42 protein-coding genes and 1 pseudogene (2 of these 43 cut by a window edge) are annotated in these 57,671 nt (G+C 45.8%); 29 read left to right on the forward strand and 14 right to left on the reverse strand.

What is annotated here, in order from left to right:
• Positions 1-12,558, reverse strand: the 5' portion of a protein-coding gene (locus OU814_RS25125) for an Ig-like domain-containing protein (protein ID WP_268242461.1). The gene continues 5,790 nt to the left of window position 1, outside the view; the window shows 12,558 of its 18,348 coding nt (coding positions 1-12,558); its start codon is at positions 12,556-12,558; the stop codon falls past the left edge of the window.
• 577 nt (positions 12,559-13,135) lie between these two features.
• Here OU814_RS25125 and OU814_RS25130 point away from each other — a divergent pair.
• Complete coding sequence (locus OU814_RS25130) at positions 13,136-13,882, forward strand: hypothetical protein (RefSeq protein ID WP_017285507.1); 747 nt, start codon at positions 13,136-13,138, stop codon at positions 13,880-13,882.
• 167 nt (positions 13,883-14,049) lie between these two features.
• On the opposite strand, the gene OU814_RS25135 is transcribed toward OU814_RS25130, so the two are convergent.
• Positions 14,050-15,102, reverse strand: a complete 1,053-nt coding sequence (locus OU814_RS25135) for a GNAT family N-acetyltransferase (RefSeq protein WP_017285508.1) — start codon at positions 15,100-15,102, stop codon at positions 14,050-14,052.
• A gap of 234 nt (positions 15,103-15,336) precedes the next feature.
• Between OU814_RS25135 and OU814_RS25140 the strand changes: the two genes are divergently transcribed.
• From OU814_RS25140 to OU814_RS25155, 4 genes are all read left to right on the forward strand, one after another.
• Positions 15,337-18,987: an AAA-like domain-containing protein gene (locus tag OU814_RS25140; protein ID WP_268242462.1), complete on the forward strand. Its 3,651-nt coding sequence runs from the start codon at positions 15,337-15,339 to the stop codon at positions 18,985-18,987.
• 117 nt (positions 18,988-19,104) lie between these two features.
• Positions 19,105-20,460 carry an AAA-like domain-containing protein gene (locus tag OU814_RS25145; RefSeq protein ID WP_268242463.1) on the forward strand — a complete coding sequence of 452 codons (1,356 nt, stop codon included), beginning with the start codon at positions 19,105-19,107 and terminating at the stop codon, positions 20,458-20,460.
• Between the two features lie 275 nt (positions 20,461-20,735).
• The gene (gene dinB, locus OU814_RS25150; protein ID WP_268242464.1) at positions 20,736-21,842 is read left to right on the forward strand and encodes a DNA polymerase IV; all 1,107 of its coding nucleotides are present in this window, start codon (positions 20,736-20,738) and stop codon (positions 21,840-21,842) included.
• A gap of 176 nt (positions 21,843-22,018) precedes the next feature.
• Positions 22,019-22,297, forward strand: a complete 279-nt coding sequence (locus OU814_RS25155) for a hypothetical protein (RefSeq protein WP_242044277.1) — start codon at positions 22,019-22,021, stop codon at positions 22,295-22,297.
• A gap of 82 nt (positions 22,298-22,379) precedes the next feature.
• Here the strand turns inward: OU814_RS25155 and OU814_RS25160 are convergent, their stop codons facing one another.
• Positions 22,380-22,865, reverse strand: a complete 486-nt coding sequence (locus OU814_RS25160) for a PKD domain-containing protein (protein WP_268242465.1) — start codon at positions 22,863-22,865, stop codon at positions 22,380-22,382.
• Between the two features lie 91 nt (positions 22,866-22,956).
• On the opposite strand from OU814_RS25160, the pseudogene OU814_RS25165 reads away from it, so the two are divergent.
• Positions 22,957-23,348 (forward strand): annotated as a pseudogene (locus tag OU814_RS25165) (IS1/IS1595 family N-terminal zinc-binding domain-containing protein); the annotation flags it as partial.
• Positions 23,349-23,415: 67 nt separating this feature from the next.
• On the opposite strand, the gene OU814_RS25170 reads toward OU814_RS25165, so the two are convergent.
• On the reverse strand, positions 23,416-24,657 hold the full coding sequence (locus OU814_RS25170) for a GAF domain-containing sensor histidine kinase (RefSeq protein ID WP_268242466.1): 1,242 nt from the start codon (positions 24,655-24,657) through the stop codon (positions 23,416-23,418).
• 139 nt (positions 24,658-24,796) lie between these two features.
• Entirely contained in the window at positions 24,797-25,396 is a 600-nt protein-coding gene (locus OU814_RS25175) for a Crp/Fnr family transcriptional regulator (protein WP_268242467.1), read from the reverse strand.
• 322 nt (positions 25,397-25,718) lie between these two features.
• Here OU814_RS25175 and OU814_RS25180 point away from each other — a divergent pair, with 322 nt between their 5' ends.
• Both OU814_RS25180 and OU814_RS25185 read left to right on the forward strand, forming a co-directional pair.
• Positions 25,719-26,750 carry a sensor histidine kinase gene (locus OU814_RS25180; protein WP_268242468.1) on the forward strand — a complete coding sequence of 344 codons (1,032 nt, stop codon included), beginning with the start codon at positions 25,719-25,721 and terminating at the stop codon, positions 26,748-26,750.
• Entirely contained in the window at positions 26,747-27,433 is a 687-nt protein-coding gene (locus tag OU814_RS25185; RefSeq protein WP_316425596.1) for a response regulator transcription factor, read from the forward strand. The genes OU814_RS25180 and OU814_RS25185 overlap by 4 nt, the downstream gene beginning before the upstream one ends.
• Positions 27,434-27,545: 112 nt before the next feature.
• Here OU814_RS25185 and OU814_RS25190 read toward each other — a convergent pair whose 3' ends face one another.
• From OU814_RS25190 to OU814_RS25200, 3 genes are all read right to left on the reverse strand, one after another.
• Entirely contained in the window at positions 27,546-29,816 is a 2,271-nt protein-coding gene (locus OU814_RS25190) for a glycosyltransferase (protein WP_268242469.1), read from the reverse strand.
• 360 nt (positions 29,817-30,176) lie between these two features.
• The gene (locus tag OU814_RS25195; RefSeq protein WP_268242470.1) at positions 30,177-30,665 is read right to left on the reverse strand and encodes a hypothetical protein; all 489 of its coding nucleotides are present in this window, start codon (positions 30,663-30,665) and stop codon (positions 30,177-30,179) included.
• Positions 30,666-30,813: 148 nt separating this feature from the next.
• Positions 30,814-31,158 carry a hypothetical protein gene (locus tag OU814_RS25200; protein ID WP_268242471.1) on the reverse strand — a complete coding sequence of 115 codons (345 nt, stop codon included), beginning with the start codon at positions 31,156-31,158 and terminating at the stop codon, positions 30,814-30,816.
• 211 nt (positions 31,159-31,369) lie between these two features.
• Here OU814_RS25200 and OU814_RS25205 point away from each other — a divergent pair, with 211 nt between their 5' ends.
• Complete coding sequence (locus tag OU814_RS25205) at positions 31,370-31,756, forward strand: hypothetical protein (RefSeq protein WP_268242472.1); 387 nt, start codon at positions 31,370-31,372, stop codon at positions 31,754-31,756.
• 148 nt (positions 31,757-31,904) lie between these two features.
• Entirely contained in the window at positions 31,905-32,936 is a 1,032-nt protein-coding gene (locus tag OU814_RS25210) for a DMT family transporter (RefSeq protein WP_268242473.1), read from the forward strand.
• Positions 32,937-33,237: 301 nt separating this feature from the next.
• Here the strand turns inward: OU814_RS25210 and folE are convergent, their stop codons facing one another.
• Both folE and OU814_RS25220 read right to left on the reverse strand, forming a co-directional pair.
• Positions 33,238-33,768: a GTP cyclohydrolase I FolE gene (gene folE / locus OU814_RS25215; RefSeq protein ID WP_442786152.1), complete on the reverse strand. Its 531-nt coding sequence runs from the start codon at positions 33,766-33,768 to the stop codon at positions 33,238-33,240.
• Positions 33,769-33,912: 144 nt separating this feature from the next.
• Entirely contained in the window at positions 33,913-34,407 is a 495-nt protein-coding gene (locus OU814_RS25220) for a hypothetical protein (RefSeq protein WP_268242474.1), read from the reverse strand.
• A 276-nt stretch (positions 34,408-34,683) separates the two neighbouring features.
• Here OU814_RS25220 and OU814_RS25225 point away from each other — a divergent pair, with 276 nt between their 5' ends.
• The 5 genes from OU814_RS25225 (at position 34,684) to OU814_RS25245 (ending at position 40,699) form a co-directional block, all read left to right on the forward strand.
• Positions 34,684-35,091 carry a response regulator transcription factor gene (locus OU814_RS25225; protein ID WP_017285528.1) on the forward strand — a complete coding sequence of 136 codons (408 nt, stop codon included), beginning with the start codon at positions 34,684-34,686 and terminating at the stop codon, positions 35,089-35,091.
• A gap of 138 nt (positions 35,092-35,229) precedes the next feature.
• Positions 35,230-36,657: an NAD(P)/FAD-dependent oxidoreductase gene (locus tag OU814_RS25230; protein ID WP_268242475.1), complete on the forward strand. Its 1,428-nt coding sequence runs from the start codon at positions 35,230-35,232 to the stop codon at positions 36,655-36,657.
• A 39-nt stretch (positions 36,658-36,696) separates the two neighbouring features.
• Complete coding sequence (locus OU814_RS25235) at positions 36,697-37,194, forward strand: MauE/DoxX family redox-associated membrane protein (protein WP_268242476.1); 498 nt, start codon at positions 36,697-36,699, stop codon at positions 37,192-37,194.
• A gap of 124 nt (positions 37,195-37,318) precedes the next feature.
• Positions 37,319-40,045: a GAF domain-containing protein gene (locus OU814_RS25240; RefSeq protein WP_268242477.1), complete on the forward strand. Its 2,727-nt coding sequence runs from the start codon at positions 37,319-37,321 to the stop codon at positions 40,043-40,045.
• 27 nt (positions 40,046-40,072) lie between these two features.
• Positions 40,073-40,699 (forward strand): response regulator, encoded by a 627-nt coding sequence (locus OU814_RS25245; protein WP_017285532.1) that lies wholly within the window; start codon positions 40,073-40,075, stop codon positions 40,697-40,699.
• Here OU814_RS25245 and OU814_RS25250 read toward each other — a convergent pair whose 3' ends face one another.
• On the reverse strand, positions 40,700-41,197 hold the full coding sequence (locus OU814_RS25250) for a DUF2721 domain-containing protein (RefSeq protein WP_190650024.1): 498 nt from the start codon (positions 41,195-41,197) through the stop codon (positions 40,700-40,702).
• Between the two features lie 191 nt (positions 41,198-41,388).
• Here OU814_RS25250 and OU814_RS25255 point away from each other — a divergent pair, with 191 nt between their 5' ends.
• Genes OU814_RS25255 through OU814_RS25270 form a run of 4 tightly spaced genes read left to right on the forward strand, consistent with a single transcriptional unit; the run spans position 41,389 to position 45,299 of the window.
• Complete coding sequence (locus OU814_RS25255; RefSeq protein ID WP_268242478.1) at positions 41,389-42,603, forward strand: hypothetical protein; 1,215 nt, start codon at positions 41,389-41,391, stop codon at positions 42,601-42,603.
• Between the two features lie 58 nt (positions 42,604-42,661).
• Positions 42,662-43,402, forward strand: a complete 741-nt coding sequence (locus OU814_RS25260; RefSeq protein WP_268242479.1) for an SDR family oxidoreductase — start codon at positions 42,662-42,664, stop codon at positions 43,400-43,402.
• A 49-nt stretch (positions 43,403-43,451) separates the two neighbouring features.
• Positions 43,452-44,000, forward strand: coding sequence for a DsbA family protein (locus tag OU814_RS25265; RefSeq protein ID WP_017285537.1), 549 nt, complete (start codon positions 43,452-43,454; stop codon positions 43,998-44,000).
• 36 nt (positions 44,001-44,036) lie between these two features.
• A complete protein-coding gene (locus tag OU814_RS25270; protein WP_268242480.1) occupies positions 44,037-45,299 on the forward strand; it encodes a GAF domain-containing sensor histidine kinase in 1,263 nt (420 codons plus the stop codon).
• A gap of 5 nt (positions 45,300-45,304) precedes the next feature.
• On the opposite strand, the gene OU814_RS25275 is transcribed toward OU814_RS25270, so the two are convergent.
• The 3 genes from OU814_RS25275 to OU814_RS25285 form a co-directional block, all read right to left on the reverse strand.
• Positions 45,305-45,754: a GNAT family N-acetyltransferase gene (locus OU814_RS25275; RefSeq protein WP_268242481.1), complete on the reverse strand. Its 450-nt coding sequence runs from the start codon at positions 45,752-45,754 to the stop codon at positions 45,305-45,307.
• Position 45,755: 1 nt separating this feature from the next.
• Positions 45,756-46,310: a chlorite dismutase family protein gene (locus tag OU814_RS25280; protein ID WP_268242482.1), complete on the reverse strand. Its 555-nt coding sequence runs from the start codon at positions 46,308-46,310 to the stop codon at positions 45,756-45,758.
• A 71-nt stretch (positions 46,311-46,381) separates the two neighbouring features.
• Positions 46,382-46,804 carry a hypothetical protein gene (locus OU814_RS25285; protein WP_268242483.1) on the reverse strand — a complete coding sequence of 141 codons (423 nt, stop codon included), beginning with the start codon at positions 46,802-46,804 and terminating at the stop codon, positions 46,382-46,384.
• A gap of 398 nt (positions 46,805-47,202) precedes the next feature.
• Here OU814_RS25285 and msrA point away from each other — a divergent pair, with 398 nt between their 5' ends.
• The 10 genes from msrA to OU814_RS25335 form a co-directional block, all read left to right on the forward strand.
• Positions 47,203-47,964, forward strand: a complete 762-nt coding sequence (msrA, locus tag OU814_RS25290; protein WP_268242484.1) for a peptide-methionine (S)-S-oxide reductase MsrA — start codon at positions 47,203-47,205, stop codon at positions 47,962-47,964.
• A gap of 5 nt (positions 47,965-47,969) precedes the next feature.
• On the forward strand, positions 47,970-49,010 hold the full coding sequence (locus OU814_RS25295) for a glucokinase (RefSeq protein ID WP_268242485.1): 1,041 nt from the start codon (positions 47,970-47,972) through the stop codon (positions 49,008-49,010).
• A gap of 14 nt (positions 49,011-49,024) precedes the next feature.
• Positions 49,025-51,913 (forward strand): bifunctional transaldolase/phosoglucose isomerase, encoded by a 2,889-nt coding sequence (locus OU814_RS25300; RefSeq protein ID WP_268242486.1) that lies wholly within the window; start codon positions 49,025-49,027, stop codon positions 51,911-51,913.
• Positions 51,914-51,944: 31 nt separating this feature from the next.
• Positions 51,945-52,934 (forward strand): phosphogluconate dehydrogenase (NAD(+)-dependent, decarboxylating), encoded by a 990-nt coding sequence (gnd, locus tag OU814_RS25305; protein ID WP_017285547.1) that lies wholly within the window; start codon positions 51,945-51,947, stop codon positions 52,932-52,934.
• On the forward strand, positions 52,931-54,436 hold the full coding sequence (gene zwf / locus OU814_RS25310; protein ID WP_268242487.1) for a glucose-6-phosphate dehydrogenase: 1,506 nt from the start codon (positions 52,931-52,933) through the stop codon (positions 54,434-54,436). Before gnd ends, zwf begins: the two co-directional genes overlap by 4 nt.
• Positions 54,433-55,410, forward strand: coding sequence for a class 1 fructose-bisphosphatase (fbp, locus tag OU814_RS25315; RefSeq protein WP_268242488.1), 978 nt, complete (start codon positions 54,433-54,435; stop codon positions 55,408-55,410). Before zwf ends, fbp begins: the two co-directional genes overlap by 4 nt.
• A 34-nt stretch (positions 55,411-55,444) precedes the next feature.
• Complete coding sequence (locus tag OU814_RS25320) at positions 55,445-56,416, forward strand: class I fructose-bisphosphate aldolase (protein ID WP_268242489.1); 972 nt, start codon at positions 55,445-55,447, stop codon at positions 56,414-56,416.
• 19 nt (positions 56,417-56,435) lie between these two features.
• Entirely contained in the window at positions 56,436-56,828 is a 393-nt protein-coding gene (locus tag OU814_RS25325) for a PadR family transcriptional regulator (RefSeq protein ID WP_268242490.1), read from the forward strand.
• 138 nt (positions 56,829-56,966) lie between these two features.
• Positions 56,967-57,284, forward strand: coding sequence for a hypothetical protein (locus OU814_RS25330; RefSeq protein WP_268242491.1), 318 nt, complete (start codon positions 56,967-56,969; stop codon positions 57,282-57,284).
• A 39-nt stretch (positions 57,285-57,323) separates the two neighbouring features.
• Positions 57,324-57,671: the 5' portion of a thioredoxin family protein gene (locus OU814_RS25335; RefSeq protein ID WP_268242492.1), read on the forward strand. The gene runs 264 nt beyond the window's last position; 348 of the gene's 612 nt are visible here — the first part of the coding sequence; its start codon is at positions 57,324-57,326; the stop codon falls past the right edge of the window.

The raw sequence follows: 57,671 nt of genomic DNA on the forward strand, positions 1-57,671 counted from the left end.
ACTGATGACGACTTTGGAAATCGGAGCAGTCGATTTTTTAGGATCTAAAATCTTATTCCCAGCCGCATCGTAGTAGGTGATGTCATCCCGTTCTGCATAGCTAAGAGCAAGCCGTTGAGCTTCAGTGAGATCCGTTGCCCAGTTTTTGATACTCGACCAATTGTTGATCGTAATGCTACCTTCAGTACGCCCGATCGCACCGCTAGCCGTAACAGTGACATCACCGCCTGCTGTAATGTTGGCTTCTTCGATCGTATATTGCGTATCGGTGACAGAGCCAAACAATCCCGGAGCGACAGTATTTTTCAGTTGATCCAGGCTCCACTTACTGCCCTGGCTGAGACTGCTCTGTTGACTGCTGCTGACATTATATTTTTGTGCAATCAGATTCGGATCATAAGTACTAATATTCGTCAAGTTTTTACCTGTGAAGTCGCTATCCTTGAACAGATCAGTGATCACAGTAGACATGTAGGCATCGTCGCCCGTCAGAGTCACACTACTTCCACTAAACAGGGTGTGGAGAGTATGATATTGCGTGGCTTTCTCGGCAGCCATTGCCGTGATCTCGCTGTCGCTGTAGCCCTGAGCACGCAATTGAGTCTTGGCAGTATCACTGTAGCTGTAGGAGAAATTTGCGTTGTAGGCATCAGCAGTATAGACGGTTTGACCCGTTGAATTCACACTCGATTTAACATTGCGGTAGTTCCAGTAGGTTTCGTACAGGTGCTCTGCCTGTTGCTTGAAGCTCGCGATCGACTTAGAACTACGATCGGTGGTCAATCCAATTTGTGACCAGAGACTTTCGAGTTGGGTTTGGGAATAGGGATCGATTGTTTCAGCTAAGTTATTGTCAACTAATCCGCCACTAGAGACCGTCAGATTAACATTACCTCCTGCGGTTGCACTAACTAGATAGAGATCTCCATCCGTTTCCTTGAGGTAGATATGGTCAGCAGCATCCAGGGTTACACCCGATGTTCCATCCGCAGTGCTGAGTAGTGTTGCGGTTATTGAAGTGACCATACCCATGATCGTTGTCGTTGTTTTGAAGCCAGAGTCAACCCGCAAAGACTGAGTAGAAGAACCGATCGAGCCAGTTTCGGACGTGAGATCGATCGTGTAAGCCTTGATGTCATAGCCGCCCGCACCGGCACTTAAGAGAGAGCCATTGGTAGACAGCGTGACGGTACCAGAAGACGAATAGCTTTCACCGAAAATCGTCACATTACCATCAATGTCGGTAATCGAAACATTACCCGTTGCATTGAATTGCAATTGACTCACATCGGTACTGAGATCCATCAGCTTGCTACCCGAAAGGGTTAGGCTATTACTAGTGATCACACCGTTAGTAGACAGGTTATCAATGTAGCCTGAAGTAGATTTAAGGGTAGTGCTACCACCTTTATTACTGATTGAATTTAGCAACAGGATGTCTTGGGTTGAGGTGATGCTGACTGAACCCGTGTCATAGCCGATAAAGGTCACCGCAATAGGTGAATCGGCATCATAGCTGTGGGTATTGATCGTCTTTTTACCCTGCTGGTAGGTATCACGGCGATAGTAAGTCTTTTTCTTGAAGATCCACCAACCGCTGGTCTCTGTCCAGGTATCTTGATCGACGAGTTGGTTACTACTCGTAGTCACCACTTCACGATTGTAGGCATACAGATTGCTGTTGGTAGTAGTTTCGATATAAGCCCCTTCTAGGAGTGGAGTTTCATCCAGTAACATCGTTGTAGTTTCGATCGCAGTTCCTGGATCTTTTGCAAGGTCATCAGAACCCCAAAAACTAGATTTACCATAGGTTTTCTGAGTTTCCGTGATGCTAGACTGTCCTGTGACCCAGGTGTAACGCTGATTGGCAAGAGGATTATAGCTGGCAGCACGGGTATTCGATAAGGTTGTCGTCTTGCCGCTAGTCGTGGAAGTATCGGTGACAGTGACGTTACTACCAACCCGAGTATAGGTTGTCATTAAAGCTTCACCATTTGCACCCGTTTTAGCGGTATCAATGATTTGTAACTTGCCTTCGATACCACTGCCACCTGCATCAATGCTATTGATGGCAATGTCATAGTTCGTGTTGTTCGTGATATTGATGCGACCAAACCCATCCATCACCCTCAGGTTGCCATCTCCGGTGCTGATGATGTGTCCCACCAATTGCATATAGCCGCCTTCGATCTCAACATCATCTAGTTCGATACGATTTTCTTCAGCGTTATATTTCGCGTCAATGCTGGTACCATCTGTATCGGTTGATAGCGTGAGATATTTGGTCGATGGAGTTTTACCGGCAGCAATCGTACTGTCGTAGCTGGATTTGAAGGCGCTGATGGTGGTATTGAGAGTGTTGCTGAGGGTGAGAGTACGATCGGGGGTTCCGCTTTGGATCACACCATTGATATTCAGATAGCGGGCGTTGATAAATACGTTACTGCTCGCAGTGATACTGCTGCTACTGCTCGGATCAACCGATGAAGAGCCACTGGTTTCTGGTCCATTTTCAAAACTAGTTGCAGTGCTTGAGAGTTGGCTACGAGGATTACCACCCACATGCAGGAAGCCTAAGTCGTCTGTCAGGCTGAGGCTATGCTCAGTACCGCTACCTGTACTAGTGAGATCAATTTCTTTTGAGGAATTGAGCGTCAGGCTACCACCGCTGCTGAGAGTGACATAGCCGCTAAATCCCCCACCAAATATAGGTGCATAAATACTGGCTAGCTTAATCGTGTTGTTGTCAATCTTATCGACGTAATAGGTGGCAGAGATTGAGCCATTGGAACTGCGGTAAACTACTTGATCGCCATCGCTTAAGCTATGTCCTGTTAGTGTCAACTGGCTACCGCCACTCGACAAAGTATAAGTTTTGTTGGCGAAGGCATTATCCTCAGTCGAGGCGAGTTTAATCGTGTTGCTGTCAATCACGATCGCGTAGTAGCTCCGATTGTCGGACAAGCCACCGATACTGGTTCCAGTCCCATTGCTATAAAAGACTTGATCACCTGTGCTCAGACCATGATTGGAGATCGTAATCGTATTCTGGAACGTGCTGACCTTACTCGAAGGATTAAATTCAAAGACTGTTCCATCATCAGTCAGGACAAAATCGCTGCCAGATTGGATGTCGATTGTTTCTGCGTTGAGGCTACCATAGACAATCACACTACCTTCATCGTTGATCAATTGCACTGTGCCTTTAGCATTATCCACAGTTCCAATGACTTCGAGATCAGGTGCTTCAGGCGTATCCACACCTAATGCAGCAAATTCGCTTGCCTGTACTGCAAAGGTCGGATCGTAGGTATTCTCCACTTGAATCAAGGCATCATCACTGTTATCTGAGGTGATAACTTGACTGAAGTTGGCAGTATTTTCAGAGGTGTTACGAGTATTAATCGTACTGTTGCTGGTAACAGAAGTACTGTTAAATAGAATTCGTCCACCTTCGACTTCAGGAATTTTCAGGTTATTCACCCGTAGGTAATAGGGACTGCCATTAGTAATGGTAATTTTGGCATCGCCAGGCGAATTCAAGACACCACTGCCCTTGAGATAATCGCCTGTTACCCGAATATCACCAACTTTCACCTTGATATCTGGAACCTCAATGTAGGTGACTTGGCTCACTGAACCGAGTTCCTCCAGTTGATTTTCCCAATAGGCGATTTCCGCGGTGTATGCAGCAACCGTACTCGTATCGCCTGCATAGGTCGATTTCAATTCTTGCAGTTGCGAGATATAAGTACTGATGTTGCTGTAGAGATCTTCAACGCTGAGGGTGACTGTTCCAACGCCATCAGATTTCTGCGTGATATTGATGGGATAAATACTCACACCATCTACGGTTGTGGTTGAGGTCAGGGTCAGGCTTTCATCAATAGTTAGGGTTTCTTGATTTTCGATACTGACCTCGATCGTGCCATTCACAGTTACGCCAGTTGTGGTCGTAATGTCATTATCTGTTCGCTTAATATCTGCAACTGATGCTCCCGTAATCGTGCCAATCAGTGCCTCATAACTATCCTGGCTCTTCAGCAGTCCAACGGCTTCTATCTCTCCTTCAGTGGTCAGAAGATTCGTATCGTAAACCGTTTGGATTTGGGCACCAGCATCGATCGTAATCGTATTTTCCAAAGTCACTGTGGCATCTGACGATCCAGCACTGCTCAGAGGTGCTGCTGTGTAATTCCAGACGTTCGATCGAGCGTTCACGTCAATCACATTAGTATCGCCATTAGCATTCTGTCCCGCCAATAGGTTGACATCGCCTTCGGAACGCAGATAAGCCCCATTTTTCAGTTGGATTTGGTTCTGAGTATTGGTACTCGCGATCGATTCCGCTGAAGGCTCCCCTGCCAAACCGTAGCTGGAGGCATTTGCCGTCACATCTAGTGTGACTTCTGCTTTTGCTGAGAGCGTAATATCTCCATTGCTGTAAAGGTTTGCATCCTGGATTGTGACGATCGCTTGGTTGGTTTGTTGCTTTACAGTGGATTCTGCGGCTGCTATGGAAATAACACCACCGCTATCTAACGTCGTTTCATCCCAAGCAGAGACATCGTTTGACGCTCTTAAATTGATCTCACCTGTCGTTGAAATCGTTGTGTCATAGGCATTTGTAGTAGAACTGTCCCCGATCGTGATTGTCGTTGCATTATTGATCACAGTACTGCTTATAACCGCAGAGGCATCAACCACACCACCAGAACCAGCTTCAGCCGTTTCATCACTCAATTCTGCTTTGAGGATGGTTTGAGTGGCATTTACAGTGAAGCTAGCAGCATTGATAACCAGGTTTTGATTGGTATTGTCGCTATCGATCCCGATCGTCACCTTAGATATTGTATTCACCGTGTTGTCTGCAAAGGCACCGCTTGCCCCAACAACCGAAGCGTTGACACTATTGGCTTTACTGTTGAACTTCGTGGTTTGATCAGCGCTGATCTCGATCGCATTACTGACATTGATTTCTACATTACCGCTCGTAGAATCACCATCTTCGATACGAACTTTAGCCATGCTTGCGTTATTGGTCGAACTCAAAGCAGCTTGCCCAGACACGACACCGCCACCACCTGCAACTGCATTGGCATAATTGTAATCGTTACCGATTGCTTGAATCTTCAGATCCTTCGCCGTAATGTTAACGCCTGTATCCAAATATGCTTGTGTCGTCAAGCTTGACTCTGCATTAGCGATGTTAGCACCTAGCGCCAAAATTCCGCCATTATAGCCATCGGCTTCTGCCGTTTGTTGGCTGTCTGCATCTGCTTTAATCGAAGCCGTATTGGTAATCGTCAGCTTGCTGTTTTTGCCCACATAGGCACTCACCTGCCCCGAATTGGTTGCGGTACTTTCACTAGCGTTGACCGAACCAAACAAAGCACCACCCGCACCCGTTGCCTCAGTATGGGCAGCATCTCCACTGGTCGGAAGGCTTTGCTGTGCGAGAACCGTCAAATTGCTGGCGCTAATTGTACTGCTACTTCCAACATAGGCATCAACTTGAGGTGTTACTTCAGCCGTTGCAGCCGAATACCCTGCTTGCACAAGTCCTGACACACTCAAACCAAAGGCATTAGCATCAGCATCCGGTTGAGCAGTGGCGGTGATATTAAGATTGCCTGTCAGAGAAATCGTTGTGGAATCGCCTACATAGGCTTTCACCGTAGAATCAAATGTGGCATCGGCACTATTGCCAGATCCAGAGGCTAATACGCCACCTGCGATCGATATAACCCCGGCATCAACTTTGCCATCACCAGTACTAGTAATGTTGAGATTGGTAGCAGAGAGGGTTGCTCCAGTGACATGAGCTTTAGTTGTGCTTTGAGTGATGGAATCTGCAACACTAGCACCGATCGCCACCATACCTGCACTCGCTCCATAAGCATCGGTTGCCACATCATCGGTACTGTCTGCGGTGACATTGATCGTTTTACCCTTCACCGAACTACCAGAGCCAATCCGAGCTTCGACCGTCGATTTTACGGTTGCAGTTGCTTCTGCTCCGGCTCCCGCGCCCCCCCAAAGGCTTGCTGCCACTGAAGTTGCGACTGAGAGTGCATCAATATCTGGATTTGAGGTTGCAGCCAGGTTGAGGTTATCGTTGTTGGAGGCAACTTTGGCATTGTCGATGTAGGCCTGCACTGTGTTGTTTACCGTTGTATCGGTTGTCGAAACGCCCACCGATGCACCGATCCAACTTGCTACTGCGGAACCACTGCCAACTGTAGGATCAATGTTGGACGTATCGCTTGCAGCCAGGCTAATTTCGCCCGTCGCTTGAATATTGTAGGTACTACTGGTATTGACATTGCGAATAAAGGCTCCCACTTCGTTAGTTGTGGTCGTGGTTACACTTGCTCCGGCTCCACTAAAGCTTGCGCTAGTTGGGGCAACACCTGCTGCGAGAGAAGCTGCGACAGCCGTATTTTCCGTCATCGTCAGTTGGGATTGTGCTTTGAGCGTAATATCATCTCCAGCACTGATGGTTGTGCTATCAGTCGTGCTCTGACCGATGAAGGATTGAACGGTATTGTCGATCGTATTCTCAACCGTAACGGCACCGATCGCCATGCTAAAACTAGCGCTACTACCAGAAATTGCAATACTCCCTCCGACCGCTATACTTTTGATCGTGCTTTGGTCGATCGCATTAAGATTTAGATCGCCACCATTGTTTGAGTCTGCCGTGGTCGTAATCGTACTGCTATTTTGAATGTAGGACTGAATGGTATTCCCTAGCGTATTAGTTACACCTGTCCCTGCGCCTGCTGCGCTTACCGATGCACCACTACTTACCGCAACACTAATTGCGCCTGCCAAGCCAAAGTTTTCAATGGTGGCAGTAGAGTTTGCAGTAAGGTTGAAATCGCCTGCGCTGACCGTTCCTTTATCCACGTAGGCTTTGACGGTATTACTGATTTCGTTATCCGCGATCGCGACTCCAACGGAAGCCGCTCCTGAAGCATCGGTGCTACCCCCGATTGAAAGACTCGCGGCACCCGCATCGGCAATAATCTCACTGTCATCGATCGCGGTTAATGTCGCTGTTTCATCGGTAGTGACTCTGCCTCCATTTTGAATCCCTGCGGCGATCGTGGCTTTAATCGTGTTCTCAATCCCTGTACCTGAGCCAGACAGGCTAATGGTTCCGCCACCCGTAGAACCAGAAGCTGCGGCTGAACCACTGAAGGCTAAACCATCGATTGTCGCAGTAGATTTTGCGGTCACATTTACATTACCATCCGCGTTAATAGTTGCGTTGTCCACTAACGCTTGAATCGTGTGACCTTCTTTTTGGCCAATCTGGTTAGTTGCAACCGATGCCCCAATTGATAAAGATGCACTCGAACCATCACCAAGCGTTGCAGCGATCGAGACTCCACCCGCATCCGAAGTGATAGTGCTGTTATCCGTCGCTGTGAGATTCACTGCTGCATTATTGGAGGTCTTAACCGTTGCACTGTTCTTGATTTGGGCAGAAATCGTATTGTCAATATTATTGTTTGTGCCTGCACCTGCACCGCTGAGGCTGAGACTACCCAAATATCCAGAAGAACTAGAAGCAGAACCTCCAATGCTGAGGGCATCAATTTCAGCGGTCGATTGGGCAGTGATATTGACCGCACCCGCAGAGGTAAGCGTAGATTTATCAACATAGGCATCGATCGTATTATGGATATCATTTTCTGCGATCGATACCCCAACTGAGCCGGAAGTACTCACAGAACTATAGCTTAGAGCAAGCGAATAACCACCGCTATCCGCCGTGATGTCGCTGTCATCAGTCGCGCTAATCGAAATCGTGCCGCTGTTAGAAGTCGTAATACTGCTGCCATTCGTCACGTAGGCGCTAATAGTGTTTTCAATGTCGTTATTTGCGCCTGCACCGGCACCTGACAAGCTCATCGCTAGCCACGAAGCATTCGTGCTCACCGCCGCTGCCGCCCCCAAGGCAAAGCTATCGATCGTTCCCGTCGAGGCTGCAGTGATCGCTACATTGCCACTGGCAGTGAGTGTAGACTTATCCACATAGGCACTGACTGTATTGGTGACATCGTTATAGGACAAGCCTGCACCAGCACTGACCGACGCAGCATTCGAGGAGGGCCTGATTGCGATCGCTAGAGCTGCTCCACCTGCATCCGCATGTAAGGTCGAATCATCTGTTGCGCTAACCGTGATAGAACCTGAGATCGTGGTTGTAGAATTGGCGATATAGGCTTTTGTAGAATTGTCAATTTCATTGATGGTAACTGCGCCAGCAATCCCAACATTGATAGCTGAATTCGCTGCTCCGGAACCACCTGCGACGACTGCATAAACCTCACTGGTATTCGTTGCATTCACCGTCAGTGATTTAGAATTGCTCAGAGTCGTGTTTTCTAAATAGGCATTAGTCGTCTGACTAACGGTATTTTGACCATAGGAACCTGCTAAGCCTACAGAAGCCGTGGATTGGTTGTTATTCCCGATCGTCAGTGCAACTGAGCCACCGATCGCGAGAATTTCACTATCATTGTTTGCCGTGACACTGACCGTCGAGGAGCTATTCGTCGTCACTTTGACGTCACTCAAATACGCCTCAGTCGTATCCGCGACTTCATTCAACGCCACATCGCCAGAAATTCCAACTCCAAAAGTGGTCGATCCTGTCGTTGAGCCGTCGGGATTAGTCGTAACACTACCGCCTGTCGAAATCGTGGAGGCTAGCGAGAAGGAACCAATATAACCATCATTCTTGGCGTTGATGCTGACATTGCCACTGCTATTAATTGAAGTCGTTGCATCTGTTTCGCCCGAATCGCTCAAGTTGCCAATCACAGCACGGGTCTTACGATCGACCGTGTTAAACCCAATGCTGGCACCAAAACCAATGCTTTCAGACACAGCAACACCACCCATTACATTGATGACATTACTGGTATCCTCAGCATTCACAACCAAGCTAGCGGTCGAGCCACTCACCAGGTTATCACCCACGACTAGGGTAACTCCATCATCAATTTGTGCTGTCGTAGTATTGTCTACATAAATCCAGGTGCCCACGCCACTGAAGCCAAAGGTATCGGCACTGCCACCTGCCGCAGCGACATCAATACTCATCGTTTCACTATCGGCATTAACCTTCAGACTATCGGCATATAAGGTAACACCATCTTCAATTCTTGCTGTTACATCATTGCGATAGTCAATCACCAAGACAGCGCCGCCAATAGCATTACTCGCCTTAGTTCCAGCACCACCAATACTAAAGCCCAACGAATTGGTTTGATCGTTCCAGTTTAATCCTGGCAACGCAATGTTGCCGCCAAAGTGAACCGATTCATTGACGCTTGTGGCTTCGACCAGAACAGTTTGTTGATCCGATCGCAAGCTTGTGTTTTGGTTGATCTGAGCGCTTTGGTCAATATAAGCTTTACTTGTTTGATCCAAAGACAAAACAGTCACAGCACCCGCTGCTGCCAATTTACTCTGGCTCTTAGCTGCTGCTTGGCTCCAAGAATCAAAAATGTATTCATCCAATCCCAAATTGCTGTTCAGGTAGCCCGTCAAGTTACTGACAAACTCACCAGCTTTGGAATACCAAGCTCCAGTTCCAGTGAAGGGTTCTACAAGATTGACTCCCCATTCAGCACTGTAGTTATTTAGGGTGTTAGCCGTCACAGATAAGCCTTTATAAGCATTGACAACGGCTGAATTGCCAATATAGGCAGTGACATTATTCACGTAGTCGCCGAGCGCAACCGCTGCCGAACCTGCAAAACTGCCATTAGAGGAGCTACTAGAAGAAGTGGTACTAGAAGAAGAAGTACTTGAGGAACTACTGCTAGAATTGTCGAGCATTGAGATTGCGGTCACATCGGGTCGGTACTCAGCCGTGGCATCAACAATAATGCTGCCAGTTTGAGCCGTAACAGTTGCTGCAGTAGTATCGGTAGTATCATCATCATCAAATCTGCCACCAATGCGGGCTAAAACGGTGTTGTTGTCCTCAATGTAGGCAACAGCAGCCCCAATTTGAAAACTCGACGTTTTTCCTCTGGTTCTACTACTAGCACTCGACGATTTGGTTGATACCACAGACTTTAGTTTGTCCCAGAGAGCTGACGTCGCACTACTTTTAATGCCAGAGAGCACATCGTCTTTAATATCACTGATCCCAGCAGAGGCACGTACACCACTACCACTTGTTATACTACCACCACCAGAAAAAATACTTTCAACATCCTCATTCTTTTGATTCGCTTCAACGGTGACATTGCCTACGGCTGTGACATTTCCATCAATCAAGGCATTGGTTTTGCCATCTTCAAAGGAAACTGCTGCTGCAACAGATAGAGTTCCATTCGAGGCATTATTTGATTTTGCATTAGTTCTATTACGATCGATGGTATCAGCTGTGACGCTAACATTCCCGCCTGCCGTGATCTTTGCTGTATCAGTAATTTCTGCGGTCGATTCACTATATAGTTCACTGATAGCAGCAGCGGCGGTTGAATTCGTTGCAACGTTGGAGCTACTCCACTTTGAGGTGATAACTTGTACATCTACGGTGTTATCAGTCAGTGTGGAAATGGAGACATTGCCTGTGGTTGTGACAGTACCAGCGATCGATACTTTCGCAGTGGAATCTGCTTTGCCATAGGCTGCACCCAGGATGAAGGAAAAGAGAGGTTGAATGATTGCATTAGTGGTTGCTGTCGCGGACGCATCCAAACTTGCAGCAATAATACTCGTATTGACATCTACGGTAATTGTCGCTTTTGCTGTGGAAATCGCTGCTCCACCTGCTAAGGAAAAATTATCCAAGAAGCCGATAATGGAGTTTCCGATTGAGCTAGTATCATCAAATTCTCCGGCATAGTCAGCCTCAGCCGATATCTTCACATCTTTTCCTTGAAGATTAGCTTTATAAAGCGAAATTGTCGCTGTGCTGGTTTCAGTTCCATCAAGAACAGTGGCAGCTAATTCGGTTTCGCTGGCGCTAATTGTGATGTTGCCAGCAGTGTAAGTACTTCCTGTCCCCACCTGGGAATATAGGTTGGCACTAGAGGTACTGCCATTGGTTCCGATCGTGATCTGTTTGCCCGTTAAGGAAATCGTTCCAGAATTCCCTATCGAAGTCCCAGTGGAGTGATCTGTGGCTGAAGTGTTGCGACTTGAAAGTGTACTGCCTGCATTGATGGTAATTGTATTGGAATCAATACTCAGATTCCCACCCTGAGTGTACACACTTGAACTTACCGTGACTGTATCATCTCCCCCCTCTCCGTCAATGCTAAAACTCCCCCCTGCTGTATAGACAGTGCTGTTGAAGTTGATTTTGTCACTACCATCCCCACCATTAATGGTAAATGCTCCGCCTTTAGTATTAATTTCGGTATTAGCAGTAATGGTATCTCCACCATCACCCATATCAAGCTTGAGGCTTACTGCATTGGAAAAGCTACTGAATCCAGAGGAGAAGGTAACTTTGTCTGCCCCTGACCGTGTTTTGATCTCAAGTCCAGAAGTGATTGAACTCAGGGCAACTCTCACGCTATAGCTATTGACTTGCGTGATACCAGTTCCGGCTGAAATGGTTTCCGAATAACTTCCACTTGTATTGTTTTCTGTAATAACGAGATCAGTACCAGAGAGTGAGAACGTGAGGTCGTTTTGGTAGTCGAAGGTTATTGCTGACTGTCCAGTACTGACTACATAGTTGTCATCCGAATCGTAAACCAGTTTACCGCTGGTCAGGGAAACCGTTGCCAAAATGTGCTGATAGTCAATGTTGGCAAAGATGGTAGTGTCGATCGTGCCCGTATCAAATTCTAAGATCCAATCTCCACCTAGCGCTGCATTTCCGGTCAGATCATCTGATGCTGCGACATCTGCACCCGTAAGTTGACTGATTTGATTGACGAAGGCTTGCCCCTGTTCGCCCGCTGCCACATCACAGCCATAGATTAGAATGTCGGCGTTGTCAGTCAAACTGGTTTGCCAAGCCTGCAACTTGGTGCGGTAGGAATCCAGCGTTGTTCCACTTAACTCAGCATTACCTAGTCGCAGTGAACCCGCATCACCATGAGCAATGATGTGAATCGCAGAAATTCCTTGACGTTGTGCCAAGATTTCACTGATTTGCTCAACACCATCTTGCGATGCATTCAAGTAGACGATTTGACTCGGTGAAATTTCGCTGAGTAAGCTGGCAGCATCTTCCACGCTGCTATCAATAAAGAAGAGTTCATTGCTACGATCGCGGTTTCCTGAAACGATCGTGTTCGCTGACCAGGGCGTACTCGAAAAAGAATCGCTTGCTGTCTGGTTAAAGGCACGATTGATGCTGAAGTCCAAGTAGGCGCTAGATTGTCCAATATTCGATCTCGTCTTGAAGCTATCAGTGAGCAGAGGAAATGAAGACGGAGCAGAACGAGAGGTGATTTCCCACAACGGCTGATGCGTGATTCCTGTTTGCAACTCGATCGGGAAAGTCGTCAATTGATTGAGAGACTGAGCAGCAAAAAAAGACGCGCGGTTAAAATCAGAACTCATCGTTCAATTCCTTAGAAACAAAGACAGCAAAAATATGAGCATGGAGGCAAGAATCCATACTGCTAGAGCGATACGGATATGAGCGGATTCAAGATTTTGTAACTGGGAGAAGACGATCTAGAAAGGGACGAACGCAGCCAAAAGCGCTAGTAACCTGACATAATCATCCACAAACTTGAAGTGAGCATTCTCTAACCAATGAACTATAGCCATTGGCTAGTACTATTGTTGGAGAAGATGAGCGCTAGACCTTGTGATTTTTCACAACGCCCATCTTTCTAGCATTGAATCAATGATGGGATAAATCTTTGAGTCTTGTAAAAGTAAAAACACGGAAAGAACGCAATATATCAACTTATATTGAATTCAAAAAACGTCATATTATAAAGGTGATAAAAAGTCATATTCACCTCATAAAAACTCATATCTTGATTATTCTGTAGATTCCTGTATTGCTCTCTGGATAAGAATTTTGCTTGTTTAGCGCATTAATTTTAAGAGTTGAACGATTGAATAGTCTGAATCTTTGAAAACAGCAAGGGAATGCTAAGAACATCATTTTTTGAGGATAAGTCTGATGGAGAAATCAGCAGTCTTAGAGAAACCCCCAGAGCAATCTTTAGATCACTCCACGCAACCCCATTTAGAGAACCAAATCGATATTCAAGAACTTTCGATCGTAATCGTTGCTAAAGGAGCTAACCCCGCTCTACTGAATCCAGATTTTTTTGTTTTTAGCGGGATCGTCCCCAAAGATTGGCAACTAGCCCGTAATCCTGTTGTTTCTCAACGAGTTATTCAACTGGTGTTTCAAAATGGAATCAGCATTCTAGTTGAATTGGGCAAAATCAGCTTCTCCGAATCCATTAGCGCCAAATCTGAGGAAGAAATTGCGATCGCGAAAATGGCAGCAAAGTATGTGGAAACCATGCCTCAAGCTGACTACCAAGGTATTGGCATTAATCCCAAGCGGATTGTGACGCTGAAGGATCAACCCGATGCTGCTCAAAAATATTTGACGCAAACGCTGCTCTCTCCAGGTGAATGGCAACAGTTTGGACGAGAGCCGATGCAAGCCTCGCTCAATTTGTCCTACATGCTAGAGGACTGCCGTTTTCAACTCAGCATCAACCCCACGCAATTGCGATTGCCGAATGACGAGCAAATCTCTGGACTGCTGTTTTCTGGTAACTTCCACTACGAGTTATCTACCGTAACGGATACAGAACGTCAGCAACAAATTCACCATGCACTTTCTAATTGGTATGGATTAGTTGAAACCTATCGCACGCTGCTAGAAACTAAGTTTTTGCCCAAAGCCTAGCAAGATTGCTTCTGAAGGATGAGAGGGATGTCGGTGCGGCATCCCTTTTCTTGTGGTCATTGTTCTTATAATCGTTGTTGGAAAACGAATTGCAATTGAATAGCGAAATGCGACCAATGATCGATTGATTCGATATTAGTCGCATTCGATCATCAATTAGGAATGCCCTAACCTAACACCTTGTAGCTAGAACGAGATTCGGATAGGTATGTTGCAAAGGGCTTGTAGTAGCGATCGGCGCAATGCAACATGGGCAAGTTATCGCTCGACACCGCAGCTGTCGCATAGGGAATTCCGCTATCAATCTGGCGTTTGATCGCTTCGGTCAATAACGAAAAACCACGTCCCAGGCGTTGGAATCTGGCTTCCACAAACATCGTCGAATAGCGAATCGTATCCGGTGCAATCCGATGGTTAATTGTCCAACCGATCACTTCACCTTGATAGCGCAGCCCTAAACTATTGATCGGTTCGAGCCGCGGATCGGGGTCCAAGGGACTGAGGTTAGCAGGGTAGGTCTGACGCTGGAGAATCTGATCCCGTTCTGCCTCGCTCAACTCGATCCAGGGAAAAACTGTAAACTTTGGTGGCAGGGGATATTGGTACACCCAGGGCGCTTGTTTGAATGCTTCGATCGTGGTTTTAGTAATCAGAAAATCAGTTTTTGGAGTTTGCCATCCTTGGCGGTGCAGAATCGTTTCGAGTGCGGAGTTTGTCAATTCACCGACTTGATAGCGAACCTGCATTTGGGGGCAGTTGATTCGTTTCAAGCCCAGTTCGACATAACGCACTAGTTGGAAACCAATTCCTTGCCGTCGGTGTTCTGGTACGACAAACAGGGAAAGAATTTCTGCTCGATCGCTTAACAGTTCGACCACTAATAATCCGACCATTTGCCCATTTACGATCGCGGCAACGCCACCAAGATCACCGCGCTGCTGATAGGTCTGCCACCGCTTTTTGAGACTGGGAAAGGTGAGCGCTTCAAATTCCTGACAGTTAGCAACAGTTAAGTTATAGACCCACTGATATTTCACAGGATTGGGAATTACAACCGTCGCAACAGGCTGAGAGCCTTGCTCTGGAGACGTTGACGTTGATAAATCTGGCGGTGATAGGTTTGGCTGAAATATATCGGGCGGCATAGCGTTTGACTGTGGTATCTCTGACTCTGCACGATCGCCAAACAGACTCAAAGCTTTTTGGAAGAAGCTGCTCATTGAAGTGACTATAGGGATTCATTCCCCAGTTTTCCCGCTTCTTCTATGGGACATGCCTGATAAAACCTGATAAAACCTGATATTTCATCTCGATTGAATCCATATTGTCCCCAAAAAAAGATAATTGTTCATAGTTTTTTCACACTTTAATCTTGCCAGGTATAATTTGGTGTTGATTCAAGCTTGATGTTTTTCTAGTTCTCGAATCTTCCCAGATGTTTTGCTTGATCGTCTATGCGTTACCAAGTTGGTGGAAGCTTAACCAATGATGCCCCCAGTTACATTTATCGACAGGCTGACACCGAATTGTATACAGCTCTCAAACGGGGTGAGTTTTGCTATGTGCTGAATTCGCGCCAGATGGGCAAGTCGTCTTTGTTAGTCAGGACACGCACTCGCTTACAAGAAGCGGGTTATCGCTGTGCAGTGGTGGATATGACGAACATTGGGAGCGAAAATATTACGTCGTTGCAATGGTACAAAGGAATCGTCAAAGATTTATGGCGTGGATTTAAGCTCCTCAAACAGGTCGATCTGCAAAGCTGGTGGCGGGATGAAGAAGATATTTCTCTTTTGCAACGATTGAGTCGATTTATTAGTGATGTGTTGCTTAAAGAATTTCCAAATGAAAACTTAGTCATCTTTATTGATGAAATTGATAGTATCTTAAGTCTTCCCTTTTCTGTTGACGATTTTTTTGCACTGATTCGCTTTTGCTATAACCAACGTGCGATCGACGAAGATTACAGACGAATCAGCTTTGCAATTTTCGGGGTTGCCACCCCTTCTGATTTAATTCAAGATCGAAGACGTACTCCATTTAATTTGGGAACTGCGATCGCCCTTAATGGCTTTACTACTGCTGAAGCAGACCCTTTGGTACTGGGCTTAAAGGAACATATAAGCAATGCTCCTGCTGTGTTGCAAGCCATTTTATCCTGGACGAATGGACAACCCTTCTTGACTCAGAAGCTTTGCCAAGCTGCGATTCATTGTGTGCTCAAGTCTAGTCACATTGCAACTGAAGGTCGGCTCACCATTCCTCCCGGCAATGAACCATTTTGGGTCGATAACTTAGTTCAAACCGTCATCCTAACAGAATGGGAATCCCGTGATGAACCCGAACATCTAAAGACCATTCGCAATCGCATTCTCTCGAATCAAGAAACTGCAGGGCGATTGCTTGGCCTATATCAGCAGATTTTAGAAGATCAAATTCCATTACCAGTAGACGATAGTCCAGAGCAGATCGAACTTTTACTATCTGGCTTGGTGGTCAAACAGCAGAGCTATCTCCAGGTAAAAAATCGCATTTATGCCGCTGTATTTGATCTCACTTGGGTAGAACAGCAACTAAAGTCGCTTCGTCCTTATTCCCAGACCTTAGACGCTTGGGTATACTCCCAACGTCAGGATGAATCACGTTTGCTCCGAGGACAAGCCCTGCAAGATGCCCAACAATGGGCGCAGGGAAAACGCTTGAGTGACCTTGACTATCAGTTTTTAGCGGCTTCGGTAGAGAGCGATCGCCGTCAAATCCAGCAAGCTTTAGAAGCCGATCGCGCTCATGCGATGGAAGCCCAATTACAACAGGAACGGCGAGCGATCAAATTACAACGACAACTCTTGGCAACCGTGGCAGTGGCACTGCTGATTGCGATCTGCTTTGGTATGATCACCTTTTTCCAGTATCGCCAAGCAAGAATTAGTGAGATCAGAGCGCTTGCGTCTTCGGCTGAAGGAAATTTTGGGGCACATCATCAGCTTGAAGCACTCGTACAAGCAGTCGATGCTAACACTAAATTGAATACTCTCGGTAACGCTGATCCTGCCCTAGCCCAACAGGTGCAATCGGTGCTCCGGCTTGTGTCTGATGGGATCACAGCGAGTAATCAAATTGATGTGGGTACAGGGGTTCAGGAAGTCGCCATTCGTCCCGATGGACAAATGGTTGCGGCGGTAGCAGTGGATGGAAAATTGCGGCTATTGCAACCAAATGGTCAACTGCTGAAAGCCTGGGATGCTCATCTAGCAATGATTACATCAGTAGATTGGAGCCAGGACGGGCAAACAATTGCCACTGCCTCTGCGGATCGAACGGTGAAACTCTGGCGAGCAGATGGCACTTTACTCAAAACTTTGCCGCTAAACCATTCTGTTAGAAGAGTTCGATTTAGTCCTGATGCTCAGAAACTTGCCATCATTGCAGGCGGACAAAATGCTTATCTTTTCCATACGGATGGTCGCTTAATCCAGCATCTACCCAAAACCGAGCACCTAGCCTTCAGTCCCGACGGTCAATTCCTCATTGCCATCGTTACGCCACCCCCACCTCCACCTCGTCGTCTTAACCCCTTAGAAGGGGAAACAGGTTCAAAACCGGAGTTGCCGCAGCCTCCCCCCTCTCGTCGTCTCAATCAACTAGAAGGAGGGCAAACGGAACCAAGACCCGATCCACCTCAGACCATCAACACGCGGGTTCTACGATCGGATGGCAGCGTCATCGCTGAATTGAGTACCGAAAAAGGTCCCATCTTTGCGATCGCTATTAGTCCAAAGGATCAAACCTTTGCAACCGCTTCGGTTGATGGAGCCGTGAGTCTATGGAATATCAAGGGTGAATTAATCAAATCCTTCATTGGTCATCGATCGAATGTCCGCGCGATCTCATTTAGTCCGGATGGTCAGGAGTTAGCAACTGCTAGTACAGACAACACAGTTCGGCTCTGGCAAACAACGGGGGGATTGCTTAGGACACTATCGGGGCATCATGCAGTGGTACGGGCAGTGAGGTTTAGTCCCGATGGACACTGGTTAGTCTCCAGTTCTGAGGATGGGAGTATTCGGTTTTGGAAACCCCATCATCCTACCTGGAATGTGTTAGCAGGGCATACGGATACCATCGATCGGCTCGTATTTAATGCCGATGGTTCCCAACTGCTTTCTGCTTCGGTTGATTTTCGCCTTAACTTCTGGCGACGGGACACAGCAGGAGAAATTGCACCAATTCCAGAGAAAACAGTCTTCACAAACCAGTTATCGGTGACTGGGTTAACCATTAGTGTTGATGGAGCAGAGATTGCTAATGTGTTTCGGGGTGGGACTGTGGAACTTTTTGACCGAGAGGGTCACAACAAACAAACGCTCCAATCACAAGCGGGAGCACGAGACGTTGCCTTTAGTCCCGATCGTCAGCAATTGATTGTAGGCGGCAGTGATGGCACAGTGCAGGTTTGGGATCGAACTCCCAATGGGCAATTTCCTGAGCAACCGAGCCGTTTTTTCGTCCGACACCAAGGTAGCGTGAACACAGTCGCCTTTAGCCCGAATGGAAAACTGATTGCATCTGGTGCGGAGGACAAGACAATTAAATTCTGGTACCCCGATGGACGACTATTCCAGTCCTTAACGGGGCATCAGGCTGCTATTAATGCATTGGCTTTCAGTCCTCAAGGTGACTGGCTTGCTTCTGCTTCTAGCGACAATACGGTGAAGCTGTGGCGAATCGATGGTTCCTTAGTCCATACCCTAACGGGTCATGCAGCAAGTGTTTTAGAGGTCACGTTTAGCCCTGATGGACAATTCCTAGCTTCTTCCTCGATCGATGGAACAGTCAAAGTTTGGCAAACGAACGGTTCCTTACTAAGAACCTTGACAGGTCACGAGGGTGCAGTCCAAACGGTGGTCTTTAGCCCTGAGAGCCGCGAACACTCGCAGAAATCCAACTCGCTGATTGCTTCAGCCGGTCTCGATCGACGGATCATTTTATGGAATTGGAAGCACATCACTGCCATGAATGATATTAGTTTCGCTTGCGATTGGTTGCAAGACTATCTAAGCACTCATCCATCCGTTACTGAGGAACATCAACAGATATGTCAGTGATTTGGGGGTTTCCCTTCAGCGTTGTATATTGCACCTTTAGGGAATACCCTTTCGTGAAGTCTGAAGAATAATATCGTTGATGATTTCTTAGCCTTTTTCAAATTTTTTATCGAAGTCATGATGCAAACTTTAGAGACATTTCTGGCAGTAGCAGAACAAGTTGCGTATGAAGCTACGGGTGAGCATCTTAATGACCTACAACGCATGATTTTATTGGAGTCTTGGCAGGCTCCCAAGAAAACCTATGAGCAAATTGCCCGAGAGCATAACTATTCTGGGAATTACATTCAGCAAGTTGCGGCTCCGAGACTCTGGCGATTGTTCTCGGAAGCGTTGGGACAAAAGGTGACAAAATTCAATGTTCGCAGCGTTTTGGAACGCCATGTTGTAGCGCAATCGACGACCCATAACCCCGATCGCAATTGTGTTTTAACCAACTTCAAAGGTTCTGTATCCACGACATCACTAGAGTATCCTACGGGCAGTGTTCCGATCGATTCTCCCTTCTATGTACAGCGATCGATACAGGAATCACTCTGTTACCAGAATGTTCTTCAACCCAGTTCCCTGATTCGGATTAAGGCACCTCGTCAGATGGGAAAAACCTCCCTCATGTTAAGGATTTTGGCTTATGCCAAAACCACTGAGATGCAAACGGTGACTTTGAACTTTCAGCAGGTGGAGAAGGCAATTCTTGCAGATCTCCATAAATTACTGCGGTGGTTCTGTACCTGTATCACTCAAAAGCTCAAACTCACGCCTCAATTAGCAACCTATTGGGATAATGACATTGGCAGCAAAATGAGTTGCACACTGTATATGGAAGGCTACTTATTAGAGGAAATTTCGTCTCCCTTAGTGTTAGCCCTAGAAGAAGTAAGTGAATTGTTCGAGTATCCTGCGATCGCGCAAGAGTTTTTCACGATGCTCCGCACATGGCACGAGCACTCTAAAACCGATTCAACCTGGCAAAAACTTCGCTTGATTCTTGTTCAATCCACAGAACCCTATATCCATCTCAATGTGAATCAATCTCCGTTTAATCTAGGAATAGAAGTCGCATTAACGCCCTTTACTACTGAGCAAGTCGAAAGCTTGATCGATTTGCATAACTTACAACTTTCTACCCATCAGATCCAGCAATTGATGCATTTGCTCCAGGGACATCCCTTTCTGACGCGATGGACACTTTATTATCTCGCACAGTTCCAACATTCGTTTGAGGAGATGATGGCGATCGCAGTCACCGATGCTGGAATTTATCATGATCACCTGCATCGTCATTTGGGTATTTTGCAACGCTATCCTGAACTCAGGGAAGCGTTGCTACAGGTTCTCAATGCCACTGAACCTGTAGAGCTAGAACAAGTTAAAGCATTTAAGTTATATAGTATGGGACTGGTCAAGTTAGCAGGCAACCAGGTGATGATTACCTGTGATTTATATCGGCAATATTTTCGCGGGCGTTGCTGATCAATCTTCGCTAATGTCGCGGTACTGTCAGCTTAACCCGAATGTAGAATAATCTTACTGATTCAGCGTTGATCTTGCCTGCTTGTCCCTGTACTCCCGTCATCGCTTTCGGGAGCGAAATTATCAGCTTGTATGTTGGGGATAGACTGGTAACAGTTCAAGCATTCGGTGAATCTGGTATCTTCGCATTGAGTTGATTCAGCCACACTCGAAGTAATTTCACAATCGTCACAATCGTTAAAAAGCGTACTGGGGGTGATAGAGTAATAGTTATCTTGTACTACTCTCGAGTGATGAATGGGATTCGCAAAATCATTCACGTCGATATGGATGCGTTCTACGCTTCAGTCGAGCAGCGAGATTATCCCCAATATCAAGGGAAACCGATCGTGGTTGGCAGTTCTCCGACTCAACGTGGGGTCGTCTGTGCTGCGAGTTATGAAGCGAGAGTTTTCGGAATTCACTCTGCAATGCCGTCTAAACTTGCGATCCAGCGTTGTCCTCATCTCATCTTTGTCAAACCTCGCTTTGAAGTCTATCGAACCGTTTCTGAGCAGATTCGCGCTATCTTTGAGCGCTATACCGACTTGATCGAACCTGTTGCACTGGATGAAGCTTACTTAGATGTGACAGAAAGCAAATCAAGTTTGCCTTATGCGAGTGCGATCGCCAGAGAGATCAGAGCTTCTATTCAACAAGAAACAGGCTTAACCGCTTCTGCGGGAGTGTCCTTCAACAAGTTCTTAGCGAAGATGGCAACGGGGATGAACAAGCCCAATGGATTAACCGTGATTCTGCCAGATCAAGCCGAGGAGTTAATTGAGCAACTTGCGATCGAGAAATTCCACGGGATCGGCAAGGTGAGTGCAACGAGAATGCGAGAACTGGGCATTTGTACTGGAGCAGATTTGAAGCAACGCTCTGAAACGGAATTGGTGCAGCAGTTCGGCAAAATGGGACATCACTACTTCAAAATTGCGCGAGGGCAGGATGATCGCATGGTGGAAGCGAACCGGGTCCGTAAATCGCTGGGTGCAGAAACTTCGTTTGCTCAGGATTTAACAGATCGTGCTGTGATGCTTCATGAACTCGCAACGATCGCTCAGGATGTGTGTCACCGTCTAGAGCAACATCAGGCCAAGGGACGCACTCTCACGCTGAAGGTAAAGTTTGGCAACTATCAGCAGATTACTCGAAGCAGAACGCTCTCAAATCCGATTTGTGAGTTGGGAATCGCTACCTCTTTAGCGCAGGAGTTGTTTGAAGCAGTTGATTTAGAAGGGCGAAGTGTGAGGCTGTTGGGGATTTCGCTCTCAAATTTGGGGACTTCCCATTTGGAGTCTGAGACGCGAGCATCATTAGTGCAGTTAGCCTTGTTTTAGCGCCATGTCAGAGATTCTGAGTCAAGTCATAGCCGAAGAACTGAACGATTGACAACAACGACTTGAGGAAGCAGATCGACACATCTTTTACCATTGTCGAGCCTGAAAACATTTTCAGAAGAGGCACTCTACTGAAGATTTATGGTATGAATGTGACCATTTACCCGGAGTACTCGATGCAAACTTCTAATTCTCCCTCGTCTGTCCCTTCCAAAAGCATGGTTCAGAGCAAGACAATTTGGGGCGCGGTGCTGACTGCGATCGCGTCTATTGCTCCTCTCATTGCCAAAAGCATTACCGCTTATCAGAACACGGGCAAAACTGATCTGAATGACATCGCTCAAATGGTTGTCATACTAGCAACTACGGCATTAACCATTATTGGGCGAATTGATGCCAGTGCTGTGGTTTACACACCCGATGGAATGCCAGGAGCCAATAAGCCCAAAAATTAAGTGACCTTCGAGATGCTTACTACCTTCGAGATGCTTACTTTAAAGACTTCAAAAATGTCGTCTGAGAAACTAATCTTCAATGTCAAGGAAATTTCAGAGGCTGTTGAACTCCTCCGACGATTGGGGATGCATTGAGAACTTTGATCGTGCGAGTTTCCGTCGTGAGTCCACCATCTTTATCTCTGACCGTTAGCGTCACGGTGTAGATGCCATTGTCTTTGAAGCGATATGCAGCATTTGAGCCCATCACTGGTTCGCTGCCCTCTCCAAAGTTCCAGGAATAAGTCAGTGAATCGTTGCCTGGGTCGATCGCGGTTACGTTGAATTGAGCCATGGAGCCTTCGGTGATCTTTGTATCGCCAGTGAGCGTGATGATCGTTGGAGTTGCATTGGCAACTGTGACCGTAACTGCATCTCGGCTAATCGCTCTGTCTTTGTCAATGACGGTGAGCGTTGGGGTGAGCGCAGCCGTGAAGCCGTCGCCGACGAAGAGTTTGGTGTTGGCGATCGTTTGGAGATGACGATCATAAACTGGGTTGCCTTGAATGATGCCTGCAAGGTGACCCATCTCGTACAGGATGGTGGTGAGCAAATCGGGTAGTGCATCAAATTAATGTGGGACTGATAAAGTAGAGGCAGATTTCTTCTGGAGCCTACCAATGGAATGCCCCCTGTGCGGACACCCGAAAGCCCACAAACATGGCAAGATGCCGAACGGTCATCAACGCTACCTCTGCCCGACTTGCAATCAAACATTTTCAGAAAACTTTGATAGTCTCTACTATCGCCGCCATATCAGTCCTGAGCAAATTCAACAAGTGCTGCAAGCGCACAGTGAAGGCAGCAGTCTACGCGGGGTGAGTCGGATCACTGGACTCGCTTACAACACAGTCGTCAGCATTGTTCGAGCAGCGAGTCAGAGAGCGCAACTGGTACATAATGCGGAAGTTCAAGCGGTCGAAACAAGCGAGGTCAGTGCTGATGAACTGTGGTCATTTGTCTCAAAAAACAAAAGCAATGCTTGAGCCAAGAGCGAGAAACTGGAGATTGCTGTTAAATCGCACGTTACTTTTAGCCTCAAATCATTGCAGAAGGAGATTGAACTTGATGAGGTTCATTTAAGGCACGATTGACAATTGAACGCTTACAGTTGTGCCTGCTGCAGAAGAATGAATGGTCAATTCTCCATCATGTGCGGTGATAATTCGCTTTACGATCGCGAGTCCTAATCCTGTTCCAGAAGGTTTCGTAGAACAGAAAGGTGTTGTTAGGTGAGGTAAGATTTCTGGCGGAATGGGTTCTCCATTGTTATGAATATGGATGCAAACTCGCTCTGAATGGAGGGAGCTAATCTCACACCTGATCTTTTCTCCAGGCGAGATTGCTTCAAAAGCATTCCGAACTAGATTGATAAAAACCTGCTTGAGCTTATCTCGATCGGCGGAAATGTGAATGTCCGGTTGTGTGAAGGTTAATTCTATCTGACGATCAGTTGCTTCGGGCATGTCCTTAAGTTGTATGAGCAGCTCGCTCAAAAAGTCGCCAAGATTCAACCTGGAGCGCTTCAAGACCTGCGGCTTTGTGTAGAGCAAGATTTCAGTGAGTAACTGCTTCAGACGTTGAGATTCATTGAGAGCTAAGGCTAATCGTTTTTGATCAGAGGTGTTAAGCAATCGTTTTTTGGCATAGTTCAACCCCATCTCGATCGTGGTGAGAGGATTGCGAATCTCATGAATAATTAAGGCTGTGAATTCCCCAATCTCAGCTAGGCGTTCCTGTGTTGCCAATTTTGATTGGATTGCTTGTAGTTCTCTCAGCCCAGTCGCAATTTCCTTCTCTAAACGTTGATCGCTCAATCGTTTCTGCTGGTAGAGTTGATAGTTCTCGATCGCCATTGCTGCGCGTTCTGCAAGCGATTGAACGATCGAGATCTTTTCTGAACTGTGTTGACAAGGATGCTGATGAAATGCGTAAAGCGTTCCGATGACTCTGCCATAGATAGTTTGCAGTGGTACTCCCAGAGAATAAGTGTAGCTGCCGAGTTGCTCTTGATGGTCGAGGTGGTGTTCTACATCATCAATGTGCTGAAGCAATCCATGCTGAAGTAGAATTGCCGAAAGTTCTGTATGAAAAGAAGATTCAGGGCCTGCTTCATGGAGAAGCGGGTGACTGGCAAGAATTTGCCAATCTCCTTCCTCGCAGATAGTTATAATTGTCCAGTTTGAGTTCAACAATTGACAAACTTCACAGGTAATTCCATGCAAGTAGCGACTTAAGATATAAGCTTGATCGTTCAATTCCGCTAAAGATTCCAGAACATACCGCTGTTGTTCAACTGATTGGCTGTTCTGTAAATTCATAAGCGCGTCTCCACACCAGAAAAATGATGTTAATGAGCGTAGAACAAAGCCTATGCCTACGTCTTTGATTGAAATCAAGCTTGAGAAATTTTTAGGTTGTCTTAAGAATTTCTCCTTCGCGAAGCGTTAGTATCTGCGCTCACTTGTTGAGTTGAATCATGCGTTTTGTTCGAGTAATGATCCCCTCTTTCTGGAGTTGTTTTAGGGTGCGAGATAAGCTTTCAGGACTCACACCTAAATCTTGTGCAATTACCCTCATCGATCGATGAAACTGCATGATTTCTTTACCTGAATCCGTCATGTAGCGAAGATAGTGTAAAATTCGTTCGCGCGTAGACCGAATCCCACGAATTTCTAACATGATCTTGGTTTGGTGTAATCGATGTGCGAGAAGTTCCATAAATGCACTAGACAGTGCAGGATCTTGTTGCAGTGCTGGCCAAAACTCCGATTTGGGAAATCGGGCGACTCGTGCTGGTTCTTCTACGATCGCAGTGCATACATAAGATTCCTTAAACAGAGCAATTTCTGCAAAGATTTCTCCAGCATGAACTCGATAATGGTCGATTTCTTGACCTTCATTTGTGTAATGGAGCAGTCGAATGGTGCCTGACTGTAGAGCAAAGATGGAGTGAGCGGGATCATTTTGGTAGAAGAGATAGTCTCCTAGTGCTAAGTCCTGATAGGTTACAATCGAGCGAAAATGAGACAAAAGCTCTTCGACATCCAAAAAAATCATAGAATTGAAAAACAGAACGAATTAGCTTAAGTAAGCAATTTAACTACTATTGCTAGAATTGCTTAATTCAAGATGAGAGACACGTAAGAACTGGATAAAATATAAAAAATAATATCTAATTCTTAAGAAGTCGCTGAGTTTTGTCGAGTAACCGTATCTCAAGAATTTCATATCATTAGCCGCATTTTGAGCATTTCAGCTTAATGTGGAATGAATCCTCTCTAGGTAATGAGTGAAGTCGATGAATCCGCTGGGTCAAGGTTCAAATCGGTGGAGTAGAAGGCGAAAATGGCTTGATTTCGCCTCATTACAGGTTCGGCTGATGGTCGTAGTGATTGTGATTTGCGCGATCGCACTTGCTAGCTATAAATTGTTCAGTCATTGGAGCATCCAAACGGTGCTAATGATGCACTCCGAGCAACTGACGATCGCGCAATTCTTAACGATTACAGAACAACTCGCAACACTCAGTCTGCTTGTGATCAGCGCAATGGCTGCCACGATTCTAGGGGGGATTTGGCTACTCCTCCGTCCCTTGAAGCAATTTCAGTATTGGGTGCAAACGACAACTACTGTTGCTCAGTTAACGACCTTTAATGCACGTGCTGCCCCTAGCGAGATTCGGACTTTAGCACAGGCATGGGATGAACTCCTCAGCCAGCGAGCAGCCGTTAAACACCAGCAGCGTCAATTTATCAGCGATGTGGCTCATGAACTGCGATCGCCGTTAAGTACGGTCTATGGTTATCTTCAACGTACCGTCAGACGAATCCCCAATCTATCCGTGTCTCAGCAAGAAAGTCTTGAAATGGCGACTTCGGAAGCCGAGCGGATGACGCTGATTTTACAGGATTTAATTAGTCTCGCACGAGCGGAAAGTTTTGATAGTACTCTTGCTCAAGAACCACTCATTCTCAATGAATTTGTGCGGGACATTTCCAGCATGACAGAAAAGTTTGATCATCCGAATATTCAGACTGAAATCGCTCCGATGCCTATTCGAGTGCAGACGCATCGGGATTACTTAATGCAGGTGCTAGATCATCTCATCCAAAATGCGGTTCGATATTCTGATCCCAATTCACCGGTTCTGATTCGACTCAAGCAAGTTGACAATTTCGCAGTGATTCAAGTGATCGATCGTGGTGAAGGGATTCCTCCATCCGATCAAGTGATGATTTTTGAACCTTTTCATCGCATTGATCCCTCGCGTAGTCGAGCAACGGGAGGAACAGGACTAGGACTTGCGATCGTCAAGACTTTGATCGAAAAGATGGGAGGCACGCTTTCTCTCGATTCTGAGCCTGGGGTTGGCACAACCTTCACATTGACCTTACCGATATTAGGACGATGAGCATGAGCATTCCCCACATTCTGATTGTCGAAGACGAGGTGCAACTTGCACGGTTTATTGCCCTGGAGTTAGAAAGTGAAGGCTATCAGGTGAGTGTTGCCCACGATGGCATGAATGGATTAATGCTGGCTCGTGAAATATCTCCTGACTTGGCGTTGCTCGATTGGATGCTACCGGGTCTATCAGGAATTGAACTTTGCCGCCGATTGCGATCGACTGGGTTTAAAGCACCGATCATCTTTTTGACTGCAAAAGACGAAGTGGGTGATCGGGTTGCAGGACTGGATGCTGGAGCAGATGATTATGTTGTTAAGCCCTTTAGCATTGAGGAATTGATTGCGAGAGTTCGCGCTCATTTGCGTCGAAATCAAGAGACGGATGAAGAAGTCTTGCAGTTTGGAACGTTAAGGCTCAACCACAAAACACGAGAGGTTTATCGGGGAGGACGATCGATTGAATTAACCGCAAAAGAGTTTGATTTACTAGAGTACTTTTTGCGGCATCCTCGCCAAGTTCTGACGCGCGATCAAATTCTCGAAACAGTATGGGGATATGATTTTGTTGGAGACTCTAACATCATTGAGGTGTATGTTCGATATTTGCGCTTGAAGCTAGAAGGATCGCACGAACCCCGCTTAATTCATACGATACGAGGAGTTGGCTACGCTTTGCGAGAAGATTAGGATTTACCCGTGATTAAAGTCCCATCATTAATCACAGTCACTTGCTCAGGGCTGAAAGTTGGGGCAAATGTTCATTAGGACTATATTTTCAAGCATTAACCTGAGTTGATAGCTAAGGCGATACTTGAGCCACAGAAACTATGCTCGCTCTTGCAGTTCGATCGAAGATCACACGAGGTTTCAGTAAAACCTGAAAGAGTAGCCAGAGCGATCGCAGTTCTCCCGGAGCACATTGACTACGCCACTGTCCAGGACGGCAATATAGCATTTGGATCAAACATCGCTCCTGTTCAAGTGAGAGGGGTTCAAAGTGAATGTGCAAGAACGGAAACTCACTGTTTGAAGGGCAATCTTCTACTTGAGTGACCTGTGCTGGCAGTGTAAGATCCTCTTCTAGAAAGTCTACTTGAATTCGAGAATCTTTTGGAGTAATTTGTTGAGTTATCGCGATCGTTGCTCCAACTTCTGAAATTCCTGTCGTAAAGCCCCATCTGACTTGATCCCCAATCTGTACCTTGAGAGTACGACGCAGATCGAACTCATCATAAGCGTGAGGTCGAGGCACATCAATTAGAATCAGCAATGCAATGCTGAGCGTGAGTAGATTAAAAACGCTCCAGATCCAACCGAGATCGACCCCTTTCATCTGATTCGCAATATCGTCTGTCATCGGCTGCCATGCTCCCATTAGAATCGCATAGCCTAAGTTCATCCACAAACTCATTGCAGTTGCGACGAAAAAGATGATCAAAGGTGCAGCCAGTCTCCAGTTAAACTGAAAGCGATCGCGACTCGTTCCTTTAGGAGTCACCCGAAATTCCTGCCCAAAAGGATTAAGCATCACTTGAATCACAGTCAAAGCCAGTGGAAACGCAAGTACCAAAGCATAAAGATCTGCTAGGAAAGCAGACCGAGATCGATGATTGAGCCAAGAGAAAGTTGTGATCTGAACGAGGTAAAACGGCAGAAAGTAATACAAAATTTCAGCATTTGTCGCTCTGACTGGAATGATGTGCAAAAACGCATAAGCAATGGGAAACAAGAGAAATCCAACGCGCGAAAGACTGGTAAACCAATGCAAAATTCCCTCTAAATGAGCAAGCCGTTGCATCGGACGCAATCCTTTAATTGTGAGTGGATTTGCATCGACAAAAAAAGCTTGCAGCGTCCCTCGTGCCCACCGTAATCTCTGAAGCGCTTGGGCTGCAATACTCTCTGCTGCAAGACCTGCGCTCAATTTTTCATTGAGATAGATCAATCGATAGCCTTTCGCAGCTAATCGAATTCCGGTATAGTAGTCTTCGCTCAAGGCTCCTGTAAAAAAATATCCTGCTTCAATCAAAGCAGAGCGCCGCACTACAAACGAAGTTCCAGCACAGATAACGCCCCCAGCAGCATCCCGAATAGGTTGAATTTGCCGATAAAAGACTTCCTCTTCTGGTGTTAGAATATCTTCTAATCCAAGGTTTCGAGCAATTGGATCAGCATTGTAAAATGTCTGTGGGGTTTGGACTAGGCCGACTGTTGAATCTTGAAAAAAGCCGACTGTACGAGTGAGAAAGTTCTGAGTCGGAATAAAATCAGCATCAAAGACGGCGATCAGTTCACCACTTGTTTGAGGAATGGCATGATTTAGGTTCCCTGCTTTTGCATGCCGATTATCTGGTCGAGTGAGGTACTGACAGCCAAGTTCGAGACAGAGATCTCTGATTGCAGGTCGTCTATGATCGTCGAGCAAATACACACTTTTAGCAGGATACTTTAATGCTTGACACCCTATGATTGTGCGTCTCAAGATAAACGCTGGCTCGTTATAAGTGGGAATCAAGATATCGACATGAGGCACATAGCTCTGGTTTAGAACTGCGATCGACAGTTGATCTGCTTCTGGCTTTCTATCTCTGACTCTTAGCAACAGGATAAGCTGAATCATGCTGCCACTCAGGATAAGGAGTTCTAACAAGAATAACCCCAGGCTAAAAACACCATCCAACGGATTACTAAAATTGAGCGTAGACAGCGATCGCCAAACAAAATAGCGAATCATCAAAATCCCCAAAACAGCCACCACAAGTACTCTCGACCAGGGCTGAGGACGTGGCGAAATCTTTGTAATCGCGAAGACTAGGAACGTTAAGAGTACTGCCCAAGCCAAAAGATACTCGCCAGCTACCATCGGAACCATCAACCAACCCGGCGGAGTCTGCTGAATCTGATTTAGCCGCTCAAATAACGTCGGAATTGTCCCCTGCCCAGCAAACCAAGCAGTAACGATGAGTGCTGAGATCGCAACAACGCCTAGCATGATCAAAGTGGCGGATTGGGGGAGTTGTAGATTGTTCCGATTAAACCCTAGAAACATCGATCGGGCGTACTGCTTCATCTTTCTACTTCACTCTTAGATTGCGATATGTCAGAGTATGCAGCGCAAAAATGAGTGTTTCCTGAGAATTTCCTGAAAACATCTAGAATGTAGTGATATTGTAATTTTTCTAATGGATAGAGCTAACGTTTTGGGAGGATGGATGAGCTTAGCTCATCATCTATACGATTCTAAGTGTGAGACTGGGTGAGTGAGATCTAATGACAGAAGTCTCGCTCAGGCTCTTGAAAAGTTGTAATCATACAAAAGTTGTAGTCATACAAAGAGCCGCGGAAAGTGTCGAACTAATTTTCAAAAAATGGACAAAGCCATAAGTCTAGGGCTTTGTCCAACATTGGTGCAAACGTGGAAACAACTCAATTATTGATGGCTTGGAACTTGAATTCGGGCTGTGCCAATTGGAATTTCCGTATTAATGCCAGCCTGTTTCGCTGTGATACGGTAGAGCAAGATCTCGCCTTGTTCCATTGCAGTATCTCCATTGGTAAAATCAAGCTCGATCGTACGCCCTGGAGCCACAGGCTGATCGAAGACGACTGCCACTCTGCTTTCAGCCCGGCTGATCTTTGCAGGGATCGTTTTACCTGATTCGTCTTTGACAATGATGCTACTGAATTTTGCCATTTGTGGAGGAATCAGCACCATCAAATCTTCGAGAGACATTCCAAGTACCATAACACGAATCAGGTGATGTTCACCCTGAAGCCCAGAGCTACTAACAAAAGGAGCATTGAAGCTAAATGACATCGCAGACTGAGGCAAAATTACAGGAGCCGTTGCAGTAGCAGGAAGGCTTGCTGCAATGGTTAACGCGATCGTAGAGAAGCTAACTAAGGCAAACCGTTTCATAGGATTCTCCCAGATACAAAGGATGGCTGAATGCAACGGACTGTAGAGTAATAAGATTGCATTTTCCTAGGATGAAGTACGAAGCTTTAGAGAGTCTGAGAGTCAGCTTAAAGTTGGCTGAGAGATTGAAAATCATCCTAACTCATTCTCAATGCAGATTGATTTCTCGCAGTTGATTATCCAAAGCATTCAAGTAGCTACGATTGTTTAACGTGGAATCGGGGAGTAGATGCATTGCGATCGCAGCTTGTACGATATCTTTGTTTGAGACTTTCCCTGAAGAGTGATCTTGAATCAGTCCCCCATAACCACTGATTCCCTGACTTTTGAAATATCCTCGATAAGCAAAGGTAGCAAGATCGGCGGGTGTAAGTCTAATGACTTCTTGAGCGATTGTCATGTTCATCGCTTCCTTAGTTTGAGCGATCGCGCTTGCTCCTGAGAAACTAGAGAACAGCATCAGCAGGAATGATATTTGTAGAAAACGTTTCATTGTGTGACATCCTCAACGGGTTGATATCAGATCAGCATGACAAATCTACCTGAATGAGGTCTGATAAGACCATGAGAATTGACTGAGGACTTAGAAAAAACGTTGAATCTTTTCTACAGAAAAACTCAGAGAGTTTTTAAGCAAATCTCAGCTTCTACTCAGGATTGCTACTTATGCTGGAGTTGAGTGGACGTATAAGGAACTCACCAAAATGACCAAGATGAAATTTTCCGCTTTGTTAACAACAGCAACCTTGATTGGCGTAGTTACGCTATGGGATGCTCCACTGAAAACATTGAGTCCTCAGTTGGTGCAGGCATCTGCCGCAGAAATGAAAGATAGTACTGGGTTAACTGTTCAACAAAAAATTGCTAGGGTAACCCAGCATAAAGGGCAGTTTGGGGGTGGCGATGAACTGAGACGATACTTTTTTGGCGATCTAGAACCTCTGGGAGTGCAACCTGGAGGTGCAGGAATGGTTGTCAATCTTTACAACAAGGCAAACAATATCACCTTTTCCTATTGTGCAACTTATGATGTTGTCGTTGCTGTAAAAGCAGGTAGAGTTGCACAGTTTCCGGCTAGCGAAGTCAAATAATCGCATTGTATGTCGGGGATACTCTGTTGCATTGCACCAATGATTCCCTTGTTGCTAGAAGATATTCTGGACTGGTGATAAAATCCCTAGTAGGAGGTTTTATCGCTAGTTCGGATTTTTAGTATGTGCTTTATTCGGAACTACGATCGTGACAAATTTAAACAAGACTCCATCTCAGCGTAAAATTCCAGGGCAACTCTATCTCTGGCTGGCTGTGCTGATCTTCGGAGCGTCTAGCGCTGTGACGCGTAAGTTGACCGAACTTGGCGCTCAACACTTCATGGATGGGCACAATCCGATCTCATTGTGCAATGTTTTGTTTGTTGGAAATCTCTGTGCGCTACTCGTTTTATTGATCCTGTACGGGCGGCAGTGGAATCGCGCAAATCTAAGACAATTATCGCAGCGAAACTGGTTAAATCTTACACTTGTTGCGATTCTGTCGGGTGCGATCGCGCCCGCTTTATTTTTTCAAGCCTTGGCCTTGACGCAGGTAAACAATGTTGTGCTGATTGGGCGATTGGAACCGCCATTAACTTTAGCACTTTCGATATGGCTGCTGCGGGAACGCTCAACTCGCTGGGAGGTGATCGGAACAACCCTGGCATTAATGGGTGTTCTTTTGACGATTTTTTTGCAGCCATCCTTACAGGGGATGAGTTTTAGACTCGCAGGAGTAGGTGAAAGCTTGGCAGTGATGGGTGCGAGCTCGCTGGCAATCTCAACGATTATTAGTAAAAAGTGGCTGAGTGAAGTTCCGACAGCAATTTATGGAATCTTCCGGACTGCATTAGGCACGATCGTCTTTTTCTTTGCAGCCTTGGGTCTATATGGCAGTCATCATTTTGTCGAGATCTTCTCTCCATTTTTGTGGCGATGGATGCTGATCTATGGTGCAATTATTGTTGTTCTAGGACAATCATTTTGGGTTCGTGGCTTGAGAGCATCCACCGTTTCGACCGCTTCACTCATCAGTTCATTTACGCCGATTGTAGGAGTTTTTGCGGCTTACTGGATTCTCGATGAAGCTCCGACTCAAGCTCAGTATATTGGTGGGAGTGTGATTTTGCTTGGGTTATTGCTGAGTCAAATTGGAAGCTTACAGATGGCTCACCGCAGAAATTTAGCGCAGGTGGAACCGATGGAAGTTGAGAATGGAATCGGATTTAAAGGACTCTAAAAACTACGATCGCTGAGATACGAATCCCATCTGCACAATGCACCTGACACGATCGTGCTTCTTCTAGTCGCTGTTCTTCTGCCGCGATTTTGACCATACCTGATGAATTGGAAGATTAAAAAAGGGTTTTCAACGGCTTAGAGTCTGATACTGCTCTCTCTTGCATCTGTGTAGAACAATTCAAGTTCAGAATCGGTACTTCTTGATAACAACGCCGACAGAACCAGTAGATACCATGCTTATTAACATGGCGCAGAACCAAATTTGCGCAGAATGGACATTGAACCGAATTCACTCTTCATTACCAAAATGCGGGTTGATGACGAATCAAGCTAAGGAACTCTTCGCGAGTTTTCTCATGATCTTGAAATGCACCCACCATCGCACTGGTCACAGTCCAAGCTCCTGACTTTTGTACACCACGCATTGTCATACAAAGATGTGTTGCTTCGATAACAACCGCGACCCCCTGCGGTTCAAGAACGGTTTGAATCGCATCGGCAATCTGACGAGTCAAGCGTTCTTGTACCTGCAAGCGGCGTGAATACATTTCGACAATTCGTGCTAACTTACTCAAGCCAACCACCTTCTGATTTGGAATGTAGGCGATATGTGCCCGGCCCACAAAAGGCAAGAGATGATGTTCACACAGACTAAACATATCGATGTCTCGAACTAAGACCATTTCGCTGTGCCCTTCATCAAAAATTGCCCCGTTGATCAGTTCTTCCAAAGATTGCTGATAGCCGCTTGTCAGAAATTGCATGGCTTCTGCCACTCGTTTAGGCGTTTTGAGTAGCCCTTCTCGATCGGGATCTTCACCCATCTCCAATAAAAGCGTTTACACCGCTTCTATCATGAGGTTTTGATGCAGTTCTGAGTGCACACTCGATTCGTTCAAGGAGATAGCGGTCATGAGTTAAAATTCAGAGTAGGAATCAATTTGAGTCTCTTTGAGATGCGATCAGATTGAGTGTTAACCCCGTCCCGGAACTTGAATTCTGGCAGTGCCGATCGGGATTTCGTCTCGAATGCCTGTGCGATGTCCAGTCAATCCGTAGAGCAAGATAGCCCCCTCTTCTTGGTCAGTCTGGACACCGACAATGTTGATTTGTAGCAGTTGCCCTGGATTGACAGGCTGATCGAATGCGATCGCAACTTGCTTCTTGTTCGTGGCAATTTTTGCGGCAACTGCTTTCCCATCTCCATCGGTAACTTGAACCTGACTAAATTTGCTCATTTGTGGCGGAATCGAAATCGTCAAGTCCTCTAGAGACATCCCAAGCACCATGACTTGGATGATATGACTATCGTTGCGTAACCCAGAACTACTGATAAAAGGAGCAGTAAAATCGAAAACCATACTGCCTGATGCACCCAGTTCAATTTTGGGGGCAGATGCTAAAGCTGGAGAGAGGATTGAAGCCGAAAGAAGCAATGCAGATAAGCTGCTATAGATGAATCGTCTCATAAGTTTCTCGTTGAGTACTAAGAATCAAAGTTCTCGAAAGGCTTCAAGGAAGCTTGCTCACTATCTTGACCGTTCAAGCTGAGAACTTGCTGATCGCAACCTGAGAATTTCTGAATGATTTGCTGAGGAAAAGGAAAGTCACTCGTTGATCTGCAAACAAAGCTTATTCTCATCATTTAGTTCTCTAAATTCAGGCAGTTTTAAGCTTCTTCTCAGGACTTCTGAAGGCTGATGAGACAAGATGATTGAAACTGAATCAATATTTGCGAATGTAGTATGAAAACGCGCCTGCTTCTTATCGAAGACCAAATCAATCTCGCTCACTTCATTGCCCTAGAACTGAGGGCTGAGGGATATCAGGTGATTGTCGAACATCATGCCAAAATCGGATTAATCGCGGCTCAGGTGCTATGTCCTGACATCATCATCATGAGTTGGGATCTACCTGGAGAAGCTGCTTCAAGAGCGTATCACCAGCTTAGATCGATCGGGAATCAGGTTCCAATTGTGGTAATGACAGTTGATACCAAACCTCGTCATGTCTTATCGCCTGAACTCAATGAAATGGTTTGGCTGATGAAACCCTTTTGTATGTCTGACTTGTTCAAAGCCATTGATCAAGTTCGCCACACGCCATTATTTGTGAATTCACCTCAACCTGAGAGGATGCTGAGAATCGGCTGAGGATTTACTTATCAAATTTTCAGCTTGTTCTACAAAACTTCTTAACGACTCATCATTCAGAACTTGTCTCTCTCAATGAAACTCGTAAAAAGGACTTTCTAACAAGATTGCTTCACCCTACAGCAGCAGGATATCGAGATGGATGAAACGACTCTGCCAACTGTAATTTTGGGCGCTGGTTTTACGGGACTATTTGCAACCTTGCACCTGTGTCATCGCCGCTACCCTCATCATATTGTACTGATTGATCGAGCAGAACGGTTTGTGTTTAAGCCTCTGCTCTATGAACTCCTGAGTGGCGAAATGACCGATACTCAAGTACAGCCTCGTTATGCCGAGTTATTTGAGTGTGATAGTGTGACGTTTGTGCAGGATGATATTGCAACGATCGATTTAGAAACGCGAACGGTTAAGCTCACTTCAGGACTTTGCTATCGATATGGCAATTTGGTTTTAGGACTTGGTAGTGTTCCGACTTACTTTGACATTTTAGGAGCAGAAGCTCATACTTTTGCATTTCGCACAGGTGAGGATGCGATCTCATTGCGGCGACAGTTGCGAGATTGTCTGCAAAGGGCAACTCAAGCAGACGTTGAACAGCGACAGACATTATTGACGATTGCGATCGTAGGAGCAGGCCCTTCTGGACTAGAAATGGCAGCAACATTAGCAGACTTGTTGCCCCAATGGTACGACCGACTGCACGGTGATCCCAAAGATATTCGGATTGTTGTGTTGAATCGTAGCCATGAAATTCTCAAAGATGACATTAACGGACATCTGCGAGAAATTGTCCAAACTGCCCTTCAAACCCGTAAGGTTTCTGTTGAAATTATTCAAGGCGTTGCTGTTAAAGCTGTATTGCCGGATGCTTTGAAGTATGAGCAAAATCATGAGATTAAAGTACTTCAAACTGCGACTGTGATCTGGACAGCGGGCAATGGACTTCATCCTCTAGTTCAACAGTTAGCAATTTCGGATGAAAATCGCGATCGCACAGGTCGGTTGCGAGTTGTCCCCACGCTACAACTGCCTGACTTCCCGGAGGTTTTTGTGGGTGGAGATTGCGCCGTGTTAGAGAAGCCTCTACCCGCAACGGCGCAAGTTGCCTACCAACAAGGAGCCGCGATCGCACATAATTTATATGCGATCGCACAAGGGCAGCCCCCAAAACCCGCAACAGTCGCGCTACGAGGAACACTGATGAAATTGGGTTTAGGCGAGAGCGTTGCGAATCTCTTCGATCGAGTACCAATTACAGGGCGGGCAGGGCATCTAGTACGACATGGAACCTATTTAGAACTCCTCCCCGTGTATGTTCACAATTTCAAAGCGACGGTAGGTTGGCTGACAGATGAGATCTTTCAGCGTCCGAGTCGAACTAGCTTGAAACCTTTGACCTCGATGCGATTGCTTCAGCGCGTTGGAGATGTTGCGGCTGCGATCGTGGTTATGAGTAGTGGGCTTTTGCTGTGGCGTGCTGCTCAACCGACCCAGTTCGAGCAGACTTTGCGATCGACACAGTTGCCCGCATTGCTCGATCGACTTCAGCAAAAACAAGGATAGAGACGAAACTTTTGTACTCTCAGAATTTGGAGAACTCTCATGATTTTAGACACTCATACTCAACCTGGCTTACGCAGCGAACAGCGTTTATTTCGGCAATCGGTGACGACAATGCGATTTTTGCTAGGGCTTTTCTTTGTGCTGTCGGGCATCGCGAACTATCTTTACTTCAATGCGCCGGGTGGCTTCTTTGAAACAGTGACACAACTCAAGCTCAAGCTCTGGGGATGGGGATTTGAAGGAATTGGTCCTCTACCTCTGATTATTGCTTTGCCCTATGCGTATCTCCTGCCTCTAACTGAAATGATTGTGGGCGTGTCATTTATGATCAATCGATTTGTTCGCTGGACAGGCATCGTGATGATGCTCATGCTATTCAGTTTTATTATTGCTTTTGGTTTGATTGGACCAGATGGGTTGATCCCCAATAATCAGGGGAACTGGGATAAGAATGTGTTTATGCTGATCGGGGCTTGGATCTGTGCCGCTTATGATCACTATCTTGTCACACGTCGAGAAAAATCGGGCGAACTTTAGAGATATGGGACAGGGATTGCGATCTCGCTTGAAATTTAGGCGCGATCGCTTTCATCTTCAGCTACAAAATTGAACTAAGATGGAATTTAGTACCTTTAAGATTTAATTGATCCCTTTTAGTTCAATGACGCAAAGAAGCGATCACCTTCTGGAAACCACTGTTAGAGCGGCTCATGTTCTACTCACTCTAGATAACTTTGACGAAGCGGTGAATACTGCGCTGAGCATCATCGGAGAAGGGATCGGTTGCGATTTCGCCATTGTTTTAGAAAATGTTTATGAGTCTTCATCTCCATTCCCTGAAATCTGCAATTTCATCTACGAGTGGGCTTCCCCTGGCTTTCTACTGCTCAGCAAGACCTTTGGAGCAACGGTTCTTCCGGTGGGATTGCTAGGAATAGAATTTTTAGAGAAATATCTTCTCAAAGGAAACGGTTTTGGAGGGCTGCTTGAAGTCTGGAATGAACCCTTTCGCAGTCTCTTAGCTTCTGTTCAAATCCAGTCAGCTTATGCGGTTCCGATTCGCGTGAATGGCGAGTGGTGGGGAACTTTATGTCTTGATTATTGTCGCTCGCCCATTCAGGTGAGTAGTGCCGAAATTTCAGTTTTAATGACGATCGCAGATTGTATTGGCAGCGCGATTCAACAAAATCGCTTGAAGCACGAACACCAACAAACTTCTCAACAAAGAGTTGCTGACCTAGAAGGATACAATCGAATGCTACAAGGGCGCGATCGACTATTGGAGGTGACTGCCAGAGCAGCCAATGTGTTGCTAACGCTAGATAACATTGACGTGGCGATTGATTCTGCACTCACAGTTTTGATTGAGGGAATCGGTTGCGATCGCCTGGAAATTCTCGAAAATGTTTACGAAGCCTCATCTCTGATGCCAATTCGTTACCTCAGTACAGCTCATAAGTGCCTCGACTCCAGATTTGAAATTAGCTCCTTCAACATTGAATCTGCCACAGCCATCGAGCTAGAGGATCTCTTTCAGAAGTATTTCCTGGAGATGGATGGCTTTGGTGGAGTGTTGGCGGAATGGGATGAACCGCTGAGAAGCTGGTTAGCGACGCTTCAAATTCAGTCTACTTATGCGGTTCCCATTCGGGTTAATGGTCATTGGTGGGGCATATTGTGTTTTGATTACTGCCACGCCCCCATTCAATTCAGCCCTGGTGAAGTTGCGGTTTTGAGAACGATCGCTGACTGTCTTGGTAGTGCAATTCAGCGCAATCTCACTCAGCGAGAACGAGATCGCCTGTTTAAAGCGACAGCGAAAGCCGCAAATGTTTTACTGACATTGGAAGACTTTGACCAAGCTGTTAACGCAGCCCTTCAGTTTATTGGAGAAGGCACTGACTGTGATTGTGTCGTAGTTCTGGAAAATAGATTTGAGTCCTCATCTCCCTTGCTGAATTCCTGCGAATTCATTTACGAATGGGCTGCCCCTGGGTTTCTGCCTATTAGCGTTGCTTTTGGTTCAACCTCGCTCCCGGCTGACTTGCTAGGATTGGACTTCATGAGACAGTACTTTCTGGAGGGGGATGGCTTTGGGGGACTCACTGAAGTCTGGGACGAGCCTTTACGCAGCGCGTTAGCCTCTGTTCAAGTCCAGTCTACCTACGCGGTTCCGATTCGCGTGAATGGGCAGTGGTGGGGAGCATTGAGTTTGGATTATTATCGAGCGCCGATACAGGTGAGTACTGCTGAAATTTCAGTGCTGATGGCGATCGCAGATTGTATCGGTAGCGCGATTCAACGCGATCGCACTCAGAAAACAATGTTGCAAGCTGAACAAACACGAGTGACTGAGTTAGCTCAGGCAAATACAGCCCTGAAGCAATCTCTCGATACTTTTGCTGCTGATTCAGATCTCGATCGCTTCATTGGAAATACACTCAAAGCGATTGCTCAGCAGTTCGATTCTCCCTTGATTGAATACTGGGTTTATTCTCAGTCAGAAGAGCCAGCTTCAGTTCATCTGACATACTGGCAAGGTCAAGTGCTTAGTGCTGCCAATGCTTCCATCTTGAATGTCACTTCATCAGGATTGATTCCATTTCTCGATATTCCCCTCAGTGTCGGAGATAGCAATATTGGAGCGCTGTCGATTTACTTGCTTGCCCATCGTCACTTTCCTGGACAAACCATTGAACTCGCTCATGCTTTAGCACAACAGCTCACCCTCGCTCTAGAACTGACCCGTCTTGCACAGGAAGCTCAGCAGACCGCTCTATTACAAGAACGAACTCGCATGGCACAGGAAATTCACGACACTTTGGCGCAAGCCTTTGGCGGGATTTTGATGCAGTTACAAGCCGCTCAGTACTTTGCGGTCAGTCAGCCTGAAAAAGCTCAGTCACATTTGCTGGTTGCTCAAAAAATCGCTCAAGAAGGGCTGGCTGAGGCACGCCGATCGGTTTGGACACTTTACCTCGAAACCACTGAATATGAGGATCTCGCTCAAGCGATCGCTAAATTTATTGAACAAACTCCCTCTGATCCATCCGTATCAATTAATCTGACAATCGATGGTATCCCTTATCGTCTCCATCCTGATCCAGGACTAAATTTGCTCCGTATTGCCCAAGAATCGCTCACAAATGCTCTGCGACATGCCCATGCTCAAAGGGTGCAAATTTACCTCAGCTATTGCCCTCAGACTTTACAACTCACGATCCAAGATGACGGCTGTGGCTTTGATCCCCAATCGTCTACCGCTGGATTTGGGTTACTGGGGATGCAGCAAAGAGCAGCCCGAATGGGTGCATCCTGGCATCTTGTCAGTCGCCCTAGCGAAGGAACGACGATTACCGTCACTCTGAGCCATCCTGTGATTCCATAAATTCTAAATCTACGCTCTATTTCACCTATGCTGACCAAAACCATCCGAATTCTGATTGCCGATGATCATCCCATTGTGAGTCAAGGTTTAGTTGCAATTTTGAATGACCAACCGGATATGAAGGTCGTTGCTGAAGCAACCAACGGGAAAGAAGCGATCGAACAGTTCCGATTGCATCAGCCCGATGTCACGCTGCTCGATTTACGGATGCCACAAGTCGGGGGAGTAGAAGCGATCGCGACGATTCGATCGGAATTTCCCAATGCTGCAATCATCATGTTTTCGATCTATGAAACGGATGAAGATATCTATCAGGGACTTCGGGCTGGAGCAAAAGCCTATTTGCTCAAAGACACCCCTTGTCCTGAAATTTTAGAGGTGATTCGAGCGGTGAACGATGGACAGCGGTATGTGCCAGCAGGAATTGGGACGAAGTTAGCAGCGCGGATGGAACGCCCAAATTTGAGCGATCGTGAGTTTGAGGTGTTGAAGCTGATGGCACAAGGTAAAAATAACAAGGCGATCTCATCTGAACTATCGATTACTGAAAACACGGTCAAATTCCATGTGACAAATGTTCTGCTCAAACTGGGTGCTAGCGATCGAACTCACGCAGTCGTCAATGCTCTTCAGCAAGGATTGATCAAATTGTAGTTACTTGCGAAAGTTAATTTTGCAGGACTGACATTGATGATGAACTTCCAACTGAATCAACTGATGAGAGGATCTTAGCTCATCAGCAATCAGAGCCATCCCCAAGAGCAAAACGCTAATTCCAAGTAAAAAAACAATCACGACAATTTGCTGGAGCCATTCGCTATTGTTAGCGATCGCGAAAGCAATCACCAACATATCCAGCATAAAGACCAGAATCGCAAGATAAACGAGCACCAAAACATGATGAACCTGATGATGGTGCTTGAGTAGATTGGGCAGCAAATGGTCAAGATGGTGAAGTTTTTCAGCTTTTGCTTGATGTTGAGTCAGATCCAACTCTAGCAAGCTAAGCTGTTCCTCATGAATAGAACGAATGCGATCGCTTAGCCAGGTATACCGCGCAATAATCCCATTCAAGATAATCCCACAAGTGGTAATCATGACGACGGGAGCAATGATCAGGTTAATCGTTTTAACGAGGGTTTCATGATTCATAAAAAACTCCAAAAATTCTTGAAGGGTAGTCCTTTGGTCTGTCAACTACCCATTTGGGTGGGGAAAATACTCAACGCCTGAGGGGGGAAACAATCATTGTCTGGCGTAGTAAAGAATCAGAACAGTTTCTGTAGAGTATGAATTATCTTCAAATGTTATCTCAGCATTACACAAATTGAGGAAACCCAATCATGTCAAAACAAAGATGGGCTAACCACATTGCTCTACTACTCGGAAGTTTAGTCACGCTGAATGCTGCTCCAATTCAGGCTGAAGTGATTAATCGAGGCATTGAATCTGGCCCCTACCAAGAAGCACGCCCCGCGCCCGATTTTCTCCAACCTGATGTCAAGATTGTCGTTGGGCAGCCTTCTCCATCTGAAGTGAACCCTTCGTTTCTAGGTCCTGTGCTGCTCATGAAATCTGCTCAGGTTGATTTGGTCAAAGGCACTGCAAAACTTCCCTTACACAAGGGAAAACTCGCTTCAGGTGAAACAGCCTGGTTTATCATCACCGATGCAACAGATGAGAATTTGTCTAACCTGCATGGGGTGAACTATTCACCCAAGCTTGCTTACGGGTTTACAGGACGCAATCAACGAACAGCAACGATCAGTAAAGATGGCACTTGGGTATTCAACCGAGGCAAAGTAGACTTCAAGCCAAAACTGAGCATTACACCAGGTGCTGCTAACGCTCCTTTTCCACCTCAAGCGGCTCAACCTGGATCAGTAGGCGATAACAATTACACGCCTTTAGTCAAAGTTACGAATGCGACGAAAGATGTGTTGTTCAATGCTCCAATGGTGGCATTCAATCAGACGGAAGATCAGCTTAATGCCTTTTGTAATGGCAAGCCGAATCATGATTTAGTTCATGACAAAGTGGTTGCAATCTGTCCGCGTGAAGGAACGGTGACTTTAGAGCTAACGATCGGATTTACCTTCAGCAAACCGATTCTCTATCTCTCTACTGAAGCCAACGATTCAGTCGTCGCTACGCTGGAGACTGCAACCTACGCCCCTGCCATGGAAGACTTACCCTTTGCCCATGAAGATGCACTTCCTGGTGAATCTGCTGAACGCATTTATGTCTTTGTCAATGGAGCAACTGGCTTAGACAATCCGCATCGACAAGGTTTGTACAGTGCATTAACTGACAGACGAGGGCCGTTGAATGTATTAGGTGGCATTCCGACGATTAACTTAGATTACAGTCCGATGTGGCGGATTTTTCCGGCAGTCTGGACAGAAGAAGCGATCAAAAAAGGCTACCGTGCTCGCATGAGCGATGCCATCCACATCGAAGATATGGGTGCTAAAGGCTATATTCGATCTCTCGACGGTGGCAGCCTTCGAGCCGTTGGATTCATTGTCAATTGTCCAGTAGTTTATCGCGTCAATTAGTTCATCATCATTGTCTCAACCGTGATGACTCAGAATACCTATATACAGGAATAGGATCATGCAAATCCAAAATGCAACGGCATTGGTAACAGGCGCAAATCGTGGTATTGGCTACGCATTCGTCAACGCTCTGCTACAGGCAGGCGCTCAGAAAGTCTATACCACTGCCCGTGATATCAATACGCTCAAAGATGTTACGAGTTTGGATACTAGCCGAGTCATCCCTCTCCAACTTGATGTCACAGACTCCTGCCTAATCAATACCCTGCCTGCACAATCACCTGATGTTAACCTCTTAATCAATAACGCTGGGATTCTCGCTTTTGGAAGTATCCTTGATGTGCCAATGGAGGTAATCGCTAGTCAGTTCAATACTAATTTTTACGGCTCGCTAAATGTAGCTCGTGCGCTGGTTCCAGTGATTGAGCAGAACAATGGAGGAGCGATCGTGAATCTGTTGTCGGTCGTATCGCTTGTAAGTATGCCTGCATTAGCTGCTTATAATGCTTCTAAAGCGGCAGCTTGGTCAATGACTCAATCTCTACGAGCTAGTGTTGCAGAAAAAAGGATTATGGTTCATGCTGTTTTTCCTGGTCCTGTAGATACTGATATGGCTACGGGCATTGAATTTAGCAAAACAAGCCCTGCGGATGTTGCAGCGGCTGTGCTAGCAGGGATTGAAGCAGGTCACGAGGATATTTTTCCAGATCCTATGTCTGCTCAATTCTATGCAGCTTGGAGACAAGATCACAAAGCGATTGAGAAACAATTCGCTGCTGGATCAAGTGATGATGTTTAGCGATGGCGAAGCCACAACTTGAATTTAAGATATTGTGAGTCTTTATCTAATGGCATCATCCAGAGAACCTAATTGTCTTACCCTCCCTGTGAGCGATCGCGATCATTGCCAAGGCAGCTCGATCGCAAAAGTCACCTTGGTCGAGTATGGCGATTATCAATGTCCTCACTGTTGGGCAGCGCAGCAGATTATTCCGTTGATTCAGCAGCAGTTGGGAGAACAGATTCGATTTGTGTTTCGTCATTTTCCGAGATCGAGTCTGCATCCAGAAGCCTACCATGCTGCCGAAGCTGCCGAAGCCGCTGCATCACAAAGTAAGTTTTGGGAAATGCACAGCTATTTATTTCATCATCAAGCGCAATTGGCAGATAGTGATTTAGTCAGGTATGCGATCGCGCTTTGCCTCAATGTCGATCAATTTCTGGCAGAAATGACTAGTGATTGCCATATGGCGCGCGTTCAGGAAGATATTAAAAGTGGCATCCAAAGTAGCGTGATCAAAACTCCGACTTTCTTTATTAATGGGATAAAGCATGGAGATGATGATCGCTTGGAAACGCTGTTAGAGGCAGTTGTAAAAGCTGAGCGCAACTGTTGAAGCGCACTTGCTCTATTCAAATTGAGGTAACAGATGATGTCTAAGTCTCAGCCACCCGTGAATTCTGCTAGTTTTATGCCTACTGTCTCTCCCGAATTAGAAATGGAGTATTTGACGACGTTAAATTATCGATCGGGCGATTTGGCTGCCTATTTAACTGAAATTTCACGGAGCGTGAGTCGATTGATTCAGTCGGATTGGACGATCGTGACGCTTTGCCAAGGGGAGACCGGGCAAATCATTGCAAGCAATCTTGAGATGCGGCGGGAAAGTGCTAGCTTCAGCGTTCATCGCACCCTGGCAGCAGAAGTGGTTCAATCCGTGCGATCTCTGGTCATCGAAAACCGCCAAAATATGCGGGATCACAATCTTGCAAGTGAGTATCACGCCTATCTGGGAGTGCCGCTAAAAATGAGAAACCAAGCAGCAATTGGCACGATTTGCTCGTTTTTATGTCACCCCCGCTCATTTACAGAAGCTGAAGTAAAGATGGTTGAATTATTTGCTGAGCGAGCAGCAACCGCGATCGAGAATTTTTGGCTCTATCAACATCAGCTACAAGTTAATCATCAACTTTCTCAAGAGGCAGCAGCTTGCTCAATTGACTTGAAGCGATCGCAAGGTCAACTGATTGAGCAAGAACGGTTAGCCGCGATTGGTGAGTTTACAACAATGATTGTCCATGAAGTGCGAAATCCACTGACTACGATCGAACTGGGCTTGAGATACGCTCAAAAAGTATTGCAGCCTGATTCTGACCAACAGCGGCTTAACCTTGCTTTAAAGGAATCTGAACGACTGAAGCATCTTCTCAATGACATTCTGTATTACGCAAAGCCGCAAGTTTTAAAACTCTCAAGACTCAATCTCAGTCTGTTTCTAGATGAATTTCTGCTTCAGGTTCAAGATGTACCCGAAGCAGTTGACCGCCGAATCAAATATACTAATAGCCTTCCAGAAGTTGCAGTGATGGCAGACCTTGATAAGTTAAAGCAAGTATTCTTGAATTTATTTCGGAACGCATTTGAAGCGATCGCTCCTCAGGAAGCCGTCGATTGCTCAATTCGTCCAGGCATCAATGTAAATTCGATTTGCATTGAGATTCACAACGGTGGCGCTCCGATTTCACCAGAGCTATTGTCTCAAATTGGAACTCCATTTTGCTCGACAAAGCCTTCTGGAACAGGACTAGGACTAGCAATTTCAAAGCGAATTATCGCAGCACATGGAGGGGAACTAATAATTGAATCATCTGTATCAGGAACCAAAGTAAGTGTGTATCTCCCGATGAACCTATGAATTGGCTACAAGCTAACTGACATCAAAACATATTGCTCGCGATTCTCAAATTTTGACTGATTATAGAGCTTCTGAGCGCTCAGATTCGATTTCAAGACTTCAAGGTGAATTGCATAAATACCAAGCGCTTTTGCAATCGTTTTGATTTGCTCTAAGGCCTGTTTGCCAAGTCCTTTACCTTGAAAAAGAGGTTTAATATAAAACTCATCAATAAAGGCATCTTTTCCGCCAAATTCAACACTATAACTAGTACAGAGTGCAATGTAACCGACAACTTGACTTCTACAACAAATCAACCAAATTCCGCCAAGTTCCGCATGTGTAAGCAGCATCTTGACGGAATTCTCTCTTTGATAGTCTGCAAGATGCAAATCTGCAACTGCGTGAAACTCTTGAACCAGTGGCAGCAAAATTTCTAAATCCGCGATCGTCGCGATCTTAATCTCTGCTTCCATTTCACTCCAGATCACGTTCTAGACGAATTTCAACTTCGCGTTCTACATACTCCCATTCTTTGCTTACCCGCATCCGCACCAGTAACTCATCAAATGCCTGAGTATGTTCTGGCGCGAACTCAAACCAAGTTAAAAAATCAAACGGTTCTCCTAAGTCTCGGCAGTGCATTAACCGACGAGCAACCCCCGGAAGATACTCCAATCCAACTGCTGTGTGATGAGATTCTTCCTCGAAAATGGCACGTCGTTCATCCTGTGCCATTTCCCACCACTGAGCCGATTTTTTAATGGGAATGAGTACTGCGATCGCAGCTTCTGCTCGATTCAATCCGGGCTGTACCGCTTGAAGCATAGTAAGCTCATCGCGCTTTGCATACCGGACATTGCTAGTAAAGCTTTGTAGCACCCACACGCTCTCTAAGGGAAGTTCTGTAATGGCATCGTTTACAACATTGATCCGTTCAACAAGAGCTAAGCTGTTCCCGATCATTCCTTGCATTCCAGTAACGCGCCATCCGCCCTGCTTACCCCCAACAAATGAAAATCGGTTGTTCATAGTGCTTGCTCAAATCGATTTAACATAGCAAACAGTCGTGTAATCTACACTACTGCTTTTGTACAGTTTTTTCAGTCTTTCAGTACACCGCTCTGCGACACTGGCAATAAAAAAGTCAGCACATATACAAGGTTAGGAATCGCATTGCGCCAGAACCCTGTGGCGATCGATAAAGCGGTGTCGATCGCTGCCCAGGTCAACACTGAAACGATGACTAATATCCAGATTGGCTTGCTCGCAGCTTTGTCAAGTTGGTTTACGGCTTGTATTGCGGCAAACAAAGTGATGCTCCAACCGATTGACACGGCTCCGAGTACTGCTAAACTAAAGCGCATATGTGAATCAAGATTGAGTTCTCCAGGACCATTCAGCAGTTGAAATACGATCCGAGTCGGTTCGCTAGTTGCTTCTAAAGCACCTGCTGCTAAAGTGACTCCAAATAAACCGATTCCGATGCACCAGACGGTCATCCAGTTTCGCCAAAAATTTGACATACATTCTCTCCTAGTTTTCTATGTTCCAATGGGATTTCCAATATTCGATCTCTAACTCCAATGTCACAGAGAAAAGTCCTACTCTCTTACCTCTAACTTCTCAGTTCTTGCAGTCTGTTTTAGAGTGACTATAGTGCAATTTTGAAACTTTCGAGTAAGCGCTGTCTGAGGACATTACCGTTGAACAGACCAATATAATAGTAGACGATCAATTTCATTTGTAAAGCATATTTTTTACTGATTTTTGGTGGCAGAATAGCGTAAGAAATAACCTGAAAGTAGATTGAAACATCTCAGGAAAATCTGTAGAAATTATCAGGTCATATTCATCTAATTCTCAGGCAAGTCGTGCAAGATAAACACTGTCCCGAACATACCTGACAGAGAATGTTAATGATATGAGATATCAACCGCTTTCGTGGATTCGCCCTTTAATACTTGCTTCCTCTGTCGTGTTGCTTGCCGCGATCGCGATCTCACTCAGTAGCCGAATAACGCTCCGAACGCCGTCTTTCAATTCAAGTCTTCCATCCGACACCAACTTTGTTGCACTTCCTGATCCAGAGATCGACATTGCTGTTCCAAGCAACCTTAATCAGCAGACGATCGTGCTAGCAGGTGGATGCTTCTGGGGAATAGAAGCAATCTTTGAGCAGTTAAAGGGAGTTTCTCAGGTCGTGTCTGGTTATTCAGGAGGAAGTGCTGAAACTGCAACTTACAGCCAAGTTAGTTTAGGTAAAACGCAACACGCAGAGGTTGTAAACATCACCTACGATCCGACTCAAATCTCCTATGGTCAACTGCTGAAAGTTTACTTTGCTGTCGCACATGATCCGACTCAACTGAACCAGCAATTGCCCGATCGTGGATCTCAATACCGATCCGCAATCTTTTTCACAACTCATGAGCAGCAACAGGTTGCACAGGCTTACATTCGGCAACTTGATCAAGCACAGCGCTTTCAAAAACCGATTGTGACGCAAGTTGTGCCTTTGCAGAAATTCTATGCGGCTGAAACTTATCATCAGGATTTCGTCCAGCACAATCCGAACTATCCCTATGTCGTAGTTCATGATTTGCCCAAGCTTAAACGACTTGAGAAGCAGTTTCCTGAACTCTATCGAGATCAAATCAAGCTATCCAGCTTTTATTCGAGGTAAATGCCGTGATCATCCTAACCGGAGATATCGGAGGGACAAAGACAATTCTGCGCTTCTCAGAAGTTACTTCACAATCGTCCCAAATTTTATGTGAAGGTCGATATCGCAGTCGAGATTTTTCAGATTTGACTGAAGTGATTTCCAAATTCTCAGCAGAAGCGATCGCAAAGCTGAATCGACTGGTCAGAGCGGATGCAGCTTGTTTTGCGATCGCAGGACCTGTGATCAACAATACGTCACATCTCACAAACCTCGGCTGGATTTTAGAAGTGTCTCGCCTGACTCAAGAAACGGGCATTCCAAATATTGCTTTGATAAACGATTTTGAAGCCGTCAGCTATGGATTACTTGAGCTTACTCAGGCTGATTTATCTACGATTCAAGTCGGGCAATCAAGACCTTGCGCACCAATTGCAGTCATTGGTGCAGGTACTGGCTTAGGAGAAGGCTTTTTGCTCCATCATACTAGGAGCAACCGTCAAGTCTATGCTTCAGAAGGTGGACATGCAGACTTTGCTCCACAAACTGAACTAGAATGTCAAATGTTGCAATATCTACTCAAGCGATCTCCAACTCAGCATGTTTCTGTTGAACAGGTCGTTTCTGGAAATGGAATTTTAGCAATCTATCAATTTCTGCGATATCACACTGGGCTAGACCAACTTCTCCCTGAAGAAGATATCGACTTAACCTCTAAGATTACTGAAGCAGCGCTGAATGCACAAGACCCGTTAGCAGAGAAAGCATTACAGATATTTGTCAAAGCCTATGGTGCAGAAGCAGGAAATTTGGCGCTAAAGCTTTTGCCATATGGAGGTATCTATATTGCAGGGGGGATTGCCGCTAAGATTTTGCCCCTCTTGCATGAGGGAACTTTCCTTAAAGCATTTCTTGCAAAAGGCAGAGTGAGTGCACTACTAGAGCAAATTCCTATCCACATCGTCTTAAATCCCTATGTTGGTTTGATAGGGGCCACACGATACCTCAAGGAAACAATACTTCAGGCTAATTCAAACAATCATTGTTCGCTTATTGATCTAAGCTAAGAGGAATTTTAAGTATGACTCGCTCTCTCGTACAGTCTGACAATCAGCCCATCACCTCGCTCCAGTCTCTACATTACTATGGGCAATCGATTTGGCTAGATTACATTCGTCGCAGTCTCATTAACAGTGGCGAACTTCAAGAATTAGTCGATTCTGGTAAAGTTCAGGGTGTGACTTCTAATCCTGCTATCTTTCAAACGGCGATCGCTGGAAGCACTGATTATGATCAAGTTTTGAATGTGCTCGAACAGGTTCAGGATCGCGATGCATTATCAATCTACGAAGAACTTGCGATTGCTGACATTCAAGCGGCGGCTGATATTTTACTTCCAACCTACATTCGTACTCAAAAGCAAGATGGCTACGTGAGCTTGGAAGTTTCTCCCTATCTTGCTGACAAGACTGCTGAAACAATTGCAGAAGCACATCGACTATGGCAAGCGGTTGCACGTCCTAATTTGATGATCAAAGTTCCGGCGACTCCTGAGGGAATTGCTGCGATCGAAGCACTGATTGGGAATGGCATAAATGTTAACGTAACCTTGCTATTTTCTCAATCGGCTTATGAAAAAGTCGCTGATGCTTATCTGGCAGGATTAGAGAGATTTGCAGCGCAAGGAGGAAATGTCAGCCAGGTTGCGAGTGTTGCCAGCTTTTTTATTAGTCGAATCGATACCGCGATCGATGGATTACTCAATGCTCAACTCAGCGCGAATTCAGATTCTCATACCTGCAATTTCCTAAGAGGTCTATTAGGAAAAAGCGCGATCGCGAATGCAAAATTGACTTATCGCAAGTATCAGCAGTTGTACACTAGTCCTCGCTGGCAAAAACTAGCAGAGAAAGGCGCTCATCCTCAAAGACTGCTGTGGGCCAGTACAGGCAGTAAAAATCCACATTATCGAGATGTGGTCTATGTTGAAGAGCTGATCGGAGCAGATACAGTCAATACAGTACCACCTGTCACATTGGCAGCATTTCTAGATCATGGGCAGCCTCGCTTGAGTCTGCCAGAACAGATTGAAGCAGCAGAAGCTGTTTTATTGAAGTTAGAACAAGTGGGAATCTCACTCTCACAAATTGCAGATCATCTGCTCCAGCAAGGCATAAAGCTTTTTCAAGACGCATTTGATGCACTTCTTAGTGCTGTCGCTCGAAAGCGCGAGACGATACTAGGAGATCAAATTGATCGCATGACCTATCGTCTGCCTTCTGCACTTAATGAAGCGATTCAAATGCATCTATTTGAATGGCGGCAGAGTGGAAAAATTCGCCGTTTGTGGGCGCAAGACGCGTCACTCTGGACAGATACGGATGAAAATTACTGGCTCGGCTGGCTTGGAATTACAGATGATCAACTGGCTCATCTGGATCCTCTGAAGCAAGTTGTTCAGGCTGTGCGATCGCGCGATTTTACCCATGTTGTACTGTTGGGAATGGGCGGTTCTTCTCTTGGTCCTGAAGTGATGAAGCAGACATTTGGCAAGACTCCAAACTTCCCAGAATTGCATATACTCGACTCGACTGATCCTGCCCAAATTCGAGCAATTGAAAGCAGAATTAACCTGCCGCGAACACTGTTTATTGTCTCTAGTAAATCTGGCAGTACTTTGGAACCTCATATTTTCAAGCAGTATTTTTTCGACCGAGTGCAACAAATTGTTGGAGTAGAAGCAGCAGGACAACAGTTCATTGCCATTACTGATCCTAGTTCTCAACTTCAGCAGATTGCAATCAACGATCGCTTCTATCAAACATTCCTGGGATTACCTTGCATTGGTGGACGCTATTCTGTGCTATCTAACTTTGGTATGGTTCCTGCTGCACTCATGGGAGTCGATATTGCAAGATTTTTACGCCTAACGGAAGAAATGGTACATTCTTGTGCGCCTTCTGTTCCTGCTGAAGATAATCCAGGTGTCGTTCTTGGAACAATTTTAGGGGTGCTTGCTAATCAAGGATACGATAAAGTTACTTTGACGACCTCTCCCGGCATTGCAAGTTTGGGGGCTTGGTTAGAGCAACTTCTAGCAGAATCAACCGGCAAGATTGGGAAAGGAATCATTCCAATCGATCAAGAGGCACTCTCTACACCTGAAAAGTATGGTAGAGATCGATTATTCATCTACATTCGCTTGGAATCTGCACCCAATTTAGCTCAAGATGCTGCGATCGCTCTTTTAGAACAATCAGGATTTCCAGTGGTCAGAATCGCAGTCGCGACTCCTGAGCATTTAGGACAAGAATTTTTCCGATGGGAAATCGCAACCGCAGTAGCAGGAGCAATTCTAGAGATCAATCCTTTTGACCAGCCTGATGTAGAAGCGAGTAAAATTGCAACAAAGCAGCTCATGCTAGACTATGAAAAAACTAGGATTCTTTCTACAGCAGAGCCGCTCACTACGCAACTAGAAATTCAGATATATTCGGCTCCACATGACAAGGATGCCTTCGCAAAAGCAGCGATCGAGAACTCTTTAACAAGCTATTTGCGATCGCATTTGAATCGGCTGAAACCTGGAGATTATTTTGCGCTCTTGGCTTACATCGAAATGAATCCTGTGTATTACGAGTGTTTGCAAGCGATTCGCCATGCAATTCGGGATGCTAAACAAGTCGCAACTTGTCTAGGCTTTGGACCAAGATTTCTCCATTCCACAGGGCAAGTCTACAAGGGTGGCCCAAATACAGGGGTATTTCTACAAATTACGAACGAGCCTGAGAATGATCTTGACATTCCTGGACAGAACTATAGCTTTGGAGTCGTCAAAGCAGCTCAAGCACAGGGTGATTTTCAGGTTTTAGCAGAACGCAATCGTCGATTACTTAGGTTGCATCTGAGCCAGAATACACAGGCAGATTTAGAGCTTTTACAGACCGCAGTACGTATCGCATTAATTTAGTTGATATTGAAGTCTTTGATAGGAGAACAGAATGCAAATTGGTGTTTTCGGGCTGGGACGCATGGGCGCAAATATTGTCCGCCGCTTGCTCAAACATGGTCATGAATGTGTGGTGTTTAATCGCAGTTTGGACAAAGTGAAGCAGCTTGTTACTGAAGGGGCGAAAAGAGCAAATACGCTTGACGAATTCGTTGAGCAATTAGCAGCTCCGCGCGTGATCTGGTTGATGTTGCCATCAGGCATTGTGACTGAAGAAAGCCTTTTAGAGGTCGCCGCAAGGTTGTCTCCTGGAGACATCATCATTGATGGAGGCAACTCTTACTACAAGGATGATGTGCGTCGAGCAAAATGGCTTCACGATCGTAGTATTCACTATATTGATGTTGGCACAAGTGGCGGCATTTGGGGGCTAGAGCGAGGCTACTGCCTGATGATTGGTGGAGAAACCTCTATCGTTCAGAAGCTCGATCCAATTTTTGCATCTCTTGCACCTGGAATCGGTAGTATTCCTCGGACTCCTGGACAAGCGCAGCTAAATTCTACAGCAGAGTTAGGGTATTTACATTGCGGTTCGCATGGAGCAGGACATTTTGTAAAAATGGTTCACAACGGCATTGAATATGCCTTGATGCAATCTTATGCCGAAGGTTTTGACATTCTACGAAATGCAAATTCTCCAGAAATCTCTGAATCTCATAGCTATGATTTCAATGTTTCTGAGATTGCAGAGGTTTGGAGACGCGGCAGTGTGGTGGGATCGTGGCTGTTAGATCTTGCTGCGATCGCATTAACTGAAAATCCATCGCTCTCTAATTACACTGGGTATGTCCAAGACTCTGGAGAGGGACGTTGGACGATTATGGCAGCGATCGAATCTGCCGTTCCAGCAGAAGTTTTGTCTGCTGCATTGTATGCTCGATTTCGCTCCAGACAAGATCATACCTTTGCTGAAAAGATGCTGTCTGCTATGCGTCAGCAGTTTGGAGGGCATGTTGAGCCAGTTGTGGAGCTATCGCCATGACGAAATCTCCTCCATCTATTCCGTCTTGTACGATTGTCATTTTTGGAGCCGCCGGAGACTTGACCAAACGCAAGCTTATTCCTGCTTTGGGGAATTTAGCAAAGGGTCATCTACTACCGGAAAACTTTGCGATCGTTGGAGTCTCGCGCGCTTCCATGAATCATGAAGAATTCCGTCAAGCGATGAATTCTGCAATGCAGGAGCTTGCTCCTTACCTTGAATCTGAGCAGCGAGATTGGTTATGCAAGCGACTCTACTATCTCTCAGGCGAATTCAAGCAGGCTGAAACCTACGATCGACTGCAACAACTCCTAGATCAAATTGACCACACCCATCATACTCAGGGTAACTATCTCTATTATCTTGCGACTGCTCCTGAGTTTTTCTGCGAAATTATCTGGCAACTCCACTCCTTAGGACTTGTTGACGAAACAGCAGGTCAATGGCGACGTGCAATTCTCGAGAAACCATTCGGGCATGATCTCATCTCAGCCCGCGTGCTCAACCAAACTTTGAGCAAGGCTCTAAAAGAGCATCAAATTTATCGCATTGATCACTATCTAGGCAAAGAAACGGTTCAAAACATTCTCGTCTTTCGGTTCGGTAATGGCTTATTTGATCCGCTGTGGAATCATCGCTACATCGATCATGTACAAATTACCGTAGCTGAACAAGTTGGAGTTGAGAATCGAGGGGGTTACTATGATGTGACAGGGGCATTGCGAGACATGGTTCAAAACCATCTCTTTCAGTTACTCGCAATGATTGCAATGGAACCACCAATTTCTTTTGAAGCAGATGCAGTCCGAGATGAGAAAACCAAGCTTCTGCGATCGATTCGCCCACTTCAACCAGAGCAAGTTCTTACCGATACTGTCCGAGGTCAGTACAAAGCAGGAACTGTGCAAAACAAACCCCTAACTGCTTATCAGGACGACCCTAAAGTTGCTTCAGATTCAGTCACCGAAACGTTTGTTGCTCTGAAATTATTCATTGATAACTGGCGTTGGACAGGAGTCCCTTTCTATCTTCGCACAGGGAAAGCAATGTCGGATAGAGTTAGCGAGATCGTGATTCAGTTCAAGCAAGTTCCTCAAGTATTTTTTCGCCAAACATCAATGGAACAACCTACACCTAACCTAATTCGACTTAGAATTCAACCGAATGAAGGGATTCATGTCCAATTTGGTGCTAAAGTTCCTGGACCTGTGATGAAAACGGGTGCGGTTGAAATGGATTTTTGCTATGCCAAGCATTTTGGAACCTCTCCAAGTACGGGCTATGAAACTTTACTTTATGATTGCATGATTGGAGATGCAACACTCTTTCAGCGTGCTGATACGGTTGAAATTAGTTGGGATGTGATCACACCAGTCCTGGATGTGTGGCAATCATTGCCCCCACGCAATTTCCCGAACTACACAGCAGGCAGCTGGGGACCACAGGAATCAGACGCTCTACTGCAACAGGATCAGCGACATTGGTGGGAGATAGGGACATGATTACACAAGCAATGACCCTCGATCGATATCTTTGGCAGCAGCAAAAAGCCTTCAATATTCCAGTAGAACTCTCGATTCTAATCAGCCAGATCGGTTATACTGCAAAGATTCTAACTCGTGAAATTAGCCGTGCCGCCTTGGTTGGACAGCTAGGGTTAGTCGGAGATAAGAATGCAACCGGGGACGCTCAAAAAAAACTCGATGTTTTCAGCAATCAAACTATCATTGAAGCCTTCTCAAACACAGGGCTAGTAGCGGCTCTAGCTTCTGAAGAGCTTGAAATGGCAAAATTTATGGATTGTCGCAATCATACGCCTTATGTTCTGTGTATTGATCCGCTGGATGGCTCCTCTAATATCGATAGTAGTGGAGCCTTGGGAACCATTTTTGGTGTTTATCAGCGCAAAACTTACAATGGATGCTGTAGCGTAGAGCAAGATATTTTGCGCTCAGGCACAGAGATGGTTGCAGCAGGCTATATTCTTTATGGTACGAGTACAGTTTTGGTTTGCACCTGTGGTCATGGGGTCAATGGATTTACACTCGATACAAGCTTGGGCGAATTTTTACTCTCTCACCTGAACCTTCAATGCCCAAGTGAAAGTAAATACTACAGCGCAAATCTCAGCTATGCCCAAGAATGGCAACCTCACATTCAGAAACTCATTGTTCATCTCAATCAGCAACATACCTCATTAAGATATAGCGGTGCGCTCGTTGCAGATGTCCATCGGAGCTTGATTGAGGGCGGGGTGTATCTCTATCCATCAACTCCTGACTATCCTGATGGCAAACTCCGGCTGCTCTACGAATGTGCGCCTCTTGCTTTTATTGTCGAACAAGCTGGGGGAATGGCAATAACCGAGACAAAGCGTGTTTTAGAGCTTCAACCTCTATCAATTCATCAGCGATCGCCGTTAATCATTGGCAGCAAGGCAACTCTGACACTTTACGAACAAATGCTGCCAGCGTAGACTGTAATACCTCAAACCTACTAAGGAACTTCCAATGACTCAACGCATCCAAGAGATTCTGAGTTGGTATGGTAGTGACAATCCTGGAACACTAACCAATCTCGCTCGTTTGCTCAATCACGGTAAGCTTACAGGGACAGGGAGACTCGTAATTTTACCTGTTGATCAGGGCTTTGAACATGGACCTGCTCGCAGCTTTGCGCTCAATCCACCTGCTTATGATCCGCTTTATCATTTTCAGCTCGCGATCGATTCTGGCTGTAATGCTTATGCTGCACCCCTTGGTTTTTTAGAAGCAGGTGCGCGCGAATTTGCGGGTCAAATTCCATTGATTCTCAAAGTCAACGATCACGATTTGCTTCTGAATGAAACTGATCCTGATCAAGCCATAACAGGCAGTGTTCAAGATGCCTTGAGATTGGGCTGTGTTGGAATCGGATTTACTATTTACCCAGGCTCATCTCATCGTTTAGAGATGTATGGACAAATCCGTGCTTTAGCTGAAGAAGCAAAGCGCTACGGCTTAGTTGTTATTATCTGGTCTTATCCGCGTGGAGCAGGACTGAGTAAGGCTGGAGAAACTGCGATCGATGTGACTGCCTACGCTGCTCATATTGCGGCTCAACTTGGCGCACACATTATTAAAGTTAAGCTCCCTTCAGAGCATATCGAGCAAGATGAAGCGCGTAAAATCTATCAAGCACAAAACATTCCTATTACAACGCTGGAAGAGCGAGTCAGGCATGTGGTGCAATGCACGTTTAACGGACGGCGCATTGTGATTTTCTCGGGTGGTGCGTTCGACAGCGATCGTGCCTTACTCGATGAAATTCATGCTATTTATGCAGGAAATGGATTTGGTTCGATCATTGGGCGAAATTCATTTCAGCGATCGTATCCTGAAGCCTTAAAATTACTTGATTCAATCACAGAGATTTACAGCAGCACCGCGACTCATTCTGCTAATCGCCAAAGTAATGCAGCAACAACAGTACTTAAGCAGTAACATTCGTATTGATCTCCAAATGTCAAACACTCAGCAATCCCTGACCTTTCAAGATATTTATCAATTTTTTCAGGCTCCGCCAGTCATCTTTCTCAATCAGGAGCTAACAGTTTGCTATGTGCTGTCAGTGTTACTGTCAAAAGGGGAATCTTACGGGGCTGAGCTTGTCCAGAAACTTAGGAATGACCATGTAGGCTACCGACTGTCTGACACAATCTTACAGAGTTCAATACGATTTCTAGAACGTGAAGGAATGGTCGTAAGCTATTGGAAGAAGCCAGCAAAACGCGGTCGTCCTCGACGAATCTACCAAGTTGTTTCAGAAAAACAACAGAAAGCACAAGACCTTGCACAACTATGGCGAGATTATATTGAGAATAAGTCCTCTATTCTCAGCCAATTCTCAGACTAAACTCAGCAAATTTTAGGGCTATATTCATGCACAGCTTAGTTTAGTCCCCCATACTCCAAAGAGTAGCAGGTGCTTGAGTGTGTGCCATTCGAGTGAATAGCACAGTTTAGAACTTATATCATATGGGTAGTGAAAACCATGAAAACAATTGCTTCTCTGATTATTCTAGCTTCAGTGGGTATGCTTGTCGCTTGCTCCATTCCCAATAGTCAAAAGCCCGCTACAACTAACCCAGTTCAGCCTGATGCCATGAAACAAGGCGATGCCATGAAGAAAGATGGTGATGCCATGAAGAAGGATGGTGATGCGATGAAACAGGGTGATGCGATGAAGAAAGATGGTGATGCGATGAAACAGGGTGATGCGATGAAACAAGGTGATGCGATGAAACAAGGCGATGCCATGAAGAAAGATGGTGATGCCATGAAGAAAGATGGTGATGCGACAAAGCCATAGTGTTATCAGGGCGATCAATTCTCACTTTTGGTAAGTTTTATGGGCAGAATTTTCCGTCAGCGTCGTCAGCTTCTTCTTTACTTAGGATTGGGTGTGGTCGGTGCTGGAGCTACTGCCCTAAAACTCAAGCCTAGCCAAGATAAGCAATCTTTCATTGCACAACCCATCCTAGATCCCAAGCAAGATCTTGTCAGTGTGCAAGCATCTGGCAATCCATTACCCGACTTCCAGGGAATTCAGCAGTGGCTAAATTCAACTCCACTCTCGATCGCAGATCTCAAGGGCAATGTGGTTCTGATTCAATTCTGGACATTTGCCTGTATCAATTGCCAACGAACTCTCCCATACATTACTCGATGGCATCGCCAGTATGCAGCACAAGGCTTA

It is taken from the genome of Leptolyngbya sp. GGD, assembly GCF_026735145.1.
Taxonomy (GTDB): domain Bacteria; phylum Cyanobacteriota; class Cyanobacteriia; order Leptolyngbyales; family Leptolyngbyaceae; genus Leptolyngbya; species Leptolyngbya boryana.

Coding starts and splice junctions, on each gene's coding strand:
- OU814_RS25285 (WP_268242483.1), bottom strand. CDS start 46,804: ATGTCAAATTTTTGGCGAAACTGGATGACCGTCTGGTGCATCGGAATC.
- OU814_RS25135 (WP_017285508.1), bottom strand. CDS start 15,102: ATGAGCAGCTTCTTCCAAAAAGCTTTGAGTCTGTTTGGCGATCGTGCA.
- OU814_RS25235 (WP_268242476.1), top strand. CDS start 36,697: ATGATTTTAGACACTCATACTCAACCTGGCTTACGCAGCGAACAGCGT.
- OU814_RS25320 (WP_268242489.1), top strand. CDS start 55,445: ATGACTCAACGCATCCAAGAGATTCTGAGTTGGTATGGTAGTGACAAT.
- OU814_RS25280 (WP_268242482.1), bottom strand. CDS start 46,310: ATGAACAACCGATTTTCATTTGTTGGGGGTAAGCAGGGCGGATGGCGC.
- OU814_RS25160 (WP_268242465.1), bottom strand. CDS start 22,865: ATGGGTCACCTTGCAGGCATCATTCAAGGCAACCCAGTTTATGATCGT.
- OU814_RS25180 (WP_268242468.1), top strand. CDS start 25,719: ATGGTCGTAGTGATTGTGATTTGCGCGATCGCACTTGCTAGCTATAAA.
- msrA (WP_268242484.1), top strand. CDS start 47,203: ATGAGATATCAACCGCTTTCGTGGATTCGCCCTTTAATACTTGCTTCC.
- fbp (WP_268242488.1), top strand. CDS start 54,433: ATGATTACACAAGCAATGACCCTCGATCGATATCTTTGGCAGCAGCAA.
- OU814_RS25140 (WP_268242462.1), top strand. CDS start 15,337: ATGCGTTACCAAGTTGGTGGAAGCTTAACCAATGATGCCCCCAGTTAC.
- OU814_RS25330 (WP_268242491.1), top strand. CDS start 56,967: ATGAAAACAATTGCTTCTCTGATTATTCTAGCTTCAGTGGGTATGCTT.
- zwf (WP_268242487.1), top strand. CDS start 52,931: ATGACGAAATCTCCTCCATCTATTCCGTCTTGTACGATTGTCATTTTT.
- OU814_RS25230 (WP_268242475.1), top strand. CDS start 35,230: ATGGATGAAACGACTCTGCCAACTGTAATTTTGGGCGCTGGTTTTACG.
- OU814_RS25205 (WP_268242472.1), top strand. CDS start 31,370: ATGACCAAGATGAAATTTTCCGCTTTGTTAACAACAGCAACCTTGATT.
- OU814_RS25245 (WP_017285532.1), top strand. CDS start 40,073: ATGCTGACCAAAACCATCCGAATTCTGATTGCCGATGATCATCCCATT.
- OU814_RS25270 (WP_268242480.1), top strand. CDS start 44,037: ATGTCTAAGTCTCAGCCACCCGTGAATTCTGCTAGTTTTATGCCTACT.
- OU814_RS25195 (WP_268242470.1), bottom strand. CDS start 30,665: ATGAAACGGTTTGCCTTAGTTAGCTTCTCTACGATCGCGTTAACCATT.
- OU814_RS25155 (WP_242044277.1), top strand. CDS start 22,019: ATGCAAACTTCTAATTCTCCCTCGTCTGTCCCTTCCAAAAGCATGGTT.
- OU814_RS25190 (WP_268242469.1), bottom strand. CDS start 29,816: ATGAAGCAGTACGCCCGATCGATGTTTCTAGGGTTTAATCGGAACAAT.
- OU814_RS25240 (WP_268242477.1), top strand. CDS start 37,319: ATGACGCAAAGAAGCGATCACCTTCTGGAAACCACTGTTAGAGCGGCT.
- OU814_RS25200 (WP_268242471.1), bottom strand. CDS start 31,158: ATGAAACGTTTTCTACAAATATCATTCCTGCTGATGCTGTTCTCTAGT.
- OU814_RS25185 (WP_316425596.1), top strand. CDS start 26,747: ATGAGCATGAGCATTCCCCACATTCTGATTGTCGAAGACGAGGTGCAA.
- OU814_RS25325 (WP_268242490.1), top strand. CDS start 56,436: ATGTCAAACACTCAGCAATCCCTGACCTTTCAAGATATTTATCAATTT.
- OU814_RS25250 (WP_190650024.1), bottom strand. CDS start 41,197: ATGAATCATGAAACCCTCGTTAAAACGATTAACCTGATCATTGCTCCC.
- OU814_RS25265 (WP_017285537.1), top strand. CDS start 43,452: ATGGCATCATCCAGAGAACCTAATTGTCTTACCCTCCCTGTGAGCGAT.
- OU814_RS25170 (WP_268242466.1), bottom strand. CDS start 24,657: ATGAATTTACAGAACAGCCAATCAGTTGAACAACAGCGGTATGTTCTG.
- OU814_RS25300 (WP_268242486.1), top strand. CDS start 49,025: ATGACTCGCTCTCTCGTACAGTCTGACAATCAGCCCATCACCTCGCTC.
- OU814_RS25145 (WP_268242463.1), top strand. CDS start 19,105: ATGATGCAAACTTTAGAGACATTTCTGGCAGTAGCAGAACAAGTTGCG.
- OU814_RS25175 (WP_268242467.1), bottom strand. CDS start 25,396: ATGATTTTTTTGGATGTCGAAGAGCTTTTGTCTCATTTTCGCTCGATT.
- OU814_RS25130 (WP_017285507.1), top strand. CDS start 13,136: ATGGAGAAATCAGCAGTCTTAGAGAAACCCCCAGAGCAATCTTTAGAT.
- gnd (WP_017285547.1), top strand. CDS start 51,945: ATGCAAATTGGTGTTTTCGGGCTGGGACGCATGGGCGCAAATATTGTC.
- OU814_RS25260 (WP_268242479.1), top strand. CDS start 42,662: ATGCAAATCCAAAATGCAACGGCATTGGTAACAGGCGCAAATCGTGGT.
- OU814_RS25275 (WP_268242481.1), bottom strand. CDS start 45,754: ATGGAAGCAGAGATTAAGATCGCGACGATCGCGGATTTAGAAATTTTG.
- OU814_RS25255 (WP_268242478.1), top strand. CDS start 41,389: ATGTCAAAACAAAGATGGGCTAACCACATTGCTCTACTACTCGGAAGT.
- OU814_RS25225 (WP_017285528.1), top strand. CDS start 34,684: ATGAAAACGCGCCTGCTTCTTATCGAAGACCAAATCAATCTCGCTCAC.
- OU814_RS25220 (WP_268242474.1), bottom strand. CDS start 34,407: ATGAGACGATTCATCTATAGCAGCTTATCTGCATTGCTTCTTTCGGCT.